This window comes from Bacillus sp. PSXD-155, from assembly GCF_049310765.1.
Lineage (GTDB): Bacteria > Bacillota > Bacilli > Bacillales > Bacillaceae_G > Bacillus_A > Bacillus_A cereus.
Window position 1 is genome coordinate 230,687 of sequence record NZ_JBMOWC010000001.1, and the last position, 52,689, is coordinate 283,375.

The following is a 52,689-nucleotide window of genomic DNA, read 5'->3' on the forward strand; positions in this document are numbered from 1 at the left end:
TGAGGGAATAACCCCTCAGTTCAAACCGTTAGTCAAATTAAAATATTCTAATCATTACATCTTTCCGAAAAAATCAGACTTTTGAAAGCGTATTTTCACTATCGAAATAGTGTTTTTCGCTTATCTTTGTGCGATTGGAACATACACTTGATGCGTTGGTCCATTATAATCAGCACGCGGACGGATTAAACGGTTGTTTTCATATTGTTCTAGAATATGAGCTAACCAGCCTGACATACGGCTAATTGCAAAAATAGGTGTAAATAAGTCATGGTCAATTCCTAAACAATGGTATACAGAAGCTGAATAGAAATCGACATTTGGTGGAAGACCTTTTTCTTTTGTTACAATGTCTTCAATTTTGATAGACATATTATACCATTTGTCTTCTCCTAAAAGCACGCATAATCTCTTAGACATTTCACGTAAGTGTTTTGCACGTGGATCACCTTGCTCATACACACGGTGGCCAAAGCCCATGATTTTTACTTTATTTTGAAGAGCATTATGAATATATGACTCTACATTTTCTTCTTGGCCAATTTCAGTTAACATCTTCATTACATTTTCATTTGCCCCACCGTGAAGAGGACCTTTTAATGCACCGATTGCTGCTGTAATACCAGAATATACATCTGACAGTGTAGCTACGCAAACACGTGCAGTAAATGTAGAAGCGTTTAACTCATGATCTGCATGAAGTACAAGTGCCTTATCAAAAGCTTCAATTTCAACTTCATTTGGCTCGCGATCATTTAACATGTACAAGAAGTTTGCAGCTAATGATAAATCTTTTCTTGGCTCAACAATATCTAAACCTTTACGGATTCTCGCGTAAGCAGCAACTAAAGTTCCCACTTGAGCCTGTAATTTAACCGCTTTCAAATAATTGGACTTTTCATCCATAATTTCAGCGCTCTCATCGTATAATGATAGTATGGAAATTGCAGTTCGTAAAACAGACATCGGATGTGCAATTTTTAAATCTACTTGTTTCAAATATGTTAAAATCTCACCTGGAACTTTATAGTATTCAGATACAATTTCATTAAATTCCGCTAGTTCTTTTTCATTAGGAAGCTTGCGGTGCCATAATAAGTACACTACTTCTTCAAACGTAGCATTCTCAGCTAAATCATCAATATTATACCCAACATAAGTTAATGTATCATCAATAATAGAGCTTACAGATGATGTTGTTGCTACTACCCCTTCTAAACCTCGAATAACAGTCATGACATTCTCTCCTTTTCCTGAAAATTCTCCCAACCTTGCTCCTTATATCTATTTGCTCCCCTTATGAATTATGAACGCCCGTTCACTCTTTAGGCAAGCAAAATGCACGATCATGCAAATTTGTTGCGGTGTTCCCCTCTTATTGTCCATTGTTTACATGGAAAGCATGAGCGTGAATGTCTCCCCGAATCCTCACGCTCAAAACAACAAGTTAGTGAGGAAAATACATTCCGAAGAGTTTTATGATAAAAACAACATAAAACAATATCATTATAAAATTGTTTTATGTTGTTTTTATTTTATCTGGTGTAAAGTCTCTGCTGTTATGTAACTTTTCAAAGTTTCTAATCCTATTATAAACAATTATCTGACTTTTGTGAACAGAAAGAATTCAAAAATTTTATATTACTATAAAATTCCTTATTTAAACATCTGTATAATACTCATAACCGCATAGGCAATTCCAGCCCCAATTAACGGACCAACAGCAACCCCATTAAATAACGCAACCGCTATAATTGTCCCAAAAACAAGCGCAGTTGTAATATGAGGATCCGTTGTCAACAATTGTACGCCGCCTTTCGCTAACAAAGCGACCGCTACACCTGAAGCTAAAGCAATCCACGCATAATACGATTTTGCCGCTTCTCCAAGTTGTTTAAAACCTATTTCCCCCGTCGCAATCGGTACGAGCACCGCTATTGTAATGACCGTTACACCTAGGTTAATTCCTTTCGTTTGTAAATAAGGAAAGACCTTATCTCCTAAAAACGTAAACTTCAATAGAAATAACACACCAATAGCTACAGTAAGCGATTGGTTTTTAGCAATAAGTCCTATAATAAGTAGTATGAATAAAAATAACGTTGACTGACTAATCATGTTTCCACTTCCTTTCTGAAAATAATGAACTCATTTCCAAACAAAAATACCTTTAAACCTATCGTTATACATGCTATATCGATGCCTATTCAACATGAATCACTTCATTTTTTATGCATTTTAAAATTTAAAAAAGAGACTTTCACCAAAAAAATTAAGCATGTATACATTTTTGAAAACAGTCGTCTCTTCTTTCTTTTCTAATAAGAAACAGGTAAAATAAAAAGAAGAGAAAATGAAGTTTTTACCATATAGTAGAAGCATCAACACCAAGCTTTCACAGTCACTCACATACTGAAAAAGCAGGAAAAATCCATCATTCCACTATAACATAAAGTGAAACTTTAATCAGTGGGACACACTCGTTATAAGTTGAACGAATTAGGATAATCCAAATTGGAATGGGAGGTATACATCTTTGAACCGAAACTTACTATATATGATATTGCGACTCATATTTGTCATTGTAGCAACGGTAGCTGGGTTCTATGTATTACTATATATGTCAGGGCTTATCTATCCTTTTATTATCGCTTTTGCATTTGCTTATTTGATTAATCCTGTCGTCAATTTCCTTAATCAAAAACTACAATTTCCTCGCGCACTAGCAGTACTCGTTAGCTTAATTCTCGTATTTGGAGCTATCGTCGGACTTGTTACATATCTTGTGACTGAAGCAATATCTGCCACAACATACTTACTACAACTTGTTACAGTAAAGTTTCCAGATATCGTTACATTCGCTCAGCAATTTGCACTTAATCATATTATGCCTCTCTACGATGATTTAATCTCTAAATTTAATCATCTTGGAGAACCACAGCGCTATACAATTACACAAAACATCCAAAACTTAGGAACAGAAGCAACAACACAAATGAAAGAACTTTTAACCGCCATTATAAGCGGGTTAACGAATTTCATTAGTGCACTGCCAACAACGTTAACTGTCCTTGTATTCATTTTATTAGCCACTTTCTTCATTAGTTACGATTGGCACCGTCTTGCTCAAAAAGCAAGAAAATTACTACCAAATCGTGTACATGGCTACGGAAAAACTATTTTTGTCGACTTAAAAAAAGCTTTATTCGGTTTTGTGAAAGCACAACTTACACTCGTATCTATGACAACCGTCATTGTACTGATTGGACTTTTAATATTACGCGTACCATACGCCATTACTATTGCGATTATTACAGGAGTTGTAGATTTACTACCCTATTTAGGAACAGGCGCGGTCTTCGTTCCGTGGGTTATATACGTATTTTTCACTGGCGATACCGGATTCGCCATTGGCCTTCTCATTTTATACATCGTCGTGATTGTCCAAAGACAAATTATGGAGCCGAAAGTACTTTCATCTAACATCGGTCTCGATCCATTAGCAACACTCGTCGCTCTATTTGTCGGCTTTAAGCTTTTTGGCTTTTTAGGATTAATCATCGGTCCAGTCACCTTAGTACTACTTAATACATTACACAAAGCTAATGTCTTCCATGACTTGTGGAAATATATTAAAGGTTCACCTTCAAAATAACAGTTTCTAATTCATACAAAAAATCAAGCTATAATCAGTGGGAAATTCCCACTGATTATTCCTTTTACTTATTTTTCACACTACTCACACGCAACAAGAGCATTACCCAGAAACAGGATAATCCTCTTGTTTTTTTGCATAAAAAAACACATATTCTAGTTAAAAATACATTTTTATTCTATTTTATCTATAATTATTACTTACATTTATTACTTTTTATGTAAATGAATAAATATACAAAATGGCATAAAATAAGGCTTCAACTAACAATCACCACCTTTTATATGAATTCTTTACACCAATCGCTCCTTTATATTCGAAAGCAAAACTTTAATTTGGCTGCATTTCGCACCATCTTATTCATCCAAATTAATAGCACTAAAAAATCACACGTTTAATCGAAGCACAACAAGAGTTCAAACGAAAATTATATAGCAAATATAATAAGCGGACGTTTTGTTCATCCCCACTCATCATCCCCCCACAAATAACGCGGTAAAGCAAAGCTTCAATCAGAAAGTTCCTCCCCTCTTACAAGACAAAAAAATAGCACTTAGATCGTTATAATCTAAGCGCTACTTCTGAATGATAATAGTAGAGTTCTTTCTAAACTTCCATTCCATCCACTTCATAACAAGCGGCTTCAATAAAGCTCTCGTAATAGGGATCACGCAGATAAACCCTAGCACATCTGTCACATAACCAGGAAGCACTAAGAGAATACCTCCTACAAATACAAAAATACCATCTAGTACTGCCTCACCTGGCATTTCCCCTCTATTCAACTTAGATTGAATCTCTCCAAGCACTTTAAATCCTTGTCTTTTCGCCAAATACACACCTACTACACCTGTAAATACAATCATAGCGAACGTAGACCATAAACCTATTACATGACTTGATCCGATTAAGACCGTAATCTCAATCGCCGGTATTAAAATAAACAAGAATAGTAACCACTTCATAGTTCTACACCTCTCTCACAACTCACTTTTAACACCCTCACAACGCCTATATACATCATATGAAATATAATACCCTTTCATATTAAAACCCATAACAAACAGCTTTTAAAAGCAATTCTAGGCGTTTTAAGCTAATTCTATCTCGTTTTTGTGTAAAAAAAAAGAGAAGGACTCCGATCCTTCTCTCCGTATTACTTATAGCACTTCCGCATGTCCATTATAAACAATTCCGCGTGCTGCATCAACTGTTACTTCTTGGCCATTTTTTAAAGTTGCTGTTACGCCGTTTACACCAACGATAACAGGAATACCGATTGATACGCCCACAACAGCAGCATGGCTTGTTAAGCCACCTTCTTCTACAACTAAAGCAGCAGCTTTTTCGATTGCAGGAATCATATCTTTATCAGTGCTTGTTGTAACAAGAATATCACCTTCGTTTACGTTCGCTACAGCTTCAGCAGCTGTTTTTGCTACAACTACTTTACCTTTTGCAGCTTTACGACCGATTCCTTGTCCTTTAGCAACTTCTTCACCAACAACGTGGATTTTCATTAAGTTTGTTGTACCAGTTTCAGCAACTGGAACACCAGCAGTAATTACTACAGTATCTCCAAGGCCGATTAGACCTGCATCCATACCTGTTTGAATTGCTGTATCTAACATTTCGTCAGTTGAAGCTGCGCGCTTCTCAGCCATAAATGCTTGTACACCCCAAACAAGTGCAAGACGACGTCCTACTTGCTCGTCAGATGTTACAGCTACGATTGGAGATTTTGGACGGTATTTAGAGATCATTTTTGCAGTATGTCCACTTTCTGTTGGAGCTACGATTGCAGCTACATCAAGAGCAAGTGCTGTATGCGCAACAGATTGGCTAATTGCATCTGTAATTGTTGGAGTGAACTCTTTAATACGTTTTTTGAACATATCTTCGTATTGTAATGATTTTTCAACACGTACTGCAATGTTAGCCATCATTGTTACTGCTTCTACCGGATATTGACCAGCAGCTGTTTCACCTGAAAGCATGATTGCATCTGTACCATCGAAGATTGCGTTAGCTACGTCACTTGCTTCCGCACGAGTTGGACGTGGGTTACGTTGCATAGAGTCTAACATTTGTGTCGCAGTAATAACTGGTTTACCTAACACGTTACATTTTTTGATTAGACGTTTTTGTACTAATGGTACTTCTTCTGGTGGAATTTCTACACCCATATCACCACGAGCTACCATTAAACCGTCAGAAACTTCTAAGATTGAATCGATGTTGTCGATACCTTCTTGGTTTTCGATTTTCGGTACGATTTGGATGTATTGAGCGCCATGCTCTTCTAATAATTCACGGATTTCTAATACGTCAGACGCTTTACGTACGAATGAAGCTGCGATGAAATCAACTTTTTGCTCGATACCGAAGATGATATCTTTTACGTCTTTTTCAGTGATACCAGGAAGCTTAATGCTTACGTTTGGTACGTTAACACCTTTTTTATTTTTTACAGTTCCGCTGTTAAGAACTTTTGTACGGATGTTTCCATCAGCTTTTTCGATTACTTCTAGTTCGATAAGACCGTCATCGATTAGAATGCGAGAACCTGGGTCTACATCGTCATAAAGACCAGCATAAGATACAGAGAACTTCTCTGCAGTACCTAATACTTGCTCAGTAGAAAGAACTACTTCTGCACCTGTTACAAGCTCAGCTTGTCCGTCTACGAAGTCGTGAGTACGGATTTCTGGACCTTTTGTATCAAGTAAGATACCAACTGTTTTACCAGTTTTCTTTGAAGCTTCACGAATGTTTTTAATACGAGCTCCGTGCTCTTCATGGCTACCATGAGAGAAGTTTAAACGAGCAACGTTCATACCTGCTTCAATTAATTGCTCTAATTTTTCAATACTTTCACTAGCAGGACCTATTGTACATACAATTTTAGTTTTACGCATATTGCACCTCCGAAAATTATGAAACCGTTCCCAAATATCCGACATTACGCCGATTAGATGGATAATTCTTTAGATAATTGATACATATCTTTATCGATTGTATGCTTTTGAGCTAACGCTTCGATAATATCATGATCAACAAGTTTGTTATCTTGAATACCTACACAACGTCCACCTCTACCAGCAATTAATAATTCAACTGCTCTTGCGCCAAGACGACTTGCTAATACACGGTCTTGTGCACTTGGTGATCCGCCACGTTGTACGTGACCTAATACAGTTACACGAGTATCAAAGTTTGTTGCTTCTTCAATGTGCTTACCGATGTCAATTGCACTTCCAACACCTTCAGCTACAACGATAATACTGTGTTTTTTACCACGTTCACTACCGCGCTTCAGACGAGCGATAACATCATCCATGTCATACTCTTCTTCTGGAATTAAGATTGTTTCTGCACCATCAGCTAAACCAGCCCATAATGCGATATCACCAGCGTGACGTCCCATTACTTCGATAACATATGTACGTTCATGAGATGTAGCTGTGTCACGGATTTTATCAATTGCATCAATAACAGTGTTTAAAGCTGTATCGAAACCAATTGTGAAGTCTGTTCCAGGGATATCATTGTCGATTGTACCTGGTACACCAACACATGGGAATCCTTGTTCAGTTAATTTTTTAGCGCCTTGGTAAGAACCATCTCCACCAATAACAACAAGTCCTTCGATACCATGTTTCTTTAATTGCTCAATACCTTTTAGTCGTACTTCTGGGTCTTTAAACTCAGGACATCTTGCTGTATATAATTTCGTACCACCGCGGTGGATAATATCGCCAACAGAACCAAGTTCTAATTTTTCAATGTGACCAGAAATTAATCCAGCGTATCCATGGTAAATACCATATACTTCAATATCATGGAAAATCGCTTTACGAACAACTGCACGAATGGCAGCATTCATACCAGGTGAATCTCCACCACTTGTTAATACACCAATACGTTTCATTTGTACTCACCTCATAAAGATTATTTGCCTTATAATAAAATAACACGAAAAAATATAAAAACACAATGGAGAAGATGTGTCTTTTCATAATAAAAACGTGCATTCGCGAAGAGGAACGCACGCTTTTCTTATTTTATCCCAATGGAAGCGTTTGAAAACGAAACTTGCCCAATTTTCATATATTTTTCATAACGTTTTTCGATTAATTCATCTTTCGAAATTCCGTTTAATTGTTCAAAAGTTTTTCTAATTATTAAGTCTATATTTTCTGACTGTTTTAAAAGATTACGGTGAGCTCCACCTTTTGCCTCTGGAATAATTTCATCAATTACACCTAATTCTTTCAAATCTGCTGCTGTAATTTTCATTGCTTCTGCAGCTTCCTTTGCTTTTCCTGCATCTTTCCAAAGAATTGCCGCTGCACCCTCTGGTGTAATAACAGAATAAGTGGAATTTTCTAGCATATGAATGTAATCTCCTACTCCAAGACCTAGCGCACCACCACTACCGCCTTCACCGATAACGATACAAATAACTGGTACCGTTAAACCTGCCATCTCAAATAGGTTGCGGGCAATAGCTTCACTTTGTCCACGTTCTTCAGCTGCTTTACCAGGATAAGCTCCCTTCGTATCGATGAAACAAATAATAGGACGATTAAACTTTTCCGCTTGTTTCATGAGACGCAGTGCTTTTCGATATCCTTCTGGATGAGGCATTCCAAAGTTACGGCGAATATTTTCTTTCGTATCTTTTCCGCGCTGATGCCCAATTACAGTTACAGGCATCCCTTTATATTTCGCAATGCCGCCGACAATCGCTGCATCATCGCCAAATAGACGATCTCCATGACATTCGAAAAAATCAGTAAATAAGTGCTCAATATAATCGAGCGTTGTCGGTCGTTCTGCATGACGAGCAATTTGAACACGGTCCCATACTTTTAGATTGCCGTATATATCTTCCTCTAAATTTTCTAGCTTTTCTTCCAAAATACGAATCTCCTCACTGAAGTCCATCTGGCTGTTTTTCGTATAGTCTTTCAGTTCACGAATCTTATTTCTTAGCTCAACAACTGGTTTTTCAAATTCTAGCTCTGCCATACAGCCAATTCCCCTCCTTGATGAACTTCTAAAATCTTGCGAAGCGATTCTCTCATATCATCACGATGCACCACCGCATCTAATTGACCATGATCTAGTAAGAATTCTGCCGTTTGGAAATCTTCCGGTAGTTTCTCACGCACCGTTTGTTCAATTACACGTCTACCAGCAAATCCGATAAGTGCACCTGGTTCTGCAAGATTATAATCACCAAGTGAAGCGAAACTCGCTGAAACCCCGCCCGTCGTTGGGTGAGTCATAACAGAAATAAATAACCCTCCTGCATTACTATGCTTTTTCAAAGCTACGCTTGTTTTTGCCATTTGCATTAAACTTAATATCCCTTCTTGCATACGGGCACCACCCGAAGCAGTAAAGATAATAAATGGAACTTGTAAGTCGTACGCCTTTTCAACCGCACGGGCGATTTTTTCTCCTACTACAGAGCCCATGCTCCCCATTCGAAAACGAGAATCCATTACTGCAACAACAACAAGCATGTCATCAATTGTTCCTTCACCAGTTACAACCGCTTCGTTCAATTCAGTCTTCTTACGATCGCTCTCTAGTTTCTCTTCATAACCTGGAAACTCGAGTGGATTTAATGAAACCATTTCTTTGTCATACTCACGGAATGACCCTTCGTCCAATATACTATCAAGACGTTCCCATGCATTCATAGGATGATGATATCCACAATTCACACATACTTTTAAATTTTTTAGAAGTTCTTTCGTATACATGATTTTTTTACATTCCGGACATTTTGTCATAACGCCATCTGGTACATCTTTTCGTACTTGTTCTGAAGGTATTGCAGCGTACTTTTTCTTTTTCACGAATAAATCTCTTAGCACAATTTGACCCCCTTCGTTGAGAGCTAAGGTTAGCGTAAGAAGAAAATGGGGCTAACACCAAAGTTTGATGTTAGCCTTATCTTCTCAATCTGTCTAATAACCTCACTCTTTACGTTTAACTTTAACCGCTACGCGGTAGAATGTTTGTCATAACGTGTCATGGTCATTTCGACAAATTTTATACATTACGAGTGAAACTGTATATTCTCTACTAATTCATCGTAAATTTTTAGTGCATCATTTTCTTGTTTTTCTTCCAAAGTAGCATAAAGCTTTCTATACATATCGATAGAATCTCTTGAAACTTTACAAGAAAGAGTTGCTACGTAATCATTTACGATCATCCAAATGCGATATAGTAAATAATTATCGACTTGTTCAATAAGTGTTTTAAAGAACGTTTGATGAAGCGTTGGGATTGAGCTTTCATTTTCTTCAAGTACTTGGTGTAATCTACTTAGTACTTTAGAAAACGTTTCTTTCGGTAAATTACATACAATTCGAATCATATCTTTCTCAAGCAATCGTTTTGTTTGTAATAAATCACGAATTGTTTTCTCATCTTGCAGTAAGAACGGAGCAATTAATTGTACAAGACCGTTATCATAAAAGTTTCGAATAAACGTCCCTTCACCACGTCTCGTTTCAATCAATCCTACCAGTTCTAAAGCACGCAATGCTTCTCTTACAGAGGAACGTCCTACGTTTAAGCGTGAACTTAACTCGCGCTCAGACGGCAAACGATCCCCCGCTACCAATCCATCCTCTTCCATAATGGAACGGATTTTTTTTACAATTTCGAGATATACTTTTGTATTTGATGATGTCAATGGAAATTCCTCGCTTATTCTTTACCAATCAGCGCTAATTGTTTTGTTTTTTCAGCGATCTCATTTGGATCTACTTGACGGCGAGCTACTCCTGTCTCCATTGCTGCTTTTGCAACGTAAGCCGCTACTTGAGGCGCTACACGCGCGTCAAATGGTGCTGGAATGATATAGTCTGCATTCAACTCATCTTCTGCTACAAGCTCAGCAATAGCCTGTACAGCTGCCATCTTCATTTCTTCGTTAATTTGTGTCGCATGTACGTCAAGTGCACCGCGGAAAATACCAGGGAACGCCAGTACATTATTTACTTGGTTCGGGAAGTCAGAACGACCTGTTCCAACAACAGCTGCGCCCGCTGCTTTTGCCAATTCTGGCATAATTTCTGGAACTGGATTTGCCATTGCAAAAATAATCGCATTGTCATTCATTGTACGAACCATCTCTTCTGTTAATGCACCTTCTGCAGATACACCAATGAATACGTCCGCACCTTGTACAACATCAGCTAAAGAACCTTCTATACGATTCTTATTTGTATATTTTGCAACTTCATCCTTCACCGGATTCATACCTGTAGGACGACCATCATAGATTGCCCCTTTACGGTCACACATAATAATGTCGCGTACACCATAGCGATATAAAAGTTTAATAATTGCAATACCTGCTGCACCTGCGCCATTTGCGACAACTTTAATGTCAGACATTTTCTTTCCAACTAATTTCAGTGCATTTACAAGACCTGCTACTGTTACGATAGCTGTTCCGTGTTGATCATCATGGAAGATAGGAATATTTGTTTCTTTTTTCAAACGCTCTTCAATAATGAAGCAGTTTGGTGCTGCGATATCTTCTAAGTTAACGCCGCCAAAAGTTGGCTCCATTAATTTTACAGTTTCAACAATTTTATCTACATCGTTTGTATTTAAGGCAATCGGGAATGCATCTACACCAGCAAAGCTCTTGAATAATACAGCTTTACCTTCCATTACTGGAAGAGATGCTTCAGGTCCAATGTTACCAAGACCAAGTACAGCCGTTCCGTCTGTCACAACTGCTACCATATTTCCCTTCATCGTATATTCATATACCTTACTTTTATCGTCATAAATTTCTTTACAAGGTTCTGCAACCCCTGGAGAATATGCAAGACTTAAATCTTTTGCATTTTCTACTTTTACTTTTGATACAGTTTCTAATTTTCCTTGATGCACTTTATGCATGTGAAGTGCTTCTTCACGAAGTGTTGACAAACTATCCACTCTCCTCAAATTATTCTTGCTGATATCAATTTCTCCAAGTGGTCTGACCACGAACACTACTACTATAATAATCGAAGTGTAGGGAAATTGTCCATTATATTTTCACAACTACATTTTCTTCCCCGACAATTTCACGAAGTGCTCCTAAACATTCTTCACTTGGATGAATCGATAAACTCCGAGATAATTGTACCATTTTATGTTCCTTTTCATAATAAATTAGTACTTTCGCAAAACCTGAATAGTCGAACAATATTTTCGTAACCTGATTTAAAAGCTTTTTGTCATACTGAGACGGCAATTTCACGTAAACAGATGCGTCTTTCTTTTCTTCATAAACATCCATTTCCTCTAGCGGATATAGTCCATTTACAATCCATTGCAGCTTATGATTTCTTAGCTCAATCATGCCGTCAACTAAAACAATTGCTCCTTCTTGTAACTTGTCCGAGAAATGTATATACGTTTCCGGGAAGAGGACTGCTTCCATTTCATCATTTTGATCACAGAATGTAATAAATGCCATCTTTTGAAACTTTTTCGTACGAATCACTCTCACACTTGTTATATACACAATAGCTCTTTGTACTTTTTTCTTGTGTCGCATCGCCTGAGCGAGAGATGGAATTTCTAATTCTTTTGCTAACTTTACATACTGCGCTGTCGGATAACTTGATAAATAAAAGCCAAGTGCTTCTTTCTCTTTATTTAGTTGTTCAATAAAAGATAGCTCTTCTCCTTGTACGTATTTTGATTTTGGAACAGCATCTCCTAAATCACGTGCGAGATTCGCGTACTCTAATGCCCCTTTAATACTTTTCCATAAATTCGTTCTCGAAACACCAAAATCATCAAAACATCCCGACCAGACGAAAGCTTCTAAATTGCGCTCCGTTACAAACTTTGACGGCAAACGGAGACAAAATTCAAACAAATCTTCGAACATTTTTTTCTCTCGTTCTTCTAATAATGCCGTCACTGTAGCCATTCCAATATTTCGAATCGAAAGTAAACTGTAACGTATCGCATTCCCCTCTATTTGGAAGTTGTAACCACTTTTTTGAAGAGACGGCGGCAAAACATGAAAACCTTTTCGCTTCGTTTCTCGTATATACTGTACAATTTTATCTTCATTTCCAATTGCACTTGATAATAGTGCCGTCATAAATTCCAGCGTATAGTTCGCTTTTAAGTAGGCAAGTTGATATCCGATCATACTGTAAGCTACAGCGTGACTTCGGTTAAAACCGTAATTCGCAAATCTTACAATTAAATCGTAAATTTTCTCAGCAGACGTCTCATCGTAACCATTTTGCAAACAACCTTGGACAAAATGCTTACGTTCCTGATCTAAAATATCACGATTCTTTTTACTCACTGCACGGCGCAGTAAATCTGCTTCACCAAGCGAAAACCCTGCTAACTTCGATGCAATTTGCATAATTTGTTCTTGGTATACAATGACGCCGTATGTTCTTTCTAAAATTGGATTTAAATCCGGATGTAAATATTCAATTTTTCTTTTTCCATGTTTCGATTCAATAAAGGTCGGTATCTGTTCCATCGGTCCCGGTCTGTATAATGAGTTAACAGCTACGATATCTTCAAACTCATTCGGTTTTAACCCGCGAAGTACATTTCGCATACCACCTGACTCAAGCTGGAATACACCTGTTGTATCCCCTCTCCCTAATAATTGGAACGTCTTTTCATCTTGAAGAGGTAAGTTTCTTATATCGATTTCTTTCCCTGTTTTGTTCGCGATAAATTTTACAATATTTTCAAGTAACGTTAAATTACGTAATCCTAAAAAGTCCATCTTAAGCAACCCAAGTTCTTCTAGCGCATCGGCTGGATATTGCGTAACATAAACATCGTTATGTCCTTCTTGAATTGCTACACTGCCTGTTAGCGGTTCTTGACTCATAATAACGCCAGCCGCATGAATAGACGTATGACGTGGTAAACCTTCTACACGTTTTGCGATTTCAAACACACGCTCATGCAGAAGATTCCCTTGTATAAACTCACGAAGTGATTGTGATTCTTCATATGCATCTTTTAACGTTATACCAAGCTTTGATGGGATAAGTTTTGAAAATATATCAATATCTCGCGGCGGAAGCCCCATTACGCGGGCAATGTCTCTAATTGCCGCTTTTGCTGCAAGCGTACCAAACGTTACAATTTGCGCAACACGGAGCTGACCGTATTTATCTTTCACATAGCGAATCATCTCATCACGTCTTACGTCTGGAAAATCAATATCAATATCGGGAAGCGTCACACGTTCAGGATTTAAAAACCTTTCAAATAATAGATCGTATTCAATCGGATCAATATCTGTAATTTCTAATACGTATGAGACGAGTGAACCAGCTGCCGATCCACGACCTGGTCCTGTTAAAATATGATTTTCATGTGCATACTTCATAAAATCCCATACGATGAGGAAATAATCACTAAATCCCATACGAGAAATAACATTTAATTCATGATTTAAACGCTTTATATGCACTTCTTTCGGCGCACCATATCGTTTCCGCAAACCTTCTTCACAAACACGACGCAAGTATATATCACTCGTTTCATTAGACGAAACAGGAAACTTCGGAAGTTGATTTACATGGAACGGTATTTCTACTTGGCAACGCTCTGCAATTTTCATTGTATTTTGGATTGCTTCCGGCGCATGGGAAAATAGTGCTTCCATTTCATCCGATGACTTTAAATAATATTGATCTGTTTTCAGCCTCGGCCTATCTGGATCAGTCATTTTCGTTCCACTTTCAACAGATAGTAAACATTCGTGAACAAGTGCGTCACTTTGATTGATATAGCGCACATCGTTTGTTGCAACGACTGGAATATTAACCCTACTAATAAATTCAGGTAGTTTCTCTTGTAAAAGCAACTCATCTTGAATCGCATGATGCTGCAAACTCATATAAAAATGGCCGAACATATTTTGATATGTGCGAGCTACTTCTTCAGCCTGACTCTCATTGTCTTCTAGTAATAATTGCTCAATTTCGCCATCTTTACCTGGTGAAATAGCAATTAATCCTTTCGCATAATGCGCAAGCCACTTCTTAGGAATACCTTCTTTGGATTTTGTCATAATACTGCTAGAAATCTTTAATAAATTTTGGTAGCCTATTTCATTCTCAGCAAGTAATACAAGCGGATAAGACCTTTCTTCTTCTTCACTAAAAATAGAAGCGGTTAATCCAATAACAGGCTGTATACCATGTTTCTTACATGCTTTATAAAACGGAATAACGCCATACATAACATTTTCATCCGTAATAGCCAGCGATGAAAAACCAAGTTCTTTCGCCCTGACTACAAGCTCATCAATTTTACAAGCACTTTTTAATAAACTAAAAACGGTTTGACATTGTAAATGCACAAACTTCACTGTTGTACCCTCTCTTTACCTATTTGACTACTTTTATTATAGGTGATGAGGAAAGCGGAAATCAAAACATACTTCTTATACTTTGTCCATATATATGAAGAAGAAAGGGGAATGACGATGGATGTAAGAGAACATACTTTTTTCTCTCTGCTTATTATTAGTTATTTTATTGCCTTTGGGGTTATACTTGGCGGTTCATTAATTGGTGGATTTGGTGCGTTTCTTATCGGAAAACCAGCTCTAACTTACATTAATCAATTCGCCCAAAATTTAAGAATTTGGGCACTCGTTGCAGCAATCGGTGGAACATTCGATACCTTTTATAGCTTTGAAAGAAGTTTCTTTGGCGGAGATATGAAAGATATCGTAAAACAAATTCTCCTTATTTTTTTCGCAACTGGTGGTATGCAAACAGGTCTCATTATTATTAAATGGCTAACGCAGGAACATGTATGAGAGTACCAAGTGCCAATACAGCAAAAAGATGGTACTTAGTATTAGCTGGTGCTGCTGTTGGAGGCGTGTTGAGCTGGTTTATTTTTTTGTACATATACGGTGTTTTTCAAGAAGAACAAGCTAGTAAAATAGCAGAACAAAGAGAAATTATAGAAAAACAAGAAGCAAAGCTCCACGTCCTTCTCGAAGATCAAGAAAAATTGAACACTGAAAATAAACGGCTCTTAACCATTCAAGAGATTAAAATAAAACTTATCAATCGGGAAAAATACGATTTAGACAATCTTACACTCGAAAATATGACTACATCTATCCATAATGATCTCCAGCATCTTTTAACGAAAAACATTCAAAGTATCGCAAAAAATAAAGACCTACTCAAAAAGGTAATCGAAAACAAAACGTACAAACATTACGATCGACTATACCGTTTTAAAGTCGATACAATATCTTTTGATACAGTGCTTGAAATTAGCATTACTATAGAAAAGGAAAAATAAAGAAGGAGGGCTTTAGCGCCGCTCCTTCTTTTCGTTCTAACATATAGTCCCTTATTTACAAATCTCACGTAAATCAGCAAAAAGACGATCCGCTTCTTCCCAAGAAGATGCCTTGGCACCAGAAGCCATCGGATGTCCTCCGCCGTTATATTGCATTGCCAATTTGTTTATAACTGGTCCTTTTGAACGAAGACGAACACGAATTACGTCGTCTTCCTCTAAAAATAGAACCCACGCCTTTAATCCATCAATATTGCCAAGCGCTCCAACAACACCAGATGCTTCAGAAGGAAGTACATCAAATTCTTCTAATACTTCTTTCGTTAATTTAATGTAAGCTGCTCCTTCTTCTACCATCGTAAAGTTTTGTAAAATATAACCGTTTAAACGAGCAATTTTTTCTTTTGTCTTATACATTTCATTGTATAAATCTGTGAATTTCACACCCATGTCAACAAGCTCACTTACGTAACGAAGTGTTTTTGCTGTCGTATTTGGGAATAAGAAACGACCTGTATCTCCAACAATTCCTGCTAAAATAAGGCGGGCTGCTTCTTTTGTTATTTTTAATCCTTTATCTTTTCCATAGTTATAAAACTCATAAATCATTTCACTTGTCGAACTCGCTGTCGTATCTACCCACGTAATATCTCCATATGGATCTTCATTTGGGTGATGATCAATTTTAATTAACATCTTCCCTTTTGTATAGCGTTGATCGTCAACACGTTCTTGATTCGCAGTATCACAAACAATAACAAGCGCATTTTCGTATATACTATCTTCAATATCATCCATTACTCGTAAGTATGCTAACGATGGTTCATTGTACCCAACCGTATAAATATTTTTCTCTGGAAACGATTCTTTTAAAATTGTACCAAGGCCACCCTGTGAACCTAATGCATCTGGATCCGGACGCACGTGGCGATGAATAATAATTGTATCAAACTCTTTAATTGCTCCTAAAATTTGCTCATGCATATGTATAATCTCCTTTTTAATCAACTTCTTCACTTTATCTCTCATTATAACGGAAAGTATTTCATACATGCGAACAATTGCTTTATAATAAAAGTTAGAAAGTTTAGATATTTCTTTTTTCTCCACTATTTTTTTCATAAAACGATGGGAGTGTTCATTATGCCAGTATTAGTCTTCTGTATTATCGTCTCATTTATGTTGTATCTCTTCTACAAAACAAAATACTTTCGTACAAACCGCCCAATGGAGAAAGGTTGGCTCTCTGGAAAATCCGCAATGGCACTCGGTTCATTCGTCTTATTCTTCGGGATAAACCAATTCTTTTTAGAACTTTCAACCGCTCGTATTATCGTTGGTATCTTATTCGTTCTATTTGGTAGTGCAAGTGTATTTAATGGATTTCGCCAATACAAACATTTCTTACCATTAGCAGTTAAAGAAGCAGAAGTCTATGAAACAACGTAAAAAAGCATCAAAATTGTGATGCTTTTTTACGTCCTCTAACTTTTAAAATCATATATGCGACAAACGCAGATGGTATATTAAATGGGTTACCTTGTACGTGAAAATGTAATTGTTCTTCTCCAAAAGACATTTTTTCATATAGCTCTCGCTGAGATAATCCTGTCTTTTCCTTTTTTTCATGTAAACCTTGTAAATATAAATATTGGATCGGTATCATTACAAGAAAGTAAAATAATGCGATACTACCAAAAAAGAGTACGGCTGACGACATAATGTATACCACCTTTCATAAATCCATTTTCTTACAATATTATCATAACACAATATACAACCAAATTGAATTACTATTCTGTCTTTTCTTGCGTTACTTTTCCACTCCACCCCATACATATTTCACTAAAACTCTCATCTAAAATCATGCCTTTCAAATTTAAAACAACAAAAAAGATGGAACAAATCAAAACGATTTGTTCCATCTTTTTATTTATCAATTAACTGAACCATAAGTAATGCTTTTCCAACGACATTACCTTCATGATGCACCTCTACATCAACCTTACCAAATTTACGCCCAATTTCTAATACTTTCGGATGAACGGATACAACATTATCAATTTGAACCGGCTTTACGAAATAAATTGTTAAGTTTTCAACAATTAAATCGCTTTTCTTTTGCGCACGAATAACGCGATTTGTCGCTTCTGTCACAATTGTTGCAAATACACCGTACGATAACGTTCCGATTGAGTTCGTCATTTGCGGCGTCACTGAAAATTGATATAGATGCTCATTTTTCGCTTCTTTTGGCGTCATAAATTGATTCGTTACAATATCATCAATTGTTTCTCCAACTTGTGGCTGACGTTGAATCATTTGCAGTGCCTGAAGTACATCTTGACGGCTAATGATACCTTGCAGTTTATTTCCTTCCTCAACGACAGGAAGTAATTCAATTCCTTCCCACACCATCATACGTGCCGCAGCTGCGACAGACATTTTACCATTCACTGTAATTGGGTGTTTTGTCATTACTTTATCAATTGGTGTTTCTTTCGCTACACCGATCATGTCTTTTGAAGTTACGATTCCTAGCACTTTTTTATTTTCATCGACAATTGGATATCTTCCGTGCATTGTCTCTTCATTATATGCATGCCATTGCTGTACTGTATCATGTGGCTTTAAATATAACGTTTCTTCAATTGGTGTTAAAATATCCTCAACAAGTACAATTTCTTTCTTAATCAGTTGATCATAAATTGCACGGTTAATTAACGTCGCGACCGTAAATGTATCGTAGCTACTTGAAATAATCGGCAGCTTTAATTCGTCTGCTAATTTCTTCACATGATCTTCTGTATCAAATCCACCCGTAATTAATACAGCGGCTCCAGTTTCTAGCGCTAATTGATGTGCATTCGTACGGTTACCAATAATGAGTAAATTCCCAGCTTCTGTATAGCGCATCATCGCTTCTAATTTCATAGCTCCGATTACGAATTTATTTAATGTTTTATGTAGTCCTTCTCTGCCCCCAAGTACTTGACCGTCGACAATGTTAACGACTTCTGCATATGTCAGTTTTTCGATATTTTCTTTCTTCTTTTGTTCAATTCGAATTGTTCCGACACGTTCAATTGTACTAACATACCCTTTATTTTCTGCATCTTTAATTGCACGGTAAGCTGTCCCTTCACTTACACTCAAATCTTTCGCAATTTGTCTTACAGAAATTTTATGGCCTACTGGCAGGCTATTAATATGTTCTAAAATTTGGTTATGCTTGGTAGCCAAATGGTTTCACCATACTTTCTTTTCCCTAAATTCTTCATGTGTTGTACTTTCAGTATACTATATTTTCAAAACTGTTACACTCTCTCTTTGCATACCTGTACTATTTTTTTTATAACAAAATGACTCTTACATTCCACCAGTCATTCTATTACAACAATGTAATGCTATTGTCATCTCATTCGATAGTTCGCCCACTTGATTCCCTATACAATGAAGACAAGAAATAAAACAAAGGAGCGTACACATGATGAAAAAATTTTTAGAGGTTGTAGGTGCTGTATTTTTAGCTTTCGTAGATGGGAAAAAAGTTGCAATGGAATTGAATGAAACACCTGAACAACCACGTACAAAAAGAAAAGAATCACCAAAACAAATACAAGCATTAAAAGCTGTCCTATACACGTAAAAACCCTTCACTTTTCTTTTCAAATGAAGGGTTTCTTTTCTATAGTGTAATACTTTCTCCAGCTTCTAATACTTTCCCTGTACAATTTTGTAGCTTTTCTACAAATTGATATGGATCTTGTTCAATAACTGGGAACGTATTGTAATGCATCGGTACAACAGTTTTCGCATTAATCCATTTTGCCGCTAGTACAGCATCTTCTGGTCCCATTGTGAAATTATCACCAATTGGTAAAAATGCTAGATCAACTTTATTTAATTCCCCAATTAACTTCATATCAGAGAATAGTGCAGTATCTCCTGCGTGGTACACTGTTTTCTCTTCTGCTGTAAATAAAATACCTGCTGGCATACCTGTATATGTAATCGTCTTATTTGCTTCATCAATATAACTAGAGCCGTGGAATGCTTGTGTAAACTTCACTTTTCCGAAGTCAAATTCATGTGAACCACCAATATGCATCGGATGTGTATTTACACCTTGCCAACTTAAAAATGTTGCTAGTTCAAATGGCGCTACAACAACTGCATTATTTTTCTTCGCAAGTTCTACTGTATCTCCAACATGATCACCGTGTCCATGCGATAAAAGGATTGCATCCACTTTTACATCTTCAGCTTTTAAATCTGTTTTCGGATTACCTGTTAAAAACGGGTCAATTAAAATAACTTTTCCATTCGCCTCAATTTTCACAACTGAATGCCCATGATAAGATACTTTCATTATTACATTCCTCCCCTATTCACATTCTCACTTTTTATTCTACATGATTTTTCAATTCCCTGTCTTTTCTAACATCTATTTACTTGTCATAACGCTTTCTTCCGAGTTAAAGTTATATTTGTAATTAAATATCTCGGGGGTGCCAATCGATGAATGCTAGATTAGAAAATTTAATGCAATGGCTAAAAGAAAAAAACGTAGAAGCTGCGTTCTTAACTTCTACACCGAACGTCTTCTACATGACGAACTTCCACTGTGAACCGCATGAAAGATTACTTGGTATGTTTGTATTCCAAGAAAAAGAACCTATTTTAATTTGTCCTAAAATGGAAGAAGGTCAAGCACGTAACGCTGGCTGGGCACATGAAATTATCGGATTTACTGATACTGACAGACCATGGGATATGATTGCAAAAGCAATTAAAGACCGCGGCATCAATGCAAATGCAGTTGCAATTGAAAAAGAACATTTAAACGTAGAGCGCTACGAAGAATTAACGAAATTATTCCCAAATGCAGCTTTCAAATCAGCTGAGGAGAAAGTTCGCGAACTTCGTTTAATTAAAGATGAAAAAGAACTTTCTATTTTACGCGAAGCAGCTAAAATGGCGGACTACGCTGTTGAAGTTGGTGTAAATGCAATTAAAGAAAACCGTAGCGAGCTAGAAGTATTAGCAATTATTGAACACGAATTAAAAACAAAAGGCATACATAAGATGTCATTTGATACGATGGTATTAGCGGGTGCAAACTCTGCTCTTCCACACGGTATTCCTGGCGCAAACAAAATGAAGCGCGGTGATTTCGTACTATTTGATTTAGGTGTAATCATTGAAGGTTATTGCTCTGATATTACACGTACAGTAGCATTCGGTGAGATTTCTGAAGAGCAAACTCGCATTTACAACACTGTACTTGCTGGACAACTACAAGCAGTTGAAGCATGTAAACCAGGTGTTACACTTGGCGCAATCGATAACGCTGCTCGTTCTGTTATCGCAGATGCAGGTTACGGAGACTTCTTCCCGCACCGACTTGGTCATGGACTTGGAATTAGCGTACATGAATATCCAGATGTAAAAGCTGGTAACGAGTCTCCATTAAAAGAAGGTATGGTCTTCACAATCGAACCTGGTATTTACGTACCAAACGTAGGTGGCGTTCGTATTGAAGATGATATTTACATTACAAAAGACGGATCAGAAATTTTAACGAAATTCCCGAAAGAATTACAATTTGTAAAATAATAAAAAGGCAGCGTGAATGCTGCCTTTTTTTATTCCTCTACTATTTCAAATTTCTCTACAATCATTCTTGCTGGATAGCTTTCAAGTATTTGAGAAAACCATACTTTTATTTTATCCCCTGTTTTTAACTGTTTATATGCGTCTTTGTCCTTAAAGCTCAAGACTATATGTGGTGGATGCTCTTTATTCATTTGTTGTTCTATATAATTTTGTAACTCTACTTTTGTTTCAAACGTTTTATCATCGGCAAAAAATACCGTGTCATTTCTTAATATGATATACCCTTCTTTAGGGACTTCTTTTACCGTTACTTGCTCTACTTGTTTTGTAGTACACGCTGATAATATGACTAGAAATACACTTAAAAACATAACAATTTTCACATGCCTATTCATTTTTAACTCCTCACTCTAGGCTACTTCAAATTTAACACCATCTTCTCCTCATACTTATCATCCCATTTAATTACAACTTCTATCGGTTCATCTTTAGATAGAGGTGCACAACTTACACAAGAAGATTTTATTTCAACCCTTGCTCCTTTATGAACTTCTGACGTTTGTGTCATTGTACTAAAGGCTCCATTAATAGCAATCTCTAAGTTTTTAAATTCTGTCTTTCCATCCCCACCCTTATATTGAAACGTAAACATTCCATCTTCACTGTCATCCTTAATATGCCCTTTATATTGTCCAGTCCAACTTTTGCTCTCACTAGAAAAATTAACATACGAAATGGAACAGCTTCCTAAAAAGAAAATACTAATGAAAAAGAATAATGCTCTCTTCATAATGCCCCCTCCATTCAAATACACTTATTTATCCCGCATTTACGGACAGTAAGATCCCCACATCAAAATTCATTGCCTATTCCTTCCTTTTATTATACTGTTAAAATACAGAATTTTCTAAAATAGGAGGATTTATATGTTACAACAACAATTAGAAGAAATTCGTAATAATAATTACATACTGGATAACACACTTAACATTGATTCTTTAAGTTCCAATATGCTTGAACATATTGGCGATACTAATAGCTATTTAAGGGACAAACTCATCTACTCTACTTTTTATCATCTCATCAAAAATCGCTACCTTTCACACACACAATTACAGAAACTATTATTAGAAAGCATCGGTGAAAAATATTTATTGTATAAGATTCATTCAGATGATGAAGATGCTGTATTTACTCGTGCATTTACAACCTTATTAATTGCGCTCATTATAGATGCAGATACAACTCATAATTTCTTATCACAGAATGATATTTTAACTGTAAAAGATCAATTAATTCTATATATGAACAATGAACATGATTTCCGCGGATATGTGCAAGACCACGGCTGGGCACATAGTATCGCACATGCTTCCGATACATTTAAGGCGCTTGTTCATAGTCCTAAACTAGAAACTTTACATTACGAAGAGATATTAAAAACTTTGTTAAACAAAGTTTGTGTCCATTCTATTTACTACAAATATGAAGAAGACGAGCGTCTCGTTTATCCGATTGTCGCAATGCTGCAAAATGGCCTAAAAGAAGACATACTCATATTAGCCCTTCGTGACTTAGTAGCTCAATTACTGGTCCAAAAACAAGCACTACCTATTGAATCGTACGAGTTTTTATATGGAAATACAAAATCTTTCTTACGTAGCTTATTTTTCAGACTACGCACACTTTCTATATGTGAAGAAACCGAATTCGAAATTGAAAAATTGCTACAAGAGCTTCCAAAATATTATTAAAAAAGAAGGCCACTCAAAAAGTGCCTTCTTCTATTTCACTAATATTTAATTGAAATTTCACGATCCAAACTGAGAAAAGGTGGACAAGAAGCGCAAACGCCATACATGCTCCACTTAAAAAAGTTAGTATAGGATGCGAATACACGTGCCCCAACCCATAGGATATCGCCACGAAAAACATTGTTATGTAAATATAAATTGCTCCATGTATTTGCCTCATATAAACCTCCTTTTCCCATATTATAACATAAATTTTCTGATTATTCACATTAATTACTTGTAATCAATATTTCTCAACTGTTACACCTCTTACAACCGCCTTAATATACGGTGACCCTTGTAAACTTTGTAAATCCTCTGTTTTTCCTGTTACGACTATACCGTATATTGGTAAGTCTTTTGGTTTGGTGTTTTTTATTTCTTTATCCCGCATTAACGGGCAGTAAGACCTCACATCAAAATTCAGCGGAAGCAAAGAAATTAGGTGGGGGGCGGACTGCCCGTAAAAGCCCGATTGGTGAGGGCTGATAATCAGTGGGGGATGAACCACTCCACTGATTAAAGTTTCACTTTATAGTTTATCCTAAAATATTCTCGATATCCCTCTTTATTTTCACTTAAAGATATTCAAATGCAGCTTTTATAAATTTTTTCATAATAAAAAGCACATCCATTTTGATGCGCTTTTCACATATATTTTAGTAAAATATGAATCATTTTTTTGAAGCAAAAACTCCCACTCCTCTCTCCCCATACTATCGTTATGACTTAGTTGCCATAATAATTGAACGAGGATAGAACCCCAACTTTTCATAAAACGATACAGCTTCATTTCCATACACTACTGTTAATTCAATTTCATCTATCTTCTTCGCTTTAAACCATTCCACTGCACTATTCATTAATTTTAAGCCAAATCCGTTTCTTCGGTATTTTTCATCAACGAATAAAACTTCAATCTTTCCGCTTACACTTTTACTATACGCTATACAAAACCCTAATATATCATCTGTTTCCGCCTCAACTAATAATTCAATTCTATATTCTCCGTAATTTGAATTCTGTTTATAATTTTCAATACGTTCCTCAAATGTCATTCTTGGATAATCACCAGAAAAATGTTTTGATTTATTATTATGATATTCATGCAATTTATTTAAAAGTTCTCTTATTATTTCTATTTCACCGAGAGTGATATATTTATTACTAATTTTCATCCTACAGCATCTCCAATAATATATATTCCAACAAAAAAGAAGATCATTTTACGGTTATAAAATAACAATCTATTATTTCATCGCTTCCTTCACAACATCTTGAATCATAACAACTTCTGTTTTCATATCAATAGACGTTGCTTCTTCATCGATACATTCATACCAAAATGCTAAGTGCTTTTTATCAATTTCATGATGCGAATTTTCGACAAAAATACCACCTTCTCCTTGCACAGAATACCAATATAAGTACTCTTCTCCATCTCTTATTTCCCGGAAAATTGTCTCAACGTACATCTTTTCGTCGTTTAATGTCAAAAGCACTTCTTTCAAATTGTCATTAAGAAGCTGCATCCATTCATCTACTCGATGACTCTTACCAGGCTTAACTTTAAATCTTGTTAATTCTACATTCATTTTTATTCCCCCGTTTTCTTACGTACAAACAAACTATATTCTATTGGATGATAAAAACTTAATTTACTAGCTAATTTTCGCGAAGGAATATTGTCTACATAACAATCCCAGCTCGGTATAATGTCATTTTGCATGCAATGTTCAATGAACCTTGTTGCAACAGCTTGAGCTAATCCTTTCCCTTGATGCGCTTCATGTGTTGCAATATCTATTTCAGCAAAACCATTCCCGCTAAATATTGAGACACATTCAGCTACAATTATCCCATCTTGTTCTATACAAAATCCAAAACCACTGTTCAAAAACGTTTCTTTTGATCCCCAATACTCTTTGTAGTACTCCTCTTTAAATTCACTGCTGCGCTCTATATCTCTTCTATCAATACGCTTCACTTCATATGTATTTTTGTTAAAATCTCGTTGACTCTCTTCAAAGGTTACGCTTTGAAATTTCATTCGCGGGATGTTCCGAAGTACATTACTAAAACGCTCTTCTATCATCATTTCCCACTCTTCACTCGAAGTGAACAGTGTAAATCTCTTCTCTGTTTTTTCAATAGCCGTTTTTAAATATGAAAATAACTCTTCGTTATAATTTTGATCATCCGTATCACCAAATAAATAATAGATACCATTAGCTGTAATAATTAATCCTGCTGTTAATTGCCCGTTTATAAAAACCTCACCATCTATCATTTGATCACATACCGCATAAGCAAACGTCGTCGTTCTTGTATTACCTTCTAAAACCGGAAGAACTTTTCTATAATCGGCTACAGATAATTTTTTCATAATTGCTCCACTTTAATCGTATCAGCCTCTATATGTTCAAAACAAAGATTTACCGTTCTCTTTAATGCTCTCGTTCTATGAATCGTACATGCTGGAATTAAAATAGAATCATTTGGCTTTAAAACCGCTGTTTCTCCATCTTCAAAATCAATAAGTAATTCTCCCTCTAGCACAATAAATAATTCATCCGAATTAGAATGATAGTGCCAATCATATTCACCAGTAAATACAGCGATTCGTAAACAATGACTGTTTATATTTGAAACGACGAAGTTTTTATGTTGATCTTGAATGTCTTTTGTTAATTCTATTAAGTTCACAGTTTCCATATTTCATCCCATCCTTTCGTTAGTCGTTCTTCTGAAAAATTAACTTAATCTCCACCACCTCCGCAATCTCCTCCACCATCACTTGAGCTACTACAATCACTGCTACTGTAGTGACCGAATCCACTTGATGAGCTTGAAGCGTATGAAGATTTTTTGCTTCTTTTTCTATCTTTTTTACTTTCATGACTAGGCCATACTGTAGCAAATAATATAAAGAATAAGACTAATTCTATTGCAACAAGGAGAAATTCTAAAATACTCTCAATAATATTAGAAATTATCTCAAAACTGTAAAACACTCCAAATGAATACATACACAAAATTACATACAGAGCCATACAAATATACCGAAATGTTTTCTCTATCGTAATGACTACTTTTTGTGAAAAAGGTATGTTCTGTTCCTGTTTTTTCTTTATATACCTTTGTCTCTTTGCCTGTTTTTTCTTCCTCTTTTTGCTCCCCATCGAATCCCCTCTTTTTATTATATAATTCTAAATTATCATAATAAAAAATGATTTACACCAATAAATAACAATTATTCACATGTTATTTCCCCATATAAAAAAGACCCTCCTCACGAAAAGGAAGGTCTCAAATGTATTTCTATTATGATAAAGCAGGAGCTTTTTCAAGTAGCTCTTTCGCATCAGCGTATTGTAAACCGTGAGCTTCTGCAACTGCTTCGAATGTTACATAACCATCTAATGTGTTAATACCTTTTAATAATGCAGTGTTGCCTAAGCAAGCTTCTTTGTAGCCTTTGTTAGCAATTTGTACTGCATATGGTACTGTTACGTTTGTTAATGCAAGAGTTGACGTACGTGGAACCGCACCTGGCATATTAGCAACTGCATAATGAACAACGCCGTGTTTTTCATAAGTTGGGTTGTCATGAGTTGTAATACGATCAGTTGTTTCGAAAATACCACCTTGGTCAATCGCGATATCTACAACGACAGAACCTGATTCCATTGATTGAATCATTTCTTCAGTTACAAGTTTTGGCGCTTTTGCACCCGGAATTAATACTGCTCCAATAACAAGGTCAGATTCTTTAACAGCTTCTGCAATGTTGTATGGATTAGACATTAATGTTTTTACTTGGTTACCGAAAATATCATCTAATTGACGAAGACGTTCTGCACTTAAGTCAATGATTGTTACATCTGCACCTAAACCTACTGCAATCTTAGCTGCGTTTGTACCAGCTTGACCACCGCCGATAATTGTTACTTTGCCGCGTTTTACCCCTGGAACGCCTGCAAGTAAAATACCTTTACCGCCTTTGTTTTTCTCAAGGAATTGTGCACCGATTTGTGCAGACATACGACCAGCTACTTCACTCATAGGTGCAAGTAATGGTAAAGAACGATTGTCTAATTGTACTGTTTCGTATGCGATTGATGCAACTTTGTTATCGATTAATGCTTTCGTTAATTCTGGTTCTGGAGCTAAGTGTAAGTATGTGAATAAAATTAAACCTTCACGGAAATAGCCGTATTCACTTGCTACTGGCTCTTTCACCTTCATAACCATATCTTGATTCCATGCTTCTTCAGCAGTTTCTACAAGTTTCGCACCAGCTTGTACGTATTCTTCATCCGTAAAGCCAGATCCTAAACCTGCTCCTTTTTGAACAAAAACTTCATGACCATTTTGTACTAAATGTACTGCTCCCGCTGGCGTCATTGCCACACGGTTTTCATTGTTCTTAATTTCTGTTGGAATACCGATACGCATGATTAGTTCCCCCTTGAGTTATGAAATGACCCCTGAATCATTTTTTAAAGCGCTTTCTACGCTCTTATATTTTAACATAATATCTCAATATTTGACAAAAAATAATACAAGTTTTCCGATAGATTTAATTTTATATTAAAGGACAGTATTATCCGCACCTCTCAGCACAATGGATAAACTGTCCAATTATTCGAAACTTCATCTTATTTTATTCTATCGATGTCTATGAATAACATCCACTGCACCAGTCACTTCAATAATTGTACCGGTAATCATATCGGAATCGTCCTCACATAAAAACGAAATGGTTCTTGCAATATCTTCACCTGTTCCAGATCTACCAATCGGTGTGTTATGCTCTTTCAGCTGACGTGCTTCTTGAATAGTTGCCTCTTTCATATCGCCAATAATATCACCAGGACATACCATGTTCGCAGTAATACCATACTCCGCTTCTTCATAAGCAACTGTTTTCGTTAATGAAACAAGTCCTACTTTCGCTGCGGCAAAAGCTGAACGATAAATCCATCCCGGTGCACTATCCGCCCCTTGAAATCCGTAATTAATAATACGGCCAAAGTTCTGTTTTCTCATGACCGGAACAACAAGTTTTAATAAATGAAATACCGCTGTTAAATTTCCCTGAATCATTTCATTCCATTCATCTTCTTCATAATCAACTAACTTTTTTCGTTCAAATACATATGGACCAGCATTATTAATTAAAAAGTCAATTTTGCCAAAACGGCTCATCGCTTCTTCTACTATTTTATGTAAATCTTCCTTTTTCGTGACATCTGCTTGCACGAATTGTAGACGCTCTTCCACATCTTTATATGTTTCTTTCATCGTTTCCATAGCCGTGATATCGCTATGATACGTTACTGTTACTGAATAGCCTTTAGCCAATAACTTTTCTGTTACTTGCTTTCCTAAACCTTTCGTACCGGCTGTAATGAGCGCATGTCTCACAAAACTGCCCCCTTTTAAATTGCTATACTTCATATGTAACAAGTTCTCGCTCCAATTACAACTAAAATGAATTGAAACAGAGTTTTCAAAATTCTGTAACGTTTCTGGCAAGCACGTTACCAAAATTTGTTTTATAATTAAGTTGTAAACAGTTATAAAACAGATTGGGAGGAATTTACTATGAATAATACATATACAAATATTTTAATCGCGGTGGATGGTTCTAAAGAAGCAGAAAAAGCCTTTAAAAAAGCAATTCAAGTCGCAAAGCGCAACAATGCAACATTAACAATCGCTCATATCGTTGATGTAAAAGCGTACTCAGCAGTAGAGGCTTATAGCCGTGCAATTGCTGAACGTGCAAATCTATTTGCAGAAGACTTATTAGAAGACTACAAAAAAACTGCGCTTGAAGCTGGTCTTGAAAAAATTGAAACTGTATTAGAATTTGGTAATCCTAAATCTAAAATTTCAAAAGAAATCGCTCCAAACCATAAAGTAGATTTAATTATGTGTGGTGCAACTGGTTTAAATGCTGTTGAACGTTTCCTAATTGGTAGCGTCTCTGAACATATTATTCGCTATGCGAAATGCGATGTCCTTGTTGTTCGTGGTGATGAGGAGCAAGGTGAGCTTTAATTTATAGATAAAACACCAAGTCCACATAGGCTTGGTGTTTTTCATTTTATCAACTTCACTATAAACACAAAACATGCTACGACAACAACGGTAATTGCCAATACATAAGGCGGCAGAAACTTCAAAGACCATAATGCCATCATGATTGTCGCAACTGTTAAATACGTTTGCTTTGTATCTTCTGTCATTTTTTTACGAAGTAAGAAGACGGACAAATAGCCAATTGGCGGCGTAATGAAGCAAAGAACATATATGATTTTTGATTTTAAATACCATTTTTGTTCTCCAAGTTTCTTTATATCCCCTTCTATTCTCTTATGCTCTTGTTCTTTCGCTTCTTCTACAAGCGGATTTTCCTCTTCTCCTCGCTTTTCTTTCATATAAGGAAGAAAGTGCATAAAAAAATAGTATGCGAATACGAACGCTCCAAATCCAATATTTAATCTTTCTAATGGAATATGCTCACTAAAAAAAGCAGCAGTAAGCACTAAAGACAAACAGTACGTCATCATCCAAAATGAACGTTTTCTCTTTTTCCGTTCCATTTCTTTTTTACCTTGTATATCTTTTCTTTTCGAAAGCCATATAGAAATAAAGCAATCTACTACAAATAGAGAAAAGATAAATATCGCAACATGTACTGTTTCTACATTTCCAAATGAAAATACGTTTGGGAATGCAACATGCAATACAATTAGCGTGTACAAAATTAGCCCTATAAAATAAATACGTCTCATTTCTCATCCCTTTCTTATTTCCTAACATTACGTTAACATACATTTTTTAGAAATAGACGGACAAAATATATATGTGTAAAAAAGGAGGATGCTATATGGATGATTCTGAACGCATTATTTTAGACGTAAACGGAAAAGAAATTGAAATGCTAGATACAATTCGCACTCATTTTAAAGAAAAACATGGCGTTGAACTAAGTAATGGTGCATTACTTCGTGATTTAATGGATATTGAGTATATTCGAATTACAGAAGATCGACATAAGTATAATTAAAAGAAAACGACTGCAGGCGAATGCCATCAGTCGTTTTCTTTCTTTATTTAAGCTCTTGATGCTTCCCGCCCATACCACCTGGCTCATTACTATCTTGGTGTACAGTTAGTTTATTTGTTTTCGCATCTTTTAAAACTCTATATGTATATGATTCATTTGGTTCATCTTTAAACTGCACATTCATACCATACGAATCCATTTTGCTATAAAAGGCCGGTTTTATATATAAAATATCACTTTCTTTATATCCTTTATCTTGCAAATGCCACATCGTTACGATAACCGCTTCTTCTCGCTTTTCTTTTTCACCAACATACATATATTTGTCCAAAAGAAACACTTTAGCATTTGCAATTAAACTAATTACCAGTACAATGATAAACACTATTTTTTTCATAGACTTCCCCCTAAATCGTTATTTTTTACTATATTGTAATTTAAATATTAGTAAAAAACAAAGTACGCCAGACTTTACTAGACTGGCGTACTTCCCAACTCAATTCTTAATAAATTCTTTCGTCAACCCCTTCGCCTTCTCCAAAGCGTTTTTGATTTGTTCAAATCCTGTTCCACCAGCACTATTACGACGCTTTACAGCCGCATATGGTGAAAGAACTTCATACAAATCTTCTTCAAATAAAGAGCTCATTTCTTGATATGTTTCAAGCGGGACATCTAATAAATAAATTCCTTTTTGTGTGCAATGTAGCACTAACTTCCCAACAATTTCATGAGCTTGACGGAATGGTAGTCCTTTGTTTGCTAAGTAGTCGGCAATTTCTGTTGCGTTGGAGAAATCTTGCGTCACAGCTTGCCCCATTTTTTCTTTGTTTACAGTCATCGTTTCAAGCATGCCCGCCATAATATGAAGGCATCCTTCTACTGTTTTGACTGTATCAAACATTCCTTCTTTATCTTCTTGTAAGTCTTTATTGTAAGCGAGTGGTAATCCTTTCATTACTGTAAGTAAACTGAATAAATTACCGTATACTCTGCCTGTTTTACCACGGATTAGTTCCGCCATATCCGGATTTTTCTTTTGCGGCATAATGCTGCTTCCTGTCGCGTATTGATCGCTCATTTCAATAAATTGAAACTCTTGGCTACTCCATAAAATAAGTTCTTCACAAAAGCGTGATAAGTGCATCATAAGCATAGATGAGTTACTTAAAAACTCCAGTATGAAATCACGATCACTTACTGCATCTAAACTATTTTCATAGATTCCATTAAACCCAAGAAGTTCCGCACTATATTCTCGGTCGATCGGGAATGTCGTCCCAGCTAGCGCTCCTGCTCCTAATGGGGAGATATTAATACGCTTTAATGAATCTTCATAACGATTCACATCACGCTCTAACATCCAAAAGTAAGCAAGAATATGATGAGCAAATGAAATCGGCTGGGCACGCTGTAAATGCGTATAGCCAGGCATAATTGTCTCAATGTTATTTTCTGCTTGATGAACAAGAACAGTTTGCAATTGTTTTGTAGCTTTTATAATATGTTCTACCTTTTCTTTTAAATACAAATGCATATCTGTCGCCACTTGATCGTTACGACTTCGGCCTGTATGAAGTTTCCCTCCTACTTCACCGATTTTTTCAATTAACATCTTTTCAATATTTAAATGAATATCTTCAGCTTCAACCGAAAAATGTAATTTATTTTGTTTCGCTTCTTCTAATAAATATTGAAGACCTATCTTTATTTTCTCTGCCTCTTCTTTCGTAACGATGCCTTGCTTTGCTAGCATCGTTACGTGTGCAATACTCCCGTTTATATCTTGATTTACTAATTGTTGATCGAAGGAGATGGATGCTCCAAACTCTTCAACCCACGCTTCCGCTTCTTCCGTAAATCGTCCGCCCCAAAGTTTGCTCACGCTTCCACCTTCTTTTGATTCACTTGGCTGTATACTTTCGTCGGTAAACCGAATAATGAAATGAATCCAACTGCTGCATCATGATTAAATTCATCTTGAGCAGTATATGTTGCTAATTTTTCATCGTATAAAGAGTATTCAGATTTACGTCCTTCTACAATCGCATGACCTTTAAATAATTTCACACGCACTGTACCTGTTACATTCTTTTGCGTTTCTTGTAAAAATGCATGAAGCGCTTGTTTTAAAGGTGAGAACCATAAACCGTTATAAATAAGTTCTGTTATTTTCTGTTCAATCACTGGTTTAAAATGCGCTACTTCTTTTACGTGTGTTAAATCTTCCAACTCTTTATGCGCGGTGATTAACGTCATTGCTGCTGGGCATTCGTATACTTCACGAGATTTAATACCGACAAGACGATTTTCTACGTGATCAATACGTCCAACGCCGTGTTTTCCAGCAAGCGCATTTAACGTTTTAATTAATTCTGAAAGTGAATATGCAGTACCATTTAAAGTAGTCGGTACGCCTGCTTCAAATCCGATTTCTACAAACTCTGGTTTATTCGGTGTATCTTCTAATGCCAATGTCATCTCATATGCATCTTCTGGCGGCGCTGCCCATGGATCTTCTAAAATTCCACATTCGTTGCTGCGTCCCCATAAGTTTTGATCGATTGAAAACGGGCTATCTAAATTAATCGGAATTGGTACATCATTTTCTTTTGCATATGCAATTTCTTCTTCACGTGACCATTTCCATTCACGTACAGGCGCAATCACTTCTAAGTAAGGATTTAATGCTTGGATAGAAACTTCAAAACGAACTTGGTCATTTCCTTTCCCTGTACATCCGTGTGCAACTGCAGTTGCGCCTTCTTGTTCTGCGATTTCCACTAATTTCTTCGCAATAAGCGGACGAGATAATGCAGAGACAAGAGGGTATTTCCCTTCGTATAATGTGTGTGCTTGCATCGCCATCAATGCATATTCATTCGCAAATTCTTCTTGGACATCCACCATATATGATTTAATTGCACCAACTGAAAGCGCCTTTTCTTTCACAAACCCTAAGTCTTTCCCTTCCCCTAAGTCTAAACAAAGCGCGATAATATCATAATTCTTCTCTTGTAACCATTTAATTGCAACGGAAGTATCAAGACCTCCGGAATATGCTAATACAACTTTTTTCTTCTCCATTTTGCATCCCCCTAAAGAATAAATATTCATTTTATTTTATAATAATTCACACTTTACCACCTTTCACAAAATGTATCAAGAGTCATTTTCAAATTTTTTCAAACAATTTCGTCGAACTTCTTTCTGTTTTTCTGTACAATATAAGCAGGAAAACGGGGGTGAACTTATGGAAAAGTATTTCTTATACGATGAACATCTAGGAATTGAAATTCCGCATTTACAAGAAGACTGGGAAGAAATCCCCGAAAAAATGCAACATGCTATTTTACTAAGATGGGAACAAGTTCGCGGGAAAATTCCTGATCGTATAAAAGAACTTGAGCACTATATTAATACAAAACAACATTATTTAAATAACGAAGAAGACTTCGAAGTTTCTTGTAAACTAAATTCAGAAATTGCCGATCTTGCTTCCATCATTAATGACCTTTGGCTTTGGTATCGACTCACTCAAAATGTATCTGAGGGGAAAGCACACCAATGAAAAAAGCATGCCCCTCAATTACTTTGGGTCATGCTTTTTTGTCGTAACATGATTTACAATATATTTCTTGTGCTGTTTTCGCCAAACATACATCGAATGGACCAACTAATATACTTCTTTCTTTCGGCAACTTTACAAAAGCAACAAGCTCTTCTTCATATTGAATTTTTTTCTGACATGAAATGCATATTAATTCTTTTCTTTTGAACATATCTTTTAACATGTCTTCACTCTCCCCTTCATCTATCTATATTAATATACTCTCATAATAGTTAAGACTTGTAAAAAAATGACACATTCCGAATCGAATGATTCATATACTATGTACAAAAGGAGGTCTAAAGCTTATGCGTGCTTTCGTTATTATCGCTTTAACTTTTTTAAGTGTGATTAGTTGGGATGCGTTTTTTAAAGATAAAAGTGATGAAAAAAATACAACTGAATAAAACCCTTTTTTTCTTACTTATTGGACAAACCGTTACAAACTGTCCAATCCTCCGAAATAACTTAGGCTTTTCTACAAAAATATTTAAACATAACATTTTTTGTAGATTCCCTCCGTTTATTGTCGGTTTCCATCCGCATACATTTTTTAAAAGTATGATATAATAGTATAAATCTTGAAGGAAGGGATTTTGATATCATGATCGCTCGAAGGAGCATGTGGCATCGTATTGACGAATCATACACATAGCGTATTTTTTAGCTCAGATACTTTAGTCTAGCGAAAAAAATACGAGAGTGGGGAAATTATGATTGCCCGAAGGATAATTTGGCAAAAAAAAGACTCTTCTTACACATAGCGTTTTGTTTAGGACTTAATTGTTACTAACTAAACAAAACAAAGAAGAGCAGGATTGCTAAATGACGAATCCTACTCCACGTTTTGTTTAGTCGTTTTAAGACTTAAACTAAAACGAAGGTAGGGAGAATTGATGGACGAGAGGATTATTCGTTATTTCTTCAGCGACATATAGCGTAGTTAGTTTTTTCGTAAACTAACTGAAAGCTACATGTGAGCTCGTAGTTAGTTTACAACACAAAAAGGACTACTAACTACGGAAAGAAGGAATAACGATGAGGAACATCCAAAGTCGGCAAATTATTAAAGAAATTTTTATGGTTTTAATCGGTTCATTTATTTTAGCAGCAGCGCTATATCACATTCACTTCCAAAACCACTTAACAGAAGGTGGCTTTGTAGGAATTGCACTATTCATTCAAAACTTTTATGATATTTCACCATCTATTTCAACTGTATTAATGGATATCCCAATTATTTTACTGTGTGCTTCATTTTTAGGTAGAAAAATGGTTGGCTACTCATTCTTAGGTTCAATTTCATTCGGAGTATTTTATTCCTTTATGGAAAATTATTCTCCATTTACGGTAGATTTATCAAATAACTTATTTATAGCTGCAGTAGTTGGCGGTGCGTTAGCTGGTATTGGACTCGGTTTTATATTGCGATTTGGCGGTGCAACCGGTGGAGACGATATTTTAACAATTGTATTAAGTAAACGAACTCGTTTTACAATTGGGCAAATTTTCTTCGTCTTTGACGCGATTGTTCTTGCGCTTTCATTATATTATTTAAATTGGACAGAAATTGCTTTTACTATTCTTTCGATTGCCGTACAGGCAAAAACATTGGATTTAATTTATTATCCAAAAACAGAAAAAACAGCAGAAAAGCAGCCGGTATCTGTTCCAATGTCCAAAAAACATGCAACAAATTAAAAAAGCGAAAGGCTTCGGCCTCTCGCTTTTTTTTATGCTCTTTTTTCTTTCTCGACTATATGGCGCACTTGATAAAATCTATTTGCAAATTCAGTAACGTTTCTTGTTAAACGATAATTCACTGTAGATCCAATTGCCATTCCAATTACCGGAATACCTTGGAATAATTTACGACGAAGAGCATAAATCGAAAATGTCTTCAAAATTTGTTTTAACACAACTTCAGTAGAAGCTGTTTGTAACACTGCTTCGTCTCCTTCATAAAAGAACGAATCTTCTTGTTCCAGCTCTTGCAATAAATTGTACCATGCGTATTGCTGAAGTCTTCCTGGTAGTAATGACGCGTGAAACACCTTTAACGCAAGCATCATTTCATATGGCTTGTTCACATCATGTCCAAATGATGTTGCAATAAGTTGGACCGCCTTCACATTTAACGCGATCATAACCGGAAAATCCGCCGTTAATAATAATAAACCTCCAGCACCTGTCGCCCCGCCTTGCACAAATGAATATAGACGATGACGTGCTGTTTGCTGCTCTGCTATGTATGTTAACTGATCAATAGATAATGCTTTCAAATCTTCAAGCTGTTCAATCGATTCATCAAATAATCTCGATGTTCCTAAAATCCGATTACGTGCGTCTAACTGTGCTTGTGAACTTTGAATAAATGCATGCAAATGAAAGAGCCATCCATCTGCTTTCGTGAAGAATTCTTTTCGCTTTTTCTCAGGTAATTTCGCAACTGTAGTATGTAACCATTTATCAAACACTTTCTGAAAATCGGTCGCTTCTTGCTCAACTAATTGCGCTTCCCATTCTTTTATATTGTCTAAAATGGCTTGTTCTCGCTTCGATCGCATCGTAACAACCACCTCGTTCGATTTTTTTCTATTGTAACATATTTCTGCTTATTCTTTACAAATATGCTTGTATATCTCTTTTCACATACCCTTTATGAGTGACATAAAATAATAGCAAAAAGGATGAGATACTTCACATGAATCTATCCAATCTAAAACAAAACTATAACGCAGTATTCAGCTTAGGACAAAACTGTTGGCCTGCTTGGGCATTATATCAATTAGAATTATCACCATTTTTTGGCGTTATTGATTTTATGCTAAGTCCTTCATTAACGAAAGTAAATTTATTATTACAAAATCGATTTGACCGTTTTTTAAATTTCGAAAATCTATCCTTCATCTCATTTTGGGATGATGATGCCAAATTAAGATTAAGGGACAACCTTTATGAAATTGACTCCTGTCATGACTTTAAAACAGATGTAAACACACCAACTTATTGGCCTTCTTATACAGAAATTAAGTTAAACTATGAACATCGAATTAATCGTTTTCTAACTACAATTGAAACGGCAGAATCCATATTGTTTATTCGAACTGGAGGAACATATGAAGAAGCATGTTCCCTAGAACAAATTTTATCTCAAATCGTTACACATACATTCTCTGTCCTATTACTAATTCCTGCCGATATACCAACTATCACCCAAGAAGATTGGGGATTACAACGTACTTGCGTTATGAAATGTCCTATTATGGATGTATACCAATACAATGAAGCATTTTGGAAAGACTTATTTGATGGAATTACAGTTAGACCACACACTTAAATACACGATACTTTTATCACACCATACATTATAATCGTCTTTATACAAAACAAATAAGGAGTGATTCTATATGTATCCACGTGCAAAAGCTTTCGGTCTTGCTGTACATCAAGATCGCCTTCTCGTACAAGAATATCATACAGAAGGCGAAACATATTATCGTCCTCTTGGCGGTTCCATTGAACTTGGTGAAAAATCAGCACATACTGTTATTCGGGAGTTTACAGAAGAGCTTCATACGGAGATAGAAATCATCAATTATTTAGGTTGTTTAGAAAATGTCTTTCATCTCGATGGAGACATTGGTCATGAAATCATTCAACTATATTCTTTGCGTTTATTAGACACGTCACTATATGAAATGAAAATATTAAATATACAAGATGAGGAAACAGTAGCGTATGCGAAATGGATTCCTATTACGGCATTCATTCAGAAAGAAAAAATATTATATCCAGATGGAGTTTTAAAATACATCCAAAAGAAAAAAGACGAAATCCTATAGGATCTCGTCTTTCTTTTCATATATTAACCAATATCTCCAAGACGTAGTACGTCACGAGCAATCATAACTTCTTCGTCAGTTGGAATTACGATAATTTTTACTGGAGAGTGTGGGAAGCTGATGAATGCTTCTTCACCGAATACGTTATTACGTTTTGCATCGAAGTATACGCCCATGTACTCAAGGCCTTCTAATACGCGCTCACGAATAATCGCACTGTTCTCACCTACACCAGCTGTGAAGATGATTGCGTCTACACCTTTCATACGAGCAGTGTAAGAACCGATGTATTTGTGGATACGGCTTACGAATACATCAAGTGCTACTTTCGCACGGTGGTCGCCTTCTTCTTCTTTCGCAATGATGTCACGTAGGTCACTAGAGTAACCAGTAAGACCTAACATACCACTCTTCTTGTTTAATACGTTAACTACTTCTTCTACTGTTTGGCCTGTTTTTTCCATGATGTATGGAATTAACGCAGGGTCAAGGTTACCAGAACGTGTACCCATTGTTACACCAGCAAGTGGAGTGAAGCCCATAGAAGTATCGATAGATTTACCGCCTTCTACTGCTGCGATACTTGCACCGTTACCTAAGTGACAAGAAAGTAAGCTTAAGCTTTCAATTGGACGACCTAATAATTCAGCCGCACGCTCAGTTACATATTTATGAGAAGTTCCGTGGAAACCGTATTTACGGATGCCGAATTTTTCATAGTACTCATATGGTAAGCTGTATAGGAATGCAGATTCCGGCATTGTTTGGTGGAATGCTGTATCGAATACTGCTACTGCTGGTACGTTTGGTAATACTTCTTGGAATGCTTTAATACCAACAACGTTTGCTGGGTTATGAAGTGGTGCTAAATCGCTTAATTCTTCGATATCAGCTAATACTTCATCAGTAATTAAAACAGAGTCAGCAAATTTTTCGCCGCCGTGAACGACACGGTGACCGATACCGCCAATCTCATCTAGAGATTTAACGATTCCGTTTTCAGTTAACTTTTTAAGAAGCATATTAACTGCTACTGCGTGATCTGGAATGTTTGTAATTTCTTTTTGTTTTTCGCCATCTACAGTAATAGTGAAGATACTATCTTCTAAACCGATACGTTCTACTAAACCTTTTGTTAATACTGTTTCACTTGGCATTTCAAATAATTGGAATTTTAAGGAAGAGCTTCCTGCGTTAATCGCGATGATTTTTGACATCTAGTCTTTCGCCCCTTTTTCTCTTGGTAGTTGTGTGGATGTTTCCACAAACCGCTCGATTTTATCTGATCAAATTCACCAAATATGAAAACGTTTCATCATTAGCAAATTTTATACTCACGATTTTAATTTAAACATCGTCCGACATATATTTCAAGTGAAAAAATTGTAACACCAAGAAAAAATATATATTACAGATTTCAAAAAAATTCAGTTAAATCTAGTATATATTTAAAAATATGACATATTATATAAAACTGTACTACATGAATCACTAATGCTGTTACATACACCCAGCTTTATTTATGTGTTGCAAACCAAGTATTTAATTGATCCATAATGTTCTCCATCGCCTTCATGTTAGAGAATTTAGGCAACTCCACTAATAACGCCTGTTTTGGCATTGTTACATTAGAGCCTTTCTTTTGGAGAACAAATATACTTTTTGCATTTTTCTCGTTTTTAAACATGGAAACAGGTAGCTGTAATAACCCTTGAATAAAGCATGTTTCTTTAATAAATGCATGTAATTTTGGTGCCTGGTCACTTTCAAAAATGAAGTTTGGTACTAAGAAGAATAAGTACCCGCCCTCTTTCGTATGTTTCACACTTTGTTCAATAAATAAGTGATGAGCATACGACATTCCTTCATCTGCTTTTAATTTATATTCACTGGCACCAATTTCGTTTGGATAGTAACCAATCGGTAAGTCTGAAACGACTGCATCAACTGGATCGATATAAAGTGGTGCTAGTCCATCTTGATGGAAGAATTCGATTGCATGCTTCTGTAAATTTGCATTTACTAAAGCAAGTTTAATTAGCACTTCATCCACTTCTACACCAAATCCACTCATTGTTAGTCCTTCTTTGGCGCTATTAAACACTGTAGTCATTAAATTTCCTGTTCCAATTGCAGGATCTAAAACTGTAATTTCGTTTTGACCTTGCATAAATTTATGGAATAAGTAACTCATGAACATCCCAACTGCATCAGGCGTCATTTCATGATTCGCTTGTACGCCTTCTTTCATTCCTTTTAAGATGGCTAACTGAAATGCTTTACGAATTTCTTCACCTTTATATGTTTCTTCATTAAACGTACTATATTCACGATTCAGCCTTTCAATTGCTGATTCGGATAATTCCTCTTGTAAAATCGCTCCCTCAAACAAGTTATCACCTGTTTCTACAAGCGCCTCTAAATATGTCACATCTAATTCTTTACGTAAAACTACCGCAGAAGAATCAAAAATAGAAAATAATGTTTCCACTGTCTGACTCACGTACATTCCTCCTTCTCTCTTTTACACATAACTTATATCATACCACAAAGTGATTTTTTCCAAAAAGAAAAAGCGACCTCCTGTAAAGAGCTCCCTCTCAAGTTATATATGATATAACGTTTTTTCTCATATATCGGCACCGTTACGCAGCGATATATGAGAAAAAACGACCTCTTTATAAGAGGTCATTTCCTTCACATTACTTTGCAGATTTAGCTGCTTCTAATGCTGCTTCATAGTTTGGATGGCTTGTACCTTCGCCTACGTATTCTACGTAAACTACTTTGTCGTTGCTATCTACTACGAATACTGCACGAGCAAGTAAACGAAGTTCTTTCATTACTAAGCCGTAAGCTTCACCGAATGAAAGGTCACGGTGGTCAGAAAGTGTTACAACATTTTCTAAACCGTTTGCTGCACACCAGCGTTTTTGAGCGAATGGTAAATCAGCGCTAATTGTTAATACTTTTGCGTTTTCAATACCTGCTGCATCTTGGTTAAAACGACGTGTTTGTGCATCACACACACCTGTGTCGATTGAAGGTACAACACTAATTAATTTTACTTCGCCTTTGTATGTTTCTAAACTTACTGGAGATAAGTCGTTTGCTAATACTTGGAAGTTTGGCGCTTGATCGCCAACTTTAACTTCTGTTCCAACTAAAGTCATTGGATTACCTTTAAAAGTTACGTTTGCCACTTGAAAATCCTCCCTTATTTAAACAAAATATGTACAATGTAAATGATAGTTTGTCCCTATCGATAATGCAAATAAAATCGCTTTATTTACAAAAAAATAAAAGAAGCTAACCTATTGATTAGCTTCTTTATTCGTTAAATTTGAAATTCAGGATCATCTTCTTTTCGTTTATCCATCATTTCTTTCACTTTATCAACAGCTTGTGGCGCTAATTCAATTATTTTATCGATGACATGCGTTTGCTTATCTAAATGTAATACTTTCACACCATCTCCATTTATAACAAGAAAGGCAACAGGATTAATAGAAACTCCTCCTCCACTTCCTCCGCCAAATGGATGACGGCCTGAATGTTCTACCCTACCAAATTCACTTCCACCAGCAGCAAATCCGAAACTTACTTTCGAAACAGTAAGAATTACACTTCCATCTGCCGCTTTAATTGGGTCACCAACAATTGTATTTACATCAGTCATTTGTTTTAAATGCTGCATTGCGGTTGTCATTAAACCTTGAATTGGATGGTCCATTCTATATCCCCCCTATGCTTGAACAGATTTTTCTGTCATACCAGATTTTTGCTGCCTCATAAATATGAGCAATTTCACCGCTGTTTTTATAGTACGAAATATACGAAAAGATGCTGTTAACTCGCATCTCGATGCAAATCCTTTCCCTTGAAAAACAGGAGTAATTTCAAATTCTGGTACATCGACAATATGCATATATTGTCCGACAACTCCAGCAGCCATTCCTTTTGTCCCCCATGCATATCCAGTGACAATTCCAGTACTAGCTGCGTCGCCTGCTCCAATTTGCGTATGCCATTTCCAACCATTGATTTTCACTCGTTTGAGAAAATCTTTAACGATAGTATGAACTTTTTGAAGCCTTTTTATCAGTTCTCCAATACTGTCAAGTTGCGCCATAATTTTATTATCTAGTCCGCCGTCCTCTTCAGCTTTTTCGATTTTCTGTCCTGTTTTTTTCTGCTGTTTTTCAATTCTTTCCAATACATCAAATGTATATCGAATCATCCATATTTTCACTTGAAATAAACATTGCTTTTCCATTTCTGAATATAAAAATGTCACCTTAAGCGATATTTTCGACAATAGTATAAGCAAAATAAAAAGGAGAAGAATTATTATTCCAATTACGAGCCACTTCATACGTATCATCCTTTCACTCCGTACCCATTATCGACAACTTTATTCATCATTAAACAGAGTTCCATAAGATTGAATATAAAAATTTTTCTAAAAATAAAAAGGTATTTTGACAATTTGTATCGAAATATATTATTTGAACATATCATCAGGGAACGGACTCTAATGATATGTAGCACGAAAAACAGAAAATTTAACTGCAGTGGAGGGATACATAATGGCAGATCGTCGCAATTTATTTTTCTTTTATGGTGATGACAAAGCAACGCTCGTTGAAAAAATGAAACCAATCTATCGTATTTTAGAAGAGAATGGATTTACCATATTAGATCATCCAAAAAATGCAAACGCTATCGTCAGTGTTGGAGATGATGCAACCTTCTTACAAGCCGTTCGTAAAACTGGTTTTAGGGAAGATTGCTTATACGCAGGGATTTCTACGAAAGATGAAACTTCGTTCTACTGCGATTTCCACATTGATCACGTTGATACAGCCCTTCAAGAAATTACAAAAAATGAAATTGAAGTGCGAAAATATCCAACAATTCAGGTAGATGTAGATCACAGTACATCTTTCCATTGTTTAAATGAGTTCTCATTACGTTCTAGCATTATTAAAACATTCGTTGTAGATGTTCACGTTGATGATTTATATTTCGAAACATTTAGAGGAGACGGTTTAGTAGTTTCTACCCCAACAGGAAGTACTGCTTACAATAAATCATTGCATGGTGCAGTTGTTGACCCACTTATTCCATGTTTCCAAGTAAGCGAACTAGCATCTTTAAACAACAACACTTACCGTACGCTCGGTTCACCGTTCATTTTAAATCACGAACGTACATTAACTTTAAAACTAAGACCAGACGGTAACGATTATCCTGTTATCGGCATGGATAACGAAGCGCTTAGCATTAAACAAGTGGAAAAAGCTGTTGTACGCTTAAGCGATAAACAAATTAAAACAGTTAAATTAAAAAATAATTCGTTCTGGGAAAAAGTACAGAGAACGTTTTTATAGGATTAAAATAACCGCAGAATTATGGAATTCCATAATTCTGCGGTTATTTATTTACCCCGATTGACGCGAACAATAATCTCTTACTATCCGGCCGTTATTCTTGTCAGTTTTTGTCGGTAATTCGATATATTTTAATAATCGCTGATATATTTTTACACATCTTTTCTATAGACAACTCGGCCATCTATTACGGTCATTTCTGCTTGTACTTCTTTTATTTCTTCTGCCTCAATTTCAAAAATATTGTGGTCTAATATTGTAAAGTCTGCTTCATATCCTTTTGTAATTTGCCCTCGTTTCGCTTCTTTTCCGATTGCATAGGCACTCCCTGTTGTAAATAAAGAAACAGCCTCATATACGGTTAATCTTTCCTCAGGCATATAACATACACCGTCAATAAAACTTCTACGTGTAACAGCGCTATATATGCCTAGAAACGGATTTACTTGTTCAATAGGAGCATCTGAGCCACCATTACAATGTAGTCCTGCTTCCAGTAATGTCTTCCAAGCATACGCATAACGAAGACGGTGTTCTCCCAGTTTTTCAATGACTGATGGAAAATCTGATGAAAGAAAGACTGGCTGTATATCGATAATGGCTTGCAAGTTTTTCATTCTTTCTATCAACTCTTCACGAGCAAGCTGACAATGAATAATACGGTCACGTAACCCTTCTGCTGGTGGATATAATTCGAGTGCATCAATAACATATTCAAGCGACAAGTCACCGATAGTATGAATCGCAACTGGCATATGTAAGTCTCGTGCTTTCTTCACTAATTCTGCAAGTTCTTCACGCGTGAAAATTGCAACCCCATTCGTTTCCTTTGCATCTTCATACGGTTCACTTAATAATGCTGTTCTTCCTCCAAAAGAACCGTCAGAAAAAATTTTCATTGCCCCAAATTCAATATAATGTTCATTTTCATATTCTTTTCGTTCATGTGCTACTTCATGGTGAACGAGCAAATGTGCTTTAAATGGCATTTCTTTTATAACGTGAGAAAACGCATTATATGTTTTTCTAAAACCACCGTAGTAATTTAAATCTTCCGTATGCCCGCCTACAAGTCCATATTTCCAGCAATCTTTAATCGCTGTTTGCAAAGCTCTTTGTAAATACGCTTCATCAATTTCAGGCTGAACATGTTTAATTAATTCTTGTCCTTGTTCATATAAAAGTCCTGTTAACTTATTTGATGAATCCCTACCGATTTTCCCGCCTTTTGGATTTTGCGTCGCTTCTGTTATGTTCGCTTCTTGCAATATGTATGAATTCACCCATGTAACGTGACGACAAACTCGCTTTAATAAAATGGGGTGTTCTTTCGAAATTTCATCTAAATCACGCGCGTGAACATCTTTCGTATCTGTAAAGTTATTTTCATTCCATCCTTCTCCAATAATCCAAGAGCCCTTTGGAGCTTCTTTCACTCGCTTCTGAACAAGAGTAAGCACTTCACCATAAGATGTACAATTTGATAAATCTAGACGGAGTAATCTCTCTCCATGCCCAATAAGATGCATATGGCTATCAACGAGACCTGGGATCATTGTTTTGCCTTTTAAATCGTGCAATGTAACCGCGGCATATTGGTTTTCTAACTCTTCTTTACTTCCAAAATCAACGATCGTACCGTTTTCAATGTAAACAGCGTCCACTTTTTCATTTTCTTCTCTCATTGTGTAAATGGTACCGCCATACCAAATTTCTCCCATATATCCCATCTCCTTTATTTTTTATTGTATAAAAAAAAGCACCATTTCAAAACATGGTGCTTTTCTAAAAATTACTTTTGTTCAGTAGTAGACGTTGTAACTTGCCATTCAATATTAAATTTATCTTTTACTTGTCCGTATGCTGGGCTCCAGAATGTTTCTTGAAGTGGCATGATAACTTCTCCACCTTCTTGTAACTTATCGAATACTTCTTTTGCTTTTTCTGCATTACTAATTTGAATTGCGATTGTTACTTGAGATCCGATTGCATGCCCTTGACCTGGGAATGTATCAGAAATCATAAGATCCGTATTACCAACTTTTAAAGTAGCGTGTAAAACGCGCTCTTTCGCTTCAGCTGGAATCGGGTATTCTGGATTTTCAGGCATGTCACCAAAAGTTTGCATGACTTCTACTTTTGCATCTAAAGCCTCTTTATAAAACTGTACAGCTTCTTGCCCACTACCATCTAAAACTAAGTACGGATTAATACCTAAAATCATACGGACACCTCTTTTTTAAATTTATAAAATCGAACTTGTGTTCGTTTTTATATTATCATTGTTTTGCATTTCATTCAACTATTTACTTCACTGTTTTCAAAATTATTTTGACGGAATCTCCATCTCTTGTTTTCTAAGTTCAATACGGCGAATTTTTCCAGAAATCGTTTTTGGTAGTTCATCTACAAATTCAATTTTGCGAGGGTATTTATATGGTGCAGTGAGTTCTTTGACGTGTTGTTGGAGTGTTGGAATTAATATTTCTTCGTTCTTTTCTATATTCTCTCTTAATACGATAAATGCCTTCACGACACTTCCGCGAATTTCATCAGGACTTGCGACAACCGCACATTCTCTTACGTAAGGATGTTTTACAAGCGCATCCTCTACTTCAAACGGCCCGATTGTATAACCAGAGCTAATAATGATATCATCACCGCGCCCTTCAAACCAGAAGTAGCCGTCTTCATCTTTCTTCGCTTTATCACCTGTAATATAATAATCACCGCGGAATTGCATCGCTGTACGCTCATCGTCTTTATAATATTGTTTAAAGAGTGCCGGCGTTTCAATGTGAACTGCAATATCACCAACTTCGCCTACTTTAACTGGAATACCTTCCTCATTTACGATATCGACGTGGTTACCTGGCGTTGGTTTCCCCATTGATCCTGGTCTAATATCCATCCCTTTCATTACACCAACAAGTAGTGTATTTTCCGTTTGCCCATAGCCGTCTCTTACTGTAATATCAAAGTGCTTTTGGAATGTTCCAATGACTTCTCTATTTAACGGCTCACCTGCGGATACAGCGCTATGTAACGCCTCTAAATTGTACTCGCTTAAATCTTCTACCTTTGCCATTAATCTATACTCAGTCGGTGTACAACAAAGCACATTCACCTTATTATCGCCTAATAAATTTAAATACGTTTTCGGTTCAAACTTACCGTTGTATACAAATCCTGTTGCCCCTGAACCGAGAGTTGCTAAAAACGGGCTCCAAATCCACTTTTGCCACCCTGGACTAGCCGTTGCCCATACAACATCATTCTCTTCAATTCCGAGCCAATTTGGGGCGCTTGTACGTAAATGAGCGTATGCCCACGCGTGCGTATGAACGACACCTTTCGGGTTTCCTGTCGTCCCTGACGTGTAAGATAAAAAGACCATATCTTCTTTATCTGTTTTCGCCATTTCTAACATGTCACTTTCTGTTTCTAATGCTGTTTTTAAATTGATCCATCCCTCTACTGACTGCTCGCTCAGGACGAATTTTTGAAGAGATTCCATTGCTTCTATATCATCAAACTGTCCAATGTACGGCTCATAGCTTACTATCGCTTTTACTTCGCCATGTCCAATTCGATATTCGATATCTTTTTTACGCAACATTTCCGAACTCGGAATTACAACAAATCCTGCTTTAATCGCAGCGATATACGTCATGTATGCTTCAATTAAGCGCGGCATCATAATAAGGAGCTTGTCCCCTTTTTGTAAGCCACTTTTTATAAAAGCGTTTCCAATTTTATTTGCACCTTGCATTAATTCAAAATATGTAACTTCTCGTCTATTCCCTTTATCATCTTGCCAAATTAAAGCAAGCTTCTCTTTATCGTCTGTATATTTCTCTATTTCTGAAACTAAATTATAAGATGGTGGTGCCAACAATTCCTCTCTCTTCATAAACATCCTCCTTTTTCTTTATGCCTCCCTTATATAATAAAGAATTTTCAGTAAATTTTGAACCCTCTTCTTTTGACAATTTTTTTATGCTTTTGTCGAAATGAATTTATACTAATTTGAACAACAAAAAGAAAGAGCGGGAAAACCCGCCCTTTCTAAGCCATCGTATATGGGATTATTTTTGGAAACCGCCTAATTGTTGCTCAGCTAGTGAAACTAGACGTTTTGTAATTTCGCCACCAACAGAACCGTTAGCGCGAGATGTTGCATCCGCTCCAAGTTGAACACCAAACTCTTGAGCGATTTCGTATTTCATTTGGTCTAATGCTGATTCAGCACCAGGAACCGCTAATTTATTTGTGCTACGTGCCATGTTATATCACCTCCTTGTGAGTATAGAGTGTGATAAATAACATGACTTCATACACATTTTAGATATGGTAATTTATGGTTTTAGAAAAGTTCTTCGAATTTTTCTTCTTCCGCCACTACTTCAACTGTTTGTAATACCATTGTTTCTTTGTTCGCTACAGCTTGTTCGATTAACGGTGTGAAATCGTATTTCGCTTCAAATCGATTTGCTTTTTCACGCTTCGGCTTCGTCGCCGGGCTAGCTGGTGTGAATACTGTACAGCAATCTTCGTATGGACGAATTGAAATATCATACGTGCCGATTTCTTCAGCAATTTTAATAATTTCTAATTTATCCATCGTAATAAGCGGACGAATAACTGGGTAGTTTGTTACTTCGTTAATCGTATGCATACTATCTAATGTTTGGCTTGCTACTTGTCCAAGACTTTCACCAGTTGTGATTGCAAGTGCATTACGCTCCTCAGCAATCTGCTCTGTAATACGCATCATCATACGGCGCATAACCGTCATTGAATAGCTAGATGGGATTTCTTTATTAATCGTTTTTTGCACTTCTGTAAACGGAATAAGGTGAAGCGTTACACGTTTACAGTATTTCGTTAACTCTTGTGCTAAATCGATTACTTTTTGTTTTGCACGCTCACTTGTGAAAGGTGGGCTATGGAAGTGAACTGCTTCCACAGATACGCCGCGTTTCATCGTTAAGTACGCTGCTACTGGGCTATCAATACCACCAGAAAGAAGTACCATTACTTTTCCGCCAACGCCAACTGGTAAACCGCCAGCTCCCATGTGCTCACCACACATAATATAGCTGTAACCACTGCGAATTTCTACACGTACATTCACATCTGGATTATGGACGTCTACTGTGATATCCTCTGTATTTTCTAAAATGTGCCCACCGATTTCTGGAAGTAACTCCATCGTCTTCATTGGGAAGCGCTTATCAGAACGGTGCACTGTAATTTTAAATGTTTTCACATCATCTTTTACTTGTAAGAACGCTGCTAATGCACCTTTTTTAATGTCTTCTAATTCTGATGGTACTTTCATCGCTAAGTTAAACTTATGAATACCAAATACGTCTTTCAATCTTTCAGAGATTGCTTCATGATCTTCACCATTTAACTGGATGTACATACGGTCATGCGTTGCATCAATTTTAATATTTGGGAACTTTTTCAGTTTGAACTTCACGTTATCTTTTAATGTGCTTACAAATTTAGAACGGTTTTTACCTTTTGTCGTCATTTCTCCGTAACGCACTAAAATATATTCATATGTCATCATATTTCTTTACCTCATCACTTCATATAATTTTGGCATCGTCTCTTTTACAATACCTTCAAATTGTTTTACTTCTTCCATCGTGTTGTCTGGTGCCAAACTAATACGAATAGCACTTGCAGCTGCTGCATGCGGCACTCCCATTGACACTAACACTCTGCTCACTTCATTTGCTTTTGAAGAACAAGCAGACTTCGTCGATACATATACACCGTGCTCTTCTAAAGCATGAACGACTACTTCTGGTTTTAAACCAACAAATGATACATTTAAAATGTGCGGTGCTGCATATGCAAGCGATGTATTAATTGTCACATCTTCCATCTCTTTAAAGAAGCTGACAAGCTCTGCTTGTAAACTTTGCAAATGAGCTACCTTTTCTTTCACTTGTTCCATTGTCATGCGAAGAGCTTTCACCATCGCTACAATGCCAGGTAAATTCTCTGTACCAGAGCGATACTTAAGCTCTTGTTGACCACCTGATAAAATCGGATCTAATCTTACGCCATCACGTATATAAAGAAGACCCGTTCCTTTTACACTGTGGAATTTATGTCCAGATATTGAGCAAAGATCAATATGAGAAGCATATAAATCAAGCGGTACTTTTCCTATCCCTTGTACATGATCTACATGGAATCTTATTTTCGGATGATTCGATAATAACGTTCCAATTTCAGCAACGGGCTGAATTGCTCCAGTTTCGTTGTTCACATGAATAATTGATACAAGAATCGTATCTTCACGAAGTGCTCGTTTTACATCCTCTACCGATACAACACCATGCTCGTTAACCGGTAAATATGTTACATCAAATCCGAGTTCTTCTAATTGCTTATATGCCTCAAACACAGACGCGTGTTCAATATTTGTTGTAATGATATGTTTGCCGCGCGAACGATTCCTCATCGCTATCCCTTTAATCGCAAGGTTGTTCCCTTCCGTTCCACCTGATGTGAAAATAATTTCAGAAGGTTTAACGTGAAGAAGCTGCGCTGCAATCGTTCTTGATTGTGTTAATAGACGCTCTGCCTCTCCTCCAAGCGAATGAATAGAAGAAGGATTACCAAAATATTTCCCAGCAACCGTCACGTACGATTGAAGAGCTTCTGGATATGGCTTCGTCGTCGCACTATTATCAAAATAGATCATCGTTCTTCCCCTTTCAGCGCTATCACATCATATAATCATATCATAAATACGTGTCATTACGCTAAGACTACGCAAAGGTTCCGTTTTATCCCGATTAGTGAATAATAATTAGTGAGATACCCCCACTGATTACAGTTTCACTTTATTTTGAAACGAATAACCTTACTGTATTCCGCTATTCATTATAGCAACATCGCCTGCAAAATTACACAAAAAAACAAACCCTTTTATAAAAGGGTTTGTTCGAGTATCGAAAAAGGCATTTCATAAATTTAAATATTGAAAATAACCCTGTTTTTAGCCAATTTTAAATTTAATTATCATGTCATTATACTCATTTGTTTCTTTGACATGATAACACTTTTCAGGTTTATACAATATTCTATATCCTCCTTCATCCCAAACTTCGATATGATTTATAATGAATTAAGAATAAGAAATTAACATGATAAATTCCTGTATATAAAAGCTAATCATATAACAGATATACATAAGAAATACAGTTCCTTATTATTAGGAATCTATTTTTTCTGGTGCAAAAATAAAAAGCTGAACCCCTGTTTCAGCTTTTTATATATGAAAGATTATTAACTAGTAGATATATATTTAAAATATAATTATACGCAATATATCGCATAAATAGAAACACTCATTCGTTTACAGATTTCGCGATAAGGGAAGCTCATACCGGACTTTAGTCTGCCTTTAGGTATGGGATGAAAGTATCGCGAAATTTGTAAAAGATTTTAGTTCATAAGGATAAGCCATTAATATAATCTCTATACCCCATAGCTATAAAGTCATACAAGATTGCATTTCAATTGATCCCTCTTTAAAAAAATGATTATGCGTAACCTGGAATAAAGTGAAGAAAATAGCACATTAAATGAGATTTTCAGATAAAAAAAATTCGAAAATTAGATTCCAAAATAATGTGCTCGTGTACATGATTTAATTTAAGAATTTATCCCCAATACTCTCTAGTATTTGATTGCCAGCATTTTGATCACGAATATCCAATCTCATAGAAGTAGTATTTAAGTTCTTAAATATCTTCAATACTGTATCGAAGGGGTTATCAGCTAAACAAGCCTGATTGCTAATCAATTTGAAAAAATCATAAGGATTATCTACCGGTTCTGTATGCTTGTCTACAAAAAATATGGAATCTATTTTACTTACGTTCTCATAATATCCCCATCCCGGAACATCATTGATATGAATTAACTCTGTAGTTAAACCAATATTACCTATGTGAAATGTAGGAATTTCAACAGGTAATTTATCAATTATCTTTTTAAATTTTCCCTCGTGATACTCTTTTGTAGTATTTCTAAGTCCTATTGGTTTTTTAAAAGGAATAATCTCTCCCGTATTATTATCAATTACTAATAAATCATCACTAATTAACAGGTAACCCTCTTCCATTAATTTCATCATTAGGGTCGTCTTACCTGAGCGACTCGGACCAAATAGGGCTACTGTTTTATTATTAACTCTAATTGCACACCCATGAAAAAATGAATATTTCTTTCTAAAATAAGGTACTGTAATTGGTGGAAGAAATGTGGCTTCATCAACCCATTTAGAAAGTGAACCTTCATCTGATCCATGAAGAATTACTAGCCTATCATCAGATAACATCTCACTAACCATCATGTTATGCGAGGAACGATTATCAATTTTAATATAATAATCAGGAGATGTTGTTTGGTAATCCAAATACTCCCTATAAATATAAGTTAATTGATTTAATAGATAAGAGTCATTACTTTCTACGTTTATTACATTACCAAAAAAGTTGAAATTCCTTTCCGAACCTTTCAGCATCATATCAACTCACTCGCCATTATTTAACGTATTTTCAAAGTTGCTAATTGTTGACTCAACCTGATTTTCAAAATTCTTAATGTCCTTATCAGGAATTGCGTATTCATTCATTAGCTTATTCTTTATTTCTTCTAGTGTTATGCCATCAATATGCATTTTTATTATCGATGCCGCAGTTTCGTTTAAGAATATCGGATCTATTCCTTCTATATCTACTATCGCTGTACTTCCAGTTTCAATATACTCATATTTTTTCATCATAAACCCCTCACTTTTTTATTATTTAATCCATGTCAAAATTTATTCATTGGTTTGTAGCTTAACCCCACCTCGGCCATGTTCCCACAGTAATCTCAAAACTTCCAGGCCTATCAATAGTTATAAAATCAGCAATAACCTTTAACACAGTCCTAGTTTGAAAAGGATAGAGAACTAGCTCCATCCCTATCAGGAGCTAGTTTCTCGTAAGCTCTCCACGGTGACCACTGTTTGCATATAACGAAGATTCAATTGATACAATCTTATTATCAAACTTCGTGATAGATAGAGAGTCCATTTTTGAATCAATCCATTTTCTTATGTATTTCACCTCCCTTTAAGGGTGTTTTTTCAGGTTATATTTCTTAACCAAGAACTAGGGTCTTGTAAGCTCTCCACGGTGACCACTGCTTGCATATAATGAAGATTCAATTGACACAATCTTATTATCAAACTTCGTGATAGATAGAGAGTCCATTTTTGGATTGATCCATTTTTTCATGTATTTCACCTCC

The 52,689-nt window shown here is 36.1% G+C and carries 57 protein-coding genes and 1 pseudogene; 14 read left to right on the plus strand and 44 right to left on the minus strand.

Annotated features, from left to right (window positions below; genetic code table 11):
- Nucleotides 1–120: 120 nt before the first annotated feature.
- Both citZ and ACO6VI_RS01160 read right to left on the minus strand, forming a co-directional pair.
- Nucleotides 121–1,269, minus strand: a complete 1,149-nt coding sequence (gene citZ / locus ACO6VI_RS01155) for a citrate synthase (protein ID WP_422422962.1) — start codon at nucleotides 1,267–1,269, stop codon at nucleotides 121–123.
- A gap of 387 nt (nucleotides 1,270–1,656) precedes the next feature.
- On the minus strand, nucleotides 1,657–2,118 hold the full coding sequence (locus ACO6VI_RS01160) for a DUF441 domain-containing protein (protein ID WP_000625507.1): 462 nt from the start codon (nucleotides 2,116–2,118) through the stop codon (nucleotides 1,657–1,659).
- A gap of 418 nt (nucleotides 2,119–2,536) precedes the next feature.
- Between ACO6VI_RS01160 and ytvI the strand changes: the two genes are divergently transcribed.
- Nucleotides 2,537–3,655, plus strand: coding sequence for a sporulation integral membrane protein YtvI (ytvI, locus tag ACO6VI_RS01165; protein WP_023523156.1), 1,119 nt, complete (start codon nucleotides 2,537–2,539; stop codon nucleotides 3,653–3,655).
- A gap of 575 nt (nucleotides 3,656–4,230) precedes the next feature.
- On the opposite strand, the gene ACO6VI_RS01170 is transcribed toward ytvI, so the two are convergent.
- From ACO6VI_RS01170 to dnaE, 8 genes are all read right to left on the minus strand, one after another.
- Nucleotides 4,231–4,620, minus strand: a complete 390-nt coding sequence (locus ACO6VI_RS01170; protein WP_000871631.1) for an FxsA family protein — start codon at nucleotides 4,618–4,620, stop codon at nucleotides 4,231–4,233.
- Between the two features lie 195 nt (nucleotides 4,621–4,815).
- Nucleotides 4,816–6,573 (minus strand): pyruvate kinase, encoded by a 1,758-nt coding sequence (gene pyk / locus ACO6VI_RS01175; protein ID WP_001232667.1) that lies wholly within the window; start codon nucleotides 6,571–6,573, stop codon nucleotides 4,816–4,818.
- Nucleotides 6,574–6,626: 53 nt separating this feature from the next.
- Entirely contained in the window at nucleotides 6,627–7,586 is a 960-nt protein-coding gene (gene pfkA / locus ACO6VI_RS01180) for a 6-phosphofructokinase (RefSeq protein WP_000821158.1), read from the minus strand.
- A gap of 128 nt (nucleotides 7,587–7,714) precedes the next feature.
- On the minus strand, nucleotides 7,715–8,689 hold the full coding sequence (accA, locus tag ACO6VI_RS01185; RefSeq protein WP_063548746.1) for an acetyl-CoA carboxylase carboxyl transferase subunit alpha: 975 nt from the start codon (nucleotides 8,687–8,689) through the stop codon (nucleotides 7,715–7,717).
- Entirely contained in the window at nucleotides 8,677–9,546 is an 870-nt protein-coding gene (accD, locus tag ACO6VI_RS01190) for an acetyl-CoA carboxylase, carboxyltransferase subunit beta (protein ID WP_000942855.1), read from the minus strand. The genes accA and accD overlap by 13 nt, the downstream gene beginning before the upstream one ends.
- 185 nt (nucleotides 9,547–9,731) lie before the next feature.
- The gene (locus ACO6VI_RS01195; RefSeq protein WP_000204444.1) at nucleotides 9,732–10,376 is read right to left on the minus strand and encodes a FadR/GntR family transcriptional regulator; all 645 of its coding nucleotides are present in this window, start codon (nucleotides 10,374–10,376) and stop codon (nucleotides 9,732–9,734) included.
- Between the two features lie 14 nt (nucleotides 10,377–10,390).
- The gene (locus ACO6VI_RS01200; protein ID WP_161114790.1) at nucleotides 10,391–11,599 is read right to left on the minus strand and encodes an NAD(P)-dependent malic enzyme; all 1,209 of its coding nucleotides are present in this window, start codon (nucleotides 11,597–11,599) and stop codon (nucleotides 10,391–10,393) included.
- Between the two features lie 133 nt (nucleotides 11,600–11,732).
- Nucleotides 11,733–15,059, minus strand: coding sequence for a DNA polymerase III subunit alpha (gene dnaE, locus ACO6VI_RS01205; protein ID WP_063548748.1), 3,327 nt, complete (start codon nucleotides 15,057–15,059; stop codon nucleotides 11,733–11,735).
- A 42-nt stretch (nucleotides 15,060–15,101) separates the two neighbouring features.
- Between dnaE and ACO6VI_RS01210 the strand changes: the two genes are divergently transcribed.
- On the plus strand, nucleotides 15,102–15,515 hold the full coding sequence (locus ACO6VI_RS01210) for a YtrH family sporulation protein (protein ID WP_002005839.1): 414 nt from the start codon (nucleotides 15,102–15,104) through the stop codon (nucleotides 15,513–15,515).
- Nucleotides 15,512–16,015: a sporulation membrane protein YtrI gene (gene ytrI, locus ACO6VI_RS01215; protein ID WP_001265736.1), complete on the plus strand. Its 504-nt coding sequence runs from the start codon at nucleotides 15,512–15,514 to the stop codon at nucleotides 16,013–16,015. The genes ACO6VI_RS01210 and ytrI overlap by 4 nt, the downstream gene beginning before the upstream one ends.
- Before the next feature lie 51 nt (nucleotides 16,016–16,066).
- Here the strand turns inward: ytrI and ACO6VI_RS01220 are convergent, their stop codons facing one another.
- Nucleotides 16,067–16,999: a DHH family phosphoesterase gene (locus ACO6VI_RS01220; protein WP_053563565.1), complete on the minus strand. Its 933-nt coding sequence runs from the start codon at nucleotides 16,997–16,999 to the stop codon at nucleotides 16,067–16,069.
- Nucleotides 17,000–17,158: 159 nt separating this feature from the next.
- Between ACO6VI_RS01220 and ACO6VI_RS01225 the strand changes: the two genes are divergently transcribed.
- Nucleotides 17,159–17,464, plus strand: coding sequence for a YtpI family protein (locus ACO6VI_RS01225; RefSeq protein WP_001144766.1), 306 nt, complete (start codon nucleotides 17,159–17,161; stop codon nucleotides 17,462–17,464).
- A gap of 7 nt (nucleotides 17,465–17,471) precedes the next feature.
- Here ACO6VI_RS01225 and ACO6VI_RS01230 read toward each other — a convergent pair whose 3' ends face one another.
- Both ACO6VI_RS01230 and ACO6VI_RS01235 read right to left on the minus strand, forming a co-directional pair.
- Nucleotides 17,472–17,735: a DUF3949 domain-containing protein gene (locus tag ACO6VI_RS01230; protein WP_000093046.1), complete on the minus strand. Its 264-nt coding sequence runs from the start codon at nucleotides 17,733–17,735 to the stop codon at nucleotides 17,472–17,474.
- Between the two features lie 209 nt (nucleotides 17,736–17,944).
- Entirely contained in the window at nucleotides 17,945–19,258 is a 1,314-nt protein-coding gene (locus tag ACO6VI_RS01235; RefSeq protein ID WP_000201579.1) for a CBS domain-containing protein, read from the minus strand.
- Nucleotides 19,259–19,502: 244 nt separating this feature from the next.
- On the opposite strand from ACO6VI_RS01235, the gene ACO6VI_RS01240 reads away from it, so the two are divergent.
- Nucleotides 19,503–19,664 (plus strand): hypothetical protein, encoded by a 162-nt coding sequence (locus ACO6VI_RS01240; RefSeq protein ID WP_063548750.1) that lies wholly within the window; start codon nucleotides 19,503–19,505, stop codon nucleotides 19,662–19,664.
- A gap of 39 nt (nucleotides 19,665–19,703) precedes the next feature.
- Here the strand turns inward: ACO6VI_RS01240 and ACO6VI_RS01245 are convergent, their stop codons facing one another.
- Nucleotides 19,704–20,387, minus strand: a complete 684-nt coding sequence (locus ACO6VI_RS01245) for a metal-dependent hydrolase (protein ID WP_000868922.1) — start codon at nucleotides 20,385–20,387, stop codon at nucleotides 19,704–19,706.
- Nucleotides 20,388–20,536: 149 nt separating this feature from the next.
- Here ACO6VI_RS01245 and pepQ point away from each other — a divergent pair, with 149 nt between their 5' ends.
- Nucleotides 20,537–21,634: a Xaa-Pro dipeptidase gene (gene pepQ, locus ACO6VI_RS01250; RefSeq protein WP_000994037.1), complete on the plus strand. Its 1,098-nt coding sequence runs from the start codon at nucleotides 20,537–20,539 to the stop codon at nucleotides 21,632–21,634.
- Nucleotides 21,635–21,663: 29 nt separating this feature from the next.
- Here the strand turns inward: pepQ and ACO6VI_RS01255 are convergent, their stop codons facing one another.
- A complete protein-coding gene (locus tag ACO6VI_RS01255; RefSeq protein ID WP_063548752.1) occupies nucleotides 21,664–22,029 on the minus strand; it encodes a DUF3221 domain-containing protein in 366 nt (121 codons plus the stop codon).
- A 20-nt stretch (nucleotides 22,030–22,049) separates the two neighbouring features.
- Complete coding sequence (locus ACO6VI_RS01260) at nucleotides 22,050–22,424, minus strand: hypothetical protein (RefSeq protein ID WP_000816700.1); 375 nt, start codon at nucleotides 22,422–22,424, stop codon at nucleotides 22,050–22,052.
- 136 nt (nucleotides 22,425–22,560) lie between these two features.
- Between ACO6VI_RS01260 and ACO6VI_RS01265 the strand changes: the two genes are divergently transcribed.
- Complete coding sequence (locus ACO6VI_RS01265; RefSeq protein ID WP_023523162.1) at nucleotides 22,561–23,388, plus strand: DUF2785 domain-containing protein; 828 nt, start codon at nucleotides 22,561–22,563, stop codon at nucleotides 23,386–23,388.
- Nucleotides 23,389–23,401: 13 nt separating this feature from the next.
- Here the strand turns inward: ACO6VI_RS01265 and ACO6VI_RS01270 are convergent, their stop codons facing one another.
- The 9 genes and pseudogenes from ACO6VI_RS01270 to ACO6VI_RS01310 form a co-directional block, all read right to left on the minus strand.
- Nucleotides 23,402–23,608: a hypothetical protein gene (locus ACO6VI_RS01270; protein WP_001248905.1), complete on the minus strand. Its 207-nt coding sequence runs from the start codon at nucleotides 23,606–23,608 to the stop codon at nucleotides 23,402–23,404.
- A gap of 63 nt (nucleotides 23,609–23,671) precedes the next feature.
- Nucleotides 23,672–23,812: pseudogene (locus ACO6VI_RS01275) on the minus strand (anti sigma factor C-terminal domain-containing protein); the annotation flags it as partial.
- 337 nt (nucleotides 23,813–24,149) lie between these two features.
- The gene (locus tag ACO6VI_RS01280) at nucleotides 24,150–24,605 is read right to left on the minus strand and encodes a GNAT family N-acetyltransferase (RefSeq protein ID WP_161520049.1); all 456 of its coding nucleotides are present in this window, start codon (nucleotides 24,603–24,605) and stop codon (nucleotides 24,150–24,152) included.
- A gap of 72 nt (nucleotides 24,606–24,677) precedes the next feature.
- A complete protein-coding gene (locus ACO6VI_RS01285) occupies nucleotides 24,678–25,022 on the minus strand; it encodes a DUF6176 family protein (protein WP_063548754.1) in 345 nt (114 codons plus the stop codon).
- 2 nt (nucleotides 25,023–25,024) lie between these two features.
- Complete coding sequence (locus ACO6VI_RS01290) at nucleotides 25,025–25,813, minus strand: GNAT family N-acetyltransferase (protein ID WP_000736718.1); 789 nt, start codon at nucleotides 25,811–25,813, stop codon at nucleotides 25,025–25,027.
- Nucleotides 25,810–26,142, minus strand: coding sequence for a cupin domain-containing protein (locus tag ACO6VI_RS01295; RefSeq protein ID WP_000450933.1), 333 nt, complete (start codon nucleotides 26,140–26,142; stop codon nucleotides 25,810–25,812). The genes ACO6VI_RS01290 and ACO6VI_RS01295 overlap by 4 nt, the downstream gene beginning before the upstream one ends.
- Before the next feature lie 44 nt (nucleotides 26,143–26,186).
- The gene (locus ACO6VI_RS01300; RefSeq protein ID WP_078993677.1) at nucleotides 26,187–26,609 is read right to left on the minus strand and encodes a hypothetical protein; all 423 of its coding nucleotides are present in this window, start codon (nucleotides 26,607–26,609) and stop codon (nucleotides 26,187–26,189) included.
- Between the two features lie 142 nt (nucleotides 26,610–26,751).
- Nucleotides 26,752–27,885 carry an alanine dehydrogenase gene (gene ald / locus ACO6VI_RS01305; RefSeq protein ID WP_161520048.1) on the minus strand — a complete coding sequence of 378 codons (1,134 nt, stop codon included), beginning with the start codon at nucleotides 27,883–27,885 and terminating at the stop codon, nucleotides 26,752–26,754.
- Nucleotides 27,886–28,098: 213 nt separating this feature from the next.
- A complete protein-coding gene (locus ACO6VI_RS01310; RefSeq protein WP_002024902.1) occupies nucleotides 28,099–28,890 on the minus strand; it encodes an SDR family oxidoreductase in 792 nt (263 codons plus the stop codon).
- Nucleotides 28,891–29,037: 147 nt separating this feature from the next.
- Here ACO6VI_RS01310 and ACO6VI_RS01315 point away from each other — a divergent pair, with 147 nt between their 5' ends.
- On the plus strand, nucleotides 29,038–29,496 hold the full coding sequence (locus ACO6VI_RS01315; RefSeq protein WP_001066673.1) for a universal stress protein: 459 nt from the start codon (nucleotides 29,038–29,040) through the stop codon (nucleotides 29,494–29,496).
- 41 nt (nucleotides 29,497–29,537) lie between these two features.
- Here ACO6VI_RS01315 and ACO6VI_RS01320 read toward each other — a convergent pair whose 3' ends face one another.
- Nucleotides 29,538–30,233, minus strand: a complete 696-nt coding sequence (locus ACO6VI_RS01320; RefSeq protein WP_001252911.1) for a hypothetical protein — start codon at nucleotides 30,231–30,233, stop codon at nucleotides 29,538–29,540.
- Between the two features lie 95 nt (nucleotides 30,234–30,328).
- On the opposite strand from ACO6VI_RS01320, the gene ACO6VI_RS01325 reads away from it, so the two are divergent.
- Entirely contained in the window at nucleotides 30,329–30,508 is a 180-nt protein-coding gene (locus ACO6VI_RS01325) for a hypothetical protein (RefSeq protein WP_000342761.1), read from the plus strand.
- 43 nt (nucleotides 30,509–30,551) lie between these two features.
- Here ACO6VI_RS01325 and ACO6VI_RS01330 read toward each other — a convergent pair whose 3' ends face one another.
- The 3 genes from ACO6VI_RS01330 to ACO6VI_RS01340 form a co-directional block, all read right to left on the minus strand.
- Nucleotides 30,552–30,905 carry a DUF3139 domain-containing protein gene (locus ACO6VI_RS01330; RefSeq protein ID WP_000724677.1) on the minus strand — a complete coding sequence of 118 codons (354 nt, stop codon included), beginning with the start codon at nucleotides 30,903–30,905 and terminating at the stop codon, nucleotides 30,552–30,554.
- Between the two features lie 99 nt (nucleotides 30,906–31,004).
- Nucleotides 31,005–32,393 (minus strand): argininosuccinate lyase, encoded by a 1,389-nt coding sequence (argH, locus tag ACO6VI_RS01335; protein ID WP_000041256.1) that lies wholly within the window; start codon nucleotides 32,391–32,393, stop codon nucleotides 31,005–31,007.
- Nucleotides 32,390–33,595: an argininosuccinate synthase gene (locus ACO6VI_RS01340; RefSeq protein WP_000412336.1), complete on the minus strand. Its 1,206-nt coding sequence runs from the start codon at nucleotides 33,593–33,595 to the stop codon at nucleotides 32,390–32,392. The genes argH and ACO6VI_RS01340 overlap by 4 nt, the downstream gene beginning before the upstream one ends.
- 166 nt (nucleotides 33,596–33,761) lie before the next feature.
- On the opposite strand from ACO6VI_RS01340, the gene ACO6VI_RS01345 reads away from it, so the two are divergent.
- The gene (locus ACO6VI_RS01345; protein ID WP_000417221.1) at nucleotides 33,762–34,079 is read left to right on the plus strand and encodes a hypothetical protein; all 318 of its coding nucleotides are present in this window, start codon (nucleotides 33,762–33,764) and stop codon (nucleotides 34,077–34,079) included.
- Between the two features lie 28 nt (nucleotides 34,080–34,107).
- Here ACO6VI_RS01345 and ACO6VI_RS01350 read toward each other — a convergent pair whose 3' ends face one another.
- Entirely contained in the window at nucleotides 34,108–34,302 is a 195-nt protein-coding gene (locus tag ACO6VI_RS01350; RefSeq protein WP_000910273.1) for a hypothetical protein, read from the minus strand.
- A gap of 854 nt (nucleotides 34,303–35,156) precedes the next feature.
- On the opposite strand from ACO6VI_RS01350, the gene ACO6VI_RS01355 reads away from it, so the two are divergent.
- Nucleotides 35,157–35,819, plus strand: coding sequence for a YitT family protein (locus tag ACO6VI_RS01355; RefSeq protein WP_001244515.1), 663 nt, complete (start codon nucleotides 35,157–35,159; stop codon nucleotides 35,817–35,819).
- 32 nt (nucleotides 35,820–35,851) lie between these two features.
- On the opposite strand, the gene ACO6VI_RS01360 is transcribed toward ACO6VI_RS01355, so the two are convergent.
- On the minus strand, nucleotides 35,852–36,685 hold the full coding sequence (locus ACO6VI_RS01360) for an EcsC family protein (RefSeq protein ID WP_001256853.1): 834 nt from the start codon (nucleotides 36,683–36,685) through the stop codon (nucleotides 35,852–35,854).
- A gap of 137 nt (nucleotides 36,686–36,822) precedes the next feature.
- Between ACO6VI_RS01360 and ACO6VI_RS01365 the strand changes: the two genes are divergently transcribed.
- Both ACO6VI_RS01365 and ACO6VI_RS01370 read left to right on the plus strand, forming a co-directional pair.
- Nucleotides 36,823–37,458 (plus strand): DUF1796 family putative cysteine peptidase, encoded by a 636-nt coding sequence (locus ACO6VI_RS01365; RefSeq protein WP_063548760.1) that lies wholly within the window; start codon nucleotides 36,823–36,825, stop codon nucleotides 37,456–37,458.
- Nucleotides 37,459–37,528: 70 nt separating this feature from the next.
- On the plus strand, nucleotides 37,529–37,963 hold the full coding sequence (locus ACO6VI_RS01370) for an NUDIX hydrolase (RefSeq protein WP_000283497.1): 435 nt from the start codon (nucleotides 37,529–37,531) through the stop codon (nucleotides 37,961–37,963).
- A 23-nt stretch (nucleotides 37,964–37,986) separates the two neighbouring features.
- On the opposite strand, the gene ackA is transcribed toward ACO6VI_RS01370, so the two are convergent.
- The 5 genes from ackA to ACO6VI_RS01395 form a co-directional block, all read right to left on the minus strand.
- Entirely contained in the window at nucleotides 37,987–39,180 is a 1,194-nt protein-coding gene (gene ackA / locus ACO6VI_RS01375; protein ID WP_000034575.1) for an acetate kinase, read from the minus strand.
- Nucleotides 39,181–39,479: 299 nt separating this feature from the next.
- Nucleotides 39,480–40,466, minus strand: coding sequence for a class I SAM-dependent methyltransferase (locus tag ACO6VI_RS01380; RefSeq protein ID WP_000084365.1), 987 nt, complete (start codon nucleotides 40,464–40,466; stop codon nucleotides 39,480–39,482).
- Between the two features lie 199 nt (nucleotides 40,467–40,665).
- Complete coding sequence (tpx, locus tag ACO6VI_RS01385; protein WP_000024527.1) at nucleotides 40,666–41,166, minus strand: thiol peroxidase; 501 nt, start codon at nucleotides 41,164–41,166, stop codon at nucleotides 40,666–40,668.
- Between the two features lie 134 nt (nucleotides 41,167–41,300).
- The gene (ytfJ, locus tag ACO6VI_RS01390) at nucleotides 41,301–41,696 is read right to left on the minus strand and encodes a GerW family sporulation protein (RefSeq protein WP_000350007.1); all 396 of its coding nucleotides are present in this window, start codon (nucleotides 41,694–41,696) and stop codon (nucleotides 41,301–41,303) included.
- A gap of 12 nt (nucleotides 41,697–41,708) precedes the next feature.
- On the minus strand, nucleotides 41,709–42,347 hold the full coding sequence (locus tag ACO6VI_RS01395; RefSeq protein WP_002094156.1) for a DUF2953 domain-containing protein: 639 nt from the start codon (nucleotides 42,345–42,347) through the stop codon (nucleotides 41,709–41,711).
- A gap of 205 nt (nucleotides 42,348–42,552) precedes the next feature.
- On the opposite strand from ACO6VI_RS01395, the gene ACO6VI_RS01400 reads away from it, so the two are divergent.
- On the plus strand, nucleotides 42,553–43,356 hold the full coding sequence (locus ACO6VI_RS01400; RefSeq protein WP_000785186.1) for an NAD kinase: 804 nt from the start codon (nucleotides 42,553–42,555) through the stop codon (nucleotides 43,354–43,356).
- 152 nt (nucleotides 43,357–43,508) lie between these two features.
- Here ACO6VI_RS01400 and ACO6VI_RS01405 read toward each other — a convergent pair whose 3' ends face one another.
- The 8 genes from ACO6VI_RS01405 to ACO6VI_RS01440 all read right to left on the minus strand — a co-directional run bounded on the left by ACO6VI_RS01405 (nucleotide 43,509) and on the right by ACO6VI_RS01440 (nucleotide 52,174).
- The gene (locus ACO6VI_RS01405; RefSeq protein WP_098033439.1) at nucleotides 43,509–45,077 is read right to left on the minus strand and encodes an amidohydrolase; all 1,569 of its coding nucleotides are present in this window, start codon (nucleotides 45,075–45,077) and stop codon (nucleotides 43,509–43,511) included.
- Between the two features lie 71 nt (nucleotides 45,078–45,148).
- Nucleotides 45,149–45,580, minus strand: a complete 432-nt coding sequence (locus ACO6VI_RS01410) for a VOC family protein (RefSeq protein WP_000600350.1) — start codon at nucleotides 45,578–45,580, stop codon at nucleotides 45,149–45,151.
- A gap of 102 nt (nucleotides 45,581–45,682) precedes the next feature.
- Nucleotides 45,683–47,269 carry an acyl-CoA synthetase MbcS gene (gene mbcS / locus ACO6VI_RS01415; protein ID WP_023523171.1) on the minus strand — a complete coding sequence of 529 codons (1,587 nt, stop codon included), beginning with the start codon at nucleotides 47,267–47,269 and terminating at the stop codon, nucleotides 45,683–45,685.
- 175 nt (nucleotides 47,270–47,444) lie between these two features.
- The gene (locus tag ACO6VI_RS01420; protein ID WP_000124490.1) at nucleotides 47,445–47,642 is read right to left on the minus strand and encodes an alpha/beta-type small acid-soluble spore protein; all 198 of its coding nucleotides are present in this window, start codon (nucleotides 47,640–47,642) and stop codon (nucleotides 47,445–47,447) included.
- A gap of 80 nt (nucleotides 47,643–47,722) precedes the next feature.
- Nucleotides 47,723–48,937 carry a tRNA uracil 4-sulfurtransferase ThiI gene (gene thiI, locus ACO6VI_RS01425; RefSeq protein WP_000989275.1) on the minus strand — a complete coding sequence of 405 codons (1,215 nt, stop codon included), beginning with the start codon at nucleotides 48,935–48,937 and terminating at the stop codon, nucleotides 47,723–47,725.
- A gap of 6 nt (nucleotides 48,938–48,943) precedes the next feature.
- Entirely contained in the window at nucleotides 48,944–50,086 is a 1,143-nt protein-coding gene (locus ACO6VI_RS01430) for a cysteine desulfurase family protein (protein ID WP_000638976.1), read from the minus strand.
- Between the two features lie 951 nt (nucleotides 50,087–51,037).
- Nucleotides 51,038–51,919, minus strand: a complete 882-nt coding sequence (locus tag ACO6VI_RS01435; protein WP_063548766.1) for a hypothetical protein — start codon at nucleotides 51,917–51,919, stop codon at nucleotides 51,038–51,040.
- Between the two features lie 6 nt (nucleotides 51,920–51,925).
- On the minus strand, nucleotides 51,926–52,174 hold the full coding sequence (locus ACO6VI_RS01440; RefSeq protein WP_063548768.1) for a PqqD family protein: 249 nt from the start codon (nucleotides 52,172–52,174) through the stop codon (nucleotides 51,926–51,928).
- Nucleotides 52,175–52,689 lie beyond the last annotated feature (515 nt).

Excerpts from the sequence above, each read along its gene's own strand:
- ACO6VI_RS01160 (WP_000625507.1), bottom strand. The coding sequence starts at position 2,118 with ATGATTAGTCAGTCAACGTTATTTTTATTCATACTACTTATTATAGGA.
- ACO6VI_RS01170 (WP_000871631.1), bottom strand. The coding sequence starts at position 4,620 with ATGAAGTGGTTACTATTCTTGTTTATTTTAATACCGGCGATTGAGATT.
- pyk (WP_001232667.1), bottom strand. The coding sequence starts at position 6,573 with ATGCGTAAAACTAAAATTGTATGTACAATAGGTCCTGCTAGTGAAAGT.
- pfkA (WP_000821158.1), bottom strand. The coding sequence starts at position 7,586 with ATGAAACGTATTGGTGTATTAACAAGTGGTGGAGATTCACCTGGTATG.
- accA (WP_063548746.1), bottom strand. The coding sequence starts at position 8,689 with ATGGCAGAGCTAGAATTTGAAAAACCAGTTGTTGAGCTAAGAAATAAG.
- ACO6VI_RS01200 (WP_161114790.1), bottom strand. The coding sequence starts at position 11,599 with ATGCATAAAGTGCATCAAGGAAAATTAGAAACTGTATCAAAAGTAAAA.
- ytrI (WP_001265736.1), top strand. The coding sequence starts at position 15,512 with ATGAGAGTACCAAGTGCCAATACAGCAAAAAGATGGTACTTAGTATTA.
- ACO6VI_RS01220 (WP_053563565.1), bottom strand. The coding sequence starts at position 16,999 with ATGCATGAGCAAATTTTAGGAGCAATTAAAGAGTTTGATACAATTATT.
- ACO6VI_RS01225 (WP_001144766.1), top strand. The coding sequence starts at position 17,159 with ATGCCAGTATTAGTCTTCTGTATTATCGTCTCATTTATGTTGTATCTC.
- ACO6VI_RS01230 (WP_000093046.1), bottom strand. The coding sequence starts at position 17,735 with ATGTCGTCAGCCGTACTCTTTTTTGGTAGTATCGCATTATTTTACTTT.
- ACO6VI_RS01240 (WP_063548750.1), top strand. The coding sequence starts at position 19,503 with ATGATGAAAAAATTTTTAGAGGTTGTAGGTGCTGTATTTTTAGCTTTC.
- ACO6VI_RS01245 (WP_000868922.1), bottom strand. The coding sequence starts at position 20,387 with ATGAAAGTATCTTATCATGGGCATTCAGTTGTGAAAATTGAGGCGAAT.
- pepQ (WP_000994037.1), top strand. The coding sequence starts at position 20,537 with ATGAATGCTAGATTAGAAAATTTAATGCAATGGCTAAAAGAAAAAAAC.
- ACO6VI_RS01255 (WP_063548752.1), bottom strand. The coding sequence starts at position 22,029 with ATGAATAGGCATGTGAAAATTGTTATGTTTTTAAGTGTATTTCTAGTC.
- ACO6VI_RS01260 (WP_000816700.1), bottom strand. The coding sequence starts at position 22,424 with ATGAAGAGAGCATTATTCTTTTTCATTAGTATTTTCTTTTTAGGAAGC.
- ACO6VI_RS01265 (WP_023523162.1), top strand. The coding sequence starts at position 22,561 with ATGTTACAACAACAATTAGAAGAAATTCGTAATAATAATTACATACTG.
- ACO6VI_RS01270 (WP_001248905.1), bottom strand. The coding sequence starts at position 23,608 with ATGAGGCAAATACATGGAGCAATTTATATTTACATAACAATGTTTTTC.
- ACO6VI_RS01280 (WP_161520049.1), bottom strand. The coding sequence starts at position 24,605 with ATGAAAATTAGTAATAAATATATCACTCTCGGTGAAATAGAAATAATA.
- ACO6VI_RS01285 (WP_063548754.1), bottom strand. The coding sequence starts at position 25,022 with ATGAATGTAGAATTAACAAGATTTAAAGTTAAGCCTGGTAAGAGTCAT.
- ACO6VI_RS01290 (WP_000736718.1), bottom strand. The coding sequence starts at position 25,813 with ATGAAAAAATTATCTGTAGCCGATTATAGAAAAGTTCTTCCGGTTTTA.
- ACO6VI_RS01295 (WP_000450933.1), bottom strand. The coding sequence starts at position 26,142 with ATGGAAACTGTGAACTTAATAGAATTAACAAAAGACATTCAAGATCAA.
- ACO6VI_RS01300 (WP_078993677.1), bottom strand. The coding sequence starts at position 26,609 with ATGGGGAGCAAAAAGAGGAAGAAAAAACAGGCAAAGAGACAAAGGTAT.
- ald (WP_161520048.1), bottom strand. The coding sequence starts at position 27,885 with ATGCGTATCGGTATTCCAACAGAAATTAAGAACAATGAAAACCGTGTG.
- ACO6VI_RS01310 (WP_002024902.1), bottom strand. The coding sequence starts at position 28,890 with ATGAAGTATAGCAATTTAAAAGGGGGCAGTTTTGTGAGACATGCGCTC.
- ACO6VI_RS01315 (WP_001066673.1), top strand. The coding sequence starts at position 29,038 with ATGAATAATACATATACAAATATTTTAATCGCGGTGGATGGTTCTAAA.
- ACO6VI_RS01320 (WP_001252911.1), bottom strand. The coding sequence starts at position 30,233 with ATGAGACGTATTTATTTTATAGGGCTAATTTTGTACACGCTAATTGTA.
- ACO6VI_RS01325 (WP_000342761.1), top strand. The coding sequence starts at position 30,329 with ATGGATGATTCTGAACGCATTATTTTAGACGTAAACGGAAAAGAAATT.
- ACO6VI_RS01330 (WP_000724677.1), bottom strand. The coding sequence starts at position 30,905 with ATGAAAAAAATAGTGTTTATCATTGTACTGGTAATTAGTTTAATTGCA.
- ACO6VI_RS01340 (WP_000412336.1), bottom strand. The coding sequence starts at position 33,595 with ATGGAGAAGAAAAAAGTTGTATTAGCATATTCCGGAGGTCTTGATACT.
- ACO6VI_RS01345 (WP_000417221.1), top strand. The coding sequence starts at position 33,762 with ATGGAAAAGTATTTCTTATACGATGAACATCTAGGAATTGAAATTCCG.
- ACO6VI_RS01350 (WP_000910273.1), bottom strand. The coding sequence starts at position 34,302 with ATGTTAAAAGATATGTTCAAAAGAAAAGAATTAATATGCATTTCATGT.
- ACO6VI_RS01355 (WP_001244515.1), top strand. The coding sequence starts at position 35,157 with ATGAGGAACATCCAAAGTCGGCAAATTATTAAAGAAATTTTTATGGTT.
- ACO6VI_RS01360 (WP_001256853.1), bottom strand. The coding sequence starts at position 36,685 with ATGCGATCGAAGCGAGAACAAGCCATTTTAGACAATATAAAAGAATGG.
- ACO6VI_RS01365 (WP_063548760.1), top strand. The coding sequence starts at position 36,823 with ATGAATCTATCCAATCTAAAACAAAACTATAACGCAGTATTCAGCTTA.
- ACO6VI_RS01370 (WP_000283497.1), top strand. The coding sequence starts at position 37,529 with ATGTATCCACGTGCAAAAGCTTTCGGTCTTGCTGTACATCAAGATCGC.
- ackA (WP_000034575.1), bottom strand. The coding sequence starts at position 39,180 with ATGTCAAAAATCATCGCGATTAACGCAGGAAGCTCTTCCTTAAAATTC.
- ytfJ (WP_000350007.1), bottom strand. The coding sequence starts at position 41,696 with ATGGACCATCCAATTCAAGGTTTAATGACAACCGCAATGCAGCATTTA.
- ACO6VI_RS01395 (WP_002094156.1), bottom strand. The coding sequence starts at position 42,347 with ATGATACGTATGAAGTGGCTCGTAATTGGAATAATAATTCTTCTCCTT.
- ACO6VI_RS01400 (WP_000785186.1), top strand. The coding sequence starts at position 42,553 with ATGGCAGATCGTCGCAATTTATTTTTCTTTTATGGTGATGACAAAGCA.
- ACO6VI_RS01405 (WP_098033439.1), bottom strand. The coding sequence starts at position 45,077 with ATGGGAGAAATTTGGTATGGCGGTACCATTTACACAATGAGAGAAGAA.
- ACO6VI_RS01410 (WP_000600350.1), bottom strand. The coding sequence starts at position 45,580 with ATGATTTTAGGTATTAATCCGTACTTAGTTTTAGATGGTAGTGGGCAA.
- mbcS (WP_023523171.1), bottom strand. The coding sequence starts at position 47,269 with ATGAAGAGAGAGGAATTGTTGGCACCACCATCTTATAATTTAGTTTCA.
- ACO6VI_RS01420 (WP_000124490.1), bottom strand. The coding sequence starts at position 47,642 with ATGGCACGTAGCACAAATAAATTAGCGGTTCCTGGTGCTGAATCAGCA.
- thiI (WP_000989275.1), bottom strand. The coding sequence starts at position 48,937 with ATGATGACATATGAATATATTTTAGTGCGTTACGGAGAAATGACGACA.
- ACO6VI_RS01430 (WP_000638976.1), bottom strand. The coding sequence starts at position 50,086 with ATGATCTATTTTGATAATAGTGCGACGACGAAGCCATATCCAGAAGCT.
- ACO6VI_RS01435 (WP_063548766.1), bottom strand. The coding sequence starts at position 51,919 with ATGATGCTGAAAGGTTCGGAAAGGAATTTCAACTTTTTTGGTAATGTA.
- ACO6VI_RS01440 (WP_063548768.1), bottom strand. The coding sequence starts at position 52,174 with ATGAAAAAATATGAGTATATTGAAACTGGAAGTACAGCGATAGTAGAT.